We start from the raw sequence: 56,807 nt of genomic DNA, 5'->3' as shown, positions 1-56,807 counted from the left end.
GTGACGTCCTCCAGGTCGAACACCGTCTTGCCGAGCCGTGAGGAGGCGAACTTCATCAGCTCGCTGCTGTCGCGCGGCGGGGGGACGTCCCTGATCAGCTCGTTGGCGGCCTCCACGCGGAAGCGCGGCTTGGACGTCCGCGCGGGGGCGCCGCGCCGCAGCCAGGCCAGCTCCTTGCGGACCAGGTTCTGCCGCTTGGCCTCCTCGGTGGCGGCGATGCGCTCGCGCTCCGCGCGGGCGAAGACGTAGTCGGAGTAGCCGCCCTCGTACTCGTACACGTCGCCGCGCTGCACGTCCCACATGCGGGTGCAGACCTGGTCGAGGAACCAGCGGTCGTGGGTGACGCAGACGAGCGCGGACCGGCGTTCGCGCAGGTGCCGGGCGAGCCAGGCGATGCCCTCGACGTCGAGGTGGTTGGTCGGCTCGTCCAGGACGATCAGGTCCTGCTCCTCGATGAGCAGCTTGGCGAGCGCGATGCGCCGCCGCTCACCGCCGGACAGCGGCCCGATGACCGTGTCCAGGCCCTTGGGGAACCCCGGCAGGTCGAGTCCGCCGAACAGCCCGGTCAGTACGTCCCTGACCTTGGCGTTCCCGGCCCACTCGTGGTCGGCCATGTCCCCGATGACCTCGTGCCGCACGGTGGCGGCCGGGTCGAGGGAGTCGTGCTGGGTGAGCACCCCGAGCCGCAGCCCGCCGGAGTGCGTCACCCGCCCGGTGTCGGCCTCCTCCAGCTTGGCGAGCATCCGGATGAGGGTGGTCTTGCCGTCCCCGTTGCGCCCCACGACCCCGATCCGGTCCCCCTCGGAGACGCCGAGGGAGATCCCGTCGAGCAACGCACGCGTGCCGTACACCTTGCCGACGTTCTCGACATTGACCAGATTGACGGCCATTTCTCTCCTGCCCGGTGGATCGATCAGCCTTCAAGCGTAGGGCCTTCCGGGCGGCGGTCGGCGCGCCGGGAGATCGTCACTCTCCGTGATGGCGTGATCGGAGGCGGACGGCTGCCGCAGGGGGCGGGCAGCGGGGCCCCGTCCACGGGAGGAACCATGAAGCCTTCCTCCGTCGACATCGAACCGATCGCGGTCGGAGCGCGGCCCCGACCCCTCAGACGACCGTCGCCCCGGGCACCGGCCCCGACGCCGTGCGCACGTCGCGGCAGGTGCCGGAGGCCCGCAGTGCGCCCGCGATCCCCTCCGCCGCCTCCGCGTCCCGGGCGAGGAACGCCGTGGTCGGTCCCGACCCCGACACCAGCGAGGCCAGCGCTCCCGCCGCGCGCCCCGCCGCGAGCGTGTCCGCCAGCTCGGGGAAGAGCGACAGCGCCGCCGGCTGGAGGTCGTTGGAGACGGTGGCGGCGAGCGCGTCGGCGTCGCCCTCGGCCAGGGCGTCGAGCAGTTCCCGCGAGGCGACCGGCTCCGGAATCTCCCGTCCCTCCCCCAGCCGGTCGAACTCCCGGAACACCGCCGGCGTGGACAGCCCCCGCGGGGCCATCGCGAACACCCAGTGGAAGGTTCCGCCGACCTCCAGCCCCGTCAGCCTCTCGCCCCGCCCGGTGCCCAGCGCCGCCCCTCCCACCAGGCTGAACGGCACGTCGCTGCCCAGCTCGGCGCAGATGTCGAGGAGCTCCTCGCGCGAGGCGCCCGTCCCCCACAGCGTGTCGCACGCGAGCAGCGCCCCCGCGCCGTCCGCGCTGCCGCCCGCCATGCCGCCGGCGACGGGGATGTCCTTGGCGATGTGGACGTGGACGTCCGGGTCCCGGCCGTACCGCTCGGCGAGCAGCAGGGCCGCGCGGGCGGCGAGGTTCGTGCGGTCCAGCGGGACCTGGGCGGCGTCGGGACCGGCGCAGGTCACCCGCAGCTCGTCGGCCGCCGTGACGGTGACCTCGTCGTACAGCCCCACCGCGAGGAAGACGTTGGCCAGGTCGTGGAAGCCGTCGGGGCGGGCCGCGCCGACCGCGAGCTGGACGTTGACCTTGGCGGGGACGCGGACGGTGACGCTCACTGCCGGCCCTGCTCCTTGTTCTCGGCGTTCCCGGCGTTCCCGGCGTTCTCGGCGATGCGCGCGAACTCCTCGACGGTCAGGGACTCCCCGCGGGCCTGCGGCGAGACCCCCGCCGCGACCAGGGCGGCCTCCGCCGCGGCCGCCGATCCCGCCCACCCGGCGAGCGCCGCGCGCAGCGTCTTGCGGCGCTGGGCGAAGGCGGCGTCGACGACGGCGAACACCTCGCGCCGGGAGGCGGTGGTCTTCGGCGGCTCCGCGCGGCGGACCAGTGAGACCAGCCCGCTGTCGACGTTCGGCGCGGGCCAGAAGACGTTCCGTCCGATGGCCCCGGCCCGCTTGACCTCCGCGTACCAGTTGGCCTTGACCGAGGGCACGCCGTACACCTTCGAGCCGGGTGCGGCGGCGAGCCGGTCGGCGACCTCCGACTGGACCATGACCAGGGTGCGCTCGATGCTCGGGAAGTTCTCGAGCATGTGCAGCAGCACCGGGACGGCCACGTTGTAGGGCAGGTTGGCGACCAGCGCGGTCGGGGCGGGCCCCGGCAGCTCGGTGACGTGCATCGCGTCGGAGTGGACCAGCGCGAACCGCCCGGCGCGCCCGGGCATGCGGGCGGCGACGGTGGCGGGCAGCGCGGCGGCGAGGACGTCGTCGATCTCGACGGCGGTGACCCGGTCAGCGGCCTCGAGGAGCGCCAGCGTGAGCGAGCCGAGCCCCGGCCCGACCTCGACGACCACGTCGTCGGGGCGGACTCCGGCGGTGCGCACGATACGGCGCACCGTGTTGGCGTCGATGACGAAGTTCTGGCCGCGCTGCTTGGTGGGCCGTACGCCGAGGGCGGCCGCCAGTTCGCGGACGTCGGCGGGGCCCAGGAGGGCGTCGGGGGTGGGGCTGGTCACGGGACAAGGGTACGGGGCGGCCGGGGCCGTCCCGGCCGCGGAGACCTCAGTACCCGAAGGCGCGGGCCGTGTTCGCCCCGAGGGCGGTGGCCAGGGTGTCCTCGTCGACGCCCCGTACGGCCGCCATGGCGCGCACGGTCACCGGCACCAGGTAGGGGGCGTTGGGGCGCCCGCGGTACGGCGCCGGGGTCAGGAACGGCGCGTCGGTCTCCACCAGGACCAGTTCCAGCGGGGCCACGGCGAGCGCGTCCCGCAGGTTCTGCGCGTTCTTGAAGGTGACGTTGCCGGCGAACGACATGTAGTACCCGGCGCCCGCGCAGATCTCCGCCATCTCGGCGTCCCCGGAGTAGCAGTGGAAGACGGTGCGCTCGGGGGCGCCCTCCTCCTTCAGCACGCGCAGGACGTCGGCGTGGGCGTCGCGGTCGTGGATGACGAGGGTCTTGCCGTGGCGCTTGGCGATCTCGATGTGGGCGCGGAAGGACCGCTCCTGCGCCTCCTTGCCCTCCTCGCCGGTGCGGAAGTAGTCCAGGCCCGTCTCGCCGACGCCCCTGACCTGGGGCAGCGCGGCCAGCCGGTCGATCTCGGCGAGCGCCTCGTCCAGTCCCGCGTCCCCGCCGGGCGTGCGGGCGCCCTGCCGGGACCAGCCGTCGGGGTCCCCGTGGACGATCCGCGGGGCCTCGTTGGGGTGCAGCGCGACCGTCGCGTGGACGGCGTCGTACGCGGCCGCCGTCTCCGCCGCCCAGCGGGACCCCCGGAGGTCGCAGCCGACCTGCACCACCGTCGTCACGCCCACCGACGCGGCCTTGGCGAGGGCCTCCTCCACGGTGCCGGACTGCATGTCGAGGTGGGTGTGCGAGTCCGCGACCGGCACCCGCAGGGGCTCCGGGAGCGGCGGGGCGGCGTTCTTGTCGGGGGCGTTCGAAGGCATGCCCCGATCCTACGGAAGCGGCGCGGGCGCCGGTCTGCCCGGAGGCCGTGGTGCGCCCCCGGAGCCGGTCACGCCTCCGCGTTCTTCGCGGCCACCACCGCGTCGAACACCTGCCGCTTCGGGAGCCCCGCCTCGGCCGCCACCGCCGCGATCGCCTCCTTGCGCCGCTCCCCGGCGTCCTCCCGCACCCGCACCCGCCGCACCAGCTCGGCCGCGTCGGTCTCCTCGGCCCCCTTCTCCGGCGCCCCGTCGACCACCACCGTGATCTCCCCGCGCACGCCTTCCGCCGCCCACGCGGCCAGCTCCGCCAGCGGACCGCGTCTGACCTCCTCGTACGTCTTGGTCAGCTCCCGGCAGACGGCGGCCCGCCGCTCCCCGCCGAACACCTCCGCCATCGCGGCGAGGGTGTCGTCGAGCCGGTGCGGGGCCTCGAAGTAGACGAGGGTGCGCCGCTCCTGGGCCACCTCCCGCAGCCGCCCCAGCCGTTCCCCCGCCTTGCGGGGCAGGAACCCCTCGAAGCAGAAGCGGTCCACGGGCAGCCCGGACAGGGCGAGCGCGGTGAGCACCGCGGACGGCCCCGGCACGGCGGTGACCTTGATGCCCCGTTCGACGGCCGCGGCGACCAGCCGGTATCCGGGGTCGGACACGGACGGCATCCCCGCGTCCGTCACCAGCAGCACGCGTGCGCCGCCCGCCAGCTCCTCGACCAGCTCGGGCGTGCGGGCGGACTCGTTGCCCTCGAAGTACGACACGATCCGCCCCCCGGGGGTGACGCCGAGCGCCTGGGTGAGCCGGCGCAGCCGCCGCGTGTCCTCGGCGGCGACGAGGTCGGCGCCCGCGAGTTCCTCCGCGAGCCGGGGCGGGGCGTCGGAGACGTCGCCGATGGGGGTGCCTGCGAGTACGAGGATTCCGGTCACCGCTCCATCCTCCCAGTACCGGACGCGGCCGGGGCATACCGGCCATGCGCGGGACTCGCACAGCGCCGTTCCCTACGATGGCGCGGTGACCAGTACCGCGTCCTCCACGGACATCCGGCAGGACCCGCCGCCGCACGAAGAGCGGCCGTCGTGGCAGCAGCGGCTGCGCCGTTTCGGCTACCCGGCGCCGGGCCGTGCCAGAGACGACGGCCCCGAGGCCGAGGTCCGCGAGGGCGACGTCCGTGACCGGCTGGTGCCGCCGTACGCGGAGCCGTCGAAGCGGCTGTGGGACACGCTCGGGGTGCCGCCGGTTCTCGCCGGGCGCATCACCCGCTGGTCGGGGTGGGGCGGCCCGCTCCTGGTCACGCTGCTGGCGGGGGTGCTCCGGTTCTGGAACCTGGGCAGCCCGAAGGCGGTGATATTCGACGAGACGTACTACGCCAAGGACGCGTGGGCTCTGGTCCACCGCGGGTTCGAGGTCAACTGGGAGAAGAACGCCAACGATCTGATCCTCTCGGGCGGTCCGGTCCCGATCCCGACGGACGCGGCGTACGTCGTGCACCCGCCGGTCGGCAAGTACGTGATCGGGCTGGGCGAGCTGATGTTCGGCTTCGACCCGTTCGGCTGGCGGTTCATGACGGCCCTGCTCGGCACGGTCTCCGTGCTGATGCTGTGCCGGATCGGCCGGCGGCTGTTCCGCTCCACGTTCCTCGGCTGTCTCGCGGGCGCGCTGATGGCGGTGGACGGACTGCACTTCGTGATGAGCCGGACCTCGCTGCTCGACGGCGTGCTGATGTTCTTCGTGCTGGCGGCGTTCGGCTGTCTGCTGGTCGACCGGGACCGGGCGCGGGAGAGGCTCGCCGCCGCGCTGCCGACGGACCCCGACGGCCGGGTCCGCCCGGACGCGCACACCGCCGAGCACACCCGGATCGGCTTCCGCCCCTGGCGGCTGGCGGCGGGCCTGATGCTGGGGCTGGCGATCGGCACGAAGTGGAACGGCCTGTACGTCATGGCCGCGTTCTGCGTGATGGCGGTGCTGTGGGACGTCGGCGCGCGCCGGGTGGCGGGCGCGCGCCGGCCCCGCCGCGCGGTCCTGAGGCGCGACCTGGGGTGGGCGTTCCTGTCGACCGTCCCGGTGGCGGTGGTCACCTACTTCGCCTCCTGGATCGGCTGGATCCTCTCCCCGGCCGACGGCACCGGCGGCTACTACCGCGACTGGGCCGCGAAGGACGGCGCGGACAGCGCCTGGTCGTGGCTGCTGCCCGACTGGTGGCGCAGCCTGTGGCACTACGAGAACCAGGTCTACGACTTCCACGTCGGCCTGTCCTCGCCGCACCCCTACGAGTCCAACCCGTGGAGCTGGATCGTCGCCGGCCGCCCGGTCTCCTACTTCTACGAGTCCCCGGCCCCCGGCACGGACGGCTGCCCGGTGGACGCGGCCGAGAAGTGCGCCCACGAGGTGCTGGCCCTCGGCACCCCGATGCTGTGGTGGACGGCCTGCTTCGCGATCCTCTACGTCCTGTGGCGCTGGCTGCTGCGCCGCGACTGGCGGGCCGGGGCGATCGCCTGCGGCATCGCGGCCGGTTACGCCCCCTGGTTCCTCTACCAGGAGCGCACGATCTTCTACTTCTACGCCGTCGTCTTCCTGCCCTTCCTCTGCCTGGCCGTGGCGATGCTCCTGGGCGCCCTGGTCGGCCCGCCCCGCTCCACCGAGGCCCGCCGGGTCGCGGGCGCGACGGCCGCGGGCGTCCTGACCCTGCTGATCGTCTGGAACTTCATCTACTTCTGGCCGATCTACACCGGCACCCCGATCCCCATCGAGGACTGGCGGGCGCGGATGTGGCTGGACACCTGGGTCTAGCCGGCGGACGTCCCGCGGGGTGCGGCGGAGTGCCGTGCCCCCGTGGTCGTCGCCGGTCGCCGGCAGCCGTCCGGCCGGTGGGGTGCTCCGTGTCCGTTCCCGCTCAGCCGGCGGCCAGGGCGCGCCACTTGTCCCCGTGCATCACAGGCGTCACCACGACGGCCCGGAAAGGCCCCGGGGCGTGGAAGGTGATCACCAGCTCACCCGGCCCGTCACCGTCCCGCACCCCGGCGATCCGGGAGCGGGAGGTCCGCCGGCCGCCGTCCGGGACCGTGAGTTCCGAGTTGGCCTTGAAGTGCACGTGGTCGTCGTGGACCTCCAGCACACCCGCGACCCCCTGGCCGGTTCCGGACGCCTCGTAAGCGGTGGCGTCGGCGACCAGGGCCCGTCCGGAGTTCACCGCGTCGACGATGCGCTCGATCCGGGCGTTGGCCCTGCGACTGTGCCACCAACCGCGCACTCCCACCCGGTTCTCCGTCCTCTTCTCGCCCGATGTGCCCCGGCAGTGTGCCTCACCGGGGTGACCGGCCGGTACGGCGGCCCCCGCGCCCGCCGGTCACCGCACCGGCCGCGGCCGGACCGGTCTCTGTTCGGACAACAAACGGAAACAGCCGTCCCGGTCGGCGCCCGCCGTGCATAGAGTGCTGACCCACCGGGCTTTTTGAACGCGTTCATAAGATGCGGGGGTCCGGCGGAGGGGGAGCGTCCCATGGGCAAGGGGGTCAAGGCCGCCGTCATCGGTGGGGTGTTCGCGGTGATGCTGGGCGGGGCCGGGTACGGCGCCTACAACATCGTGTCCGCCGTGAGCGGTGACGGGGGGAGCGGCTCGAGCGCCGCGGGGACGGCGAGGACCGGACCGCCGGACGCGGGGGAGGTCGAGGCGGCCGTCGAGGGCTTCTTCGCGGCCTGGGAGAAGGGGGAGGCCGCGCGGGCGGCGTCGTACACGAACAACGCGCAGGAGGCCGGCGCGCTGCTGACGGCGTACGGCGACGACGCCCGCGTGGGGGACGTCGAGATAACGCCCGGCACGGCCGCCGGCGCCACCGTGCCGTTCACGGTGAGGGCGACCGTCTCGTACGACGGGAAGTCGAAGGCGCTGCGTTACAGGAGCGAGCTGACCGTCGTGCGCGGGAGGACCACCGGGCGGGCGCTGGTCGACTGGCGGCCGTCCGTCGTCCATCCGGATCTGCGGGAGGGCGACACCCTCGTCACCGAGGAGTCCGCGCAGCCGCCCATCGAGGCGGTGGACCGCGACGGCACGGTGCTGACGAAGGAGGAGTACCCCTCGCTCGGGCCGGTCCTGGACACCCTGCGCCGGAAGTACGGCGAGCAGGCGGGCGGCTCGCCCGGTGTCGAGCTGGTGATCAGGCACACCGGGGGGAGCACGGACGCGGCCGCCGACACCCCGCTGCTCACCCTCGCCGAGGGCAGGCCGGGCAGGCTGCGCACCACCCTCAGCGCCGGAGTGCAGGCCGCGGCCGAGAAGGCGGTGCGGCAGTACGCCGAGTCGTCGGTGGTGGCGGTCAGGCCGAGCACCGGTGAGGTGCTGGCGGTGGCCAACCACCGCGACGACGGGTTCAACGCGGCCTTCCAGGGCCAGGTCGCCCCCGGCTCCACCATGAAGATCATCACCGCTGCCATGCTCATCGACAACGGCGTGACCTCGATGAACGAACCGGCGCCCTGCCCGCCCACCGCGACCTGGCAGAGCCAGACCTTCAAGAACCTCCCCGGCATGGAGCCGAACGAGGGCGCCAGCCTCGCCGACAGCTTCCTGCGCTCCTGCAACACGGCCTTCATCAAGCTCGTCGACGAGGAGCCGCTCGACGACGCCTCGCTCACCCGGGAGGCGCAGGAGCGGTTCGGCCTCGGCCGCGACGACTGGACGACCGGTATCCCCTCCTTCGACGGCAGCGTCCCCGCCGTCGCCGGCCCGGACCGCGCGGCGAACGCCATCGGCCAGGGCCGGGTGCAGATGAACCCGCTGACCATGGCCTCCGTGACGGCCACCGCGATCACCGGCGCCTTCCGCCAGCCGTACCTGGTCTCCCCCGACCTCGACGGCCGGCAGCCGGCGCGGGCGAAGGGGCTCCCGGCGGGCACCGCCGCCCAGCTCACGCAGATGATGCGGCTCACCGCCACCCGGGGCACCGCACGGGAGGCCATGTCCGGGCTCGGCGGCGACATCGGCGCGAAGACCGGTTCCGCCGAGGTCGACGGCGGCGCCACCTCCGACAGCTGGTTCACCGGCTTCCGGAACGACGTGGCGGCGGCCGCCATGGCCCAGCAGGGCGGCCACGGCGGCGACGCGGCCGGGCCGATTGTCGCAGCCGTGCTACGAGCGGGCGGCTGATCGCGCCGGGCTCCGGCCGGGGCTCTAGGGTGGTGGCCGTCGTGGGCACACGTGAGCGCCCCGAGGGCCACGGGTGCCCGGCGGACAGCGGAGGAACGGAAAGCAGTGGAGAACAGAAGGAACGCCGCCGGACGGCGGAGGACGAGACCCGCCGTGCTCGGCGCAGTGGTCGCCGTGGTCGTCGGCGGCGCCGGGTTCGGCGCCTACGCGCTGCTCGGCGGCGGTGCCGCCGCCGAGGACGGTGCCCGTACGACCTCCGCGGCCGAGGACGTCAGGACCGGACCGCTGTCCGCCGCCGAGGTCACCTCCACGGCCGAGCGCTTCCTCACCGCCTGGCAGTCCGGGAAGGTGCGCGAGGCCGCCGCCGCCACCGACGACCCCGAGGCCGCGACCGCCCTGCTCACCGCCTACGCCGAGGACGCCCGGATCAAGGACCTCACCCTCACCGCCGGCACCCGCGCCGGCGGCAGGGTCCCCTTCACCGTCAAGGGCACCGTGTCCCACGAGGGCGCCGGCAAGCCGCTGGCGTACGACAGCGCGCTGACCGTGGTGCGCCGGGCCGGGGACGGAGAGCCGCGGGTGGCCTGGCGGCCGGCCGTCGTGCACCCCGAGCTCAAGGACGGCGACAGGCTGGTCACCGGCGAGGCGGGCACCCCGCCCGTCAAGGCGCTCGACCGGGACGGCGACGAGCTGACCACCGCCGCGTACCCGTCCCTGGGGACGGTGCTGGACGGGCTGCGCGAGAAGTACGGCGAGAAGGCCGGCGGCAAGGCCGGCGTCGAGCTGCGGATCATACGCGGCAAGGCGTCGAAGAAGGCCGAACTGTCCGACAGGACGCTGCTGGAGCTGAGCGAGGGCACGCCCGGCACGGTGCGGACCACGCTGGACCCGTCCCTGCAGGCCGCCGCCGAGGCGCAGGTGGCGAAGAAGCAGGGGGCGTCGGTGGTGGTGCTGCGGCCGTCGACCGGCGAGATCCTGGCGGTGGCCAACTCCTCGCACGGCTTCAACACCGCGTTCCAGGGTGCGCTCGCGCCGGGCTCCACGATGAAGGTGATCACCTCCTCGCTGCTGATCGAGAAGGGCCTCGCCTCGATGGACGAGAAGCACCCGTGCCCGAAGTACTTCAGCTACGGCGGCTGGAAGTTCCAGAACGACGACAAGTTCCAGATCAAGGACGGCACCTTCAAGGCGAGCTTCGCCCGTTCCTGCAACACGGCCTTCATCAGCCAGGCGCCCGAGCTGGAGGACGACGACCTGACCGAGCAGGCCCAGCAGGTGTTCGGGCTGGGGAGGAACGACTGGCAGGTCGGCGTACCGACCTTCGACGGCTCGGTGCCGGTGCAGTCGAAGGCCCCGATGGCGGCCTCCCTGATCGGCCAGGGCGGGGTGCGGATGAACCCGCTGAACATGGCGTCGGTGTCGGCGACGGTCCAGTCGGGCGTCTTCCGGCAGCCGTACCTGGTCTCCCCCGACCTCGACGGACGGAAGCTGGCGACGGCCTCGCGCACCCTGTCGGCCGGCACGCTGGCGCAGCTGCGGGAGCTGATGTCGTACACCGCCTCCTACGGCACGGCCGCGGAGGCGATGGCGGGGGTGAGCGGTGCCCGGGGCGCCAAGACCGGGTCGGCCGAGGTCGACGGGCAGAAGAAGCCCAACGGCTGGTTCACCGCGTACCGCGGGGACCTGGCGGCCGCGGGCGTGGTCCAGAAGGGCGGCCACGGCGGCTCCACGGCCGGACCGATCGTGGCGGCGCTGCTGAGCAGCGGCGGCTGAGCCGTCCGGACGGTCAGTGCGGCACGGGTTCGGCGGCGGCGTGGGTCCGCCGCAGGAACCGCGTCAGGGTCTTCGTCTCGAACTGCACCACCGACACGCCCCGCGCGGTGTGGAACTCGACCACGGTCTGGACGCGGCCGCACGGCCACACCCGTATCTCGCCCCGGCCCGCGGGGGCGCGCAGCCCCCGCTCCAGGAGGTCCCGCTCGACGGCCCACTCGCGGGGCGCGGCGCCCGGAAGCGCCACGCGGACGCAGTGGGGGTCCCGGTCGGGGTCGTAGCGCAGCACCACGGGTACCGCTCCGCGGTCCTCCTCCAGCACGTCGGTGACGATGTGGGCGGGCGCGTACTGCTCTACTGCGGACATCGGGGGCCCCTTACGCTGAGCCGATCTACGTGAAGGCGTGCACTTCGTCTACCCGCCCCCCCGCTCCATCGTGCACCGGATCCGGAATTCGCGCGTCCGAGAGGCGCATATCACAGCCGAGCTGTGCGTGAGGTAAAACAATCGGCTCGCTCTTGCGCAGGGTTTGCAACAGACCACATCATCAAGTCCGTGCACGCACCTGACGGATTCATCAACGCCCCCGTGTCCGCCGTCGTCGCAGTGGCCGCGGCCGGCGCGATCGCCGTGAGCCTGCGCGGCGCCCGCCGTGAGCTGGAGGGCGCCTCCCTCCCGGGTGCGGCCGGGAGCGGGGGAGAGCGGACCGCGCCGCTGGCCGGACTGGTGGCGGCGTTCATCTTCGCCGTGCAGATGCTGAACTTCCCCGTCGCGGCGGGGACCAGCGGCCACCTGCTCGGCGGCGCCCTCGCCGCGATCCTGGTGGGCCCCTTCACCGGCGTCCTGTGCGTCTCCGTCGTCCTGCTGATGCAGGCCGTCCTCTTCGCCGACGGCGGACTGACCGCGCTCGGCGTGAACGTCACCACCATGGCGATCACCACGACGGTCGTCGCGTACGCGCTCTTCCGCGGCCTGGTGAAGGTGCTGCCGCGCACCCGCCGCTCGGTGACCGCCGCCTCCTTCGTCGCCGCCCTGGTCTCCGTCCCGGCCTCCGCCGTCGTCTTCACGCTGCTCTACGCGGTCGGCGGCACCACCGACGTCTCGATCGGCAAGGTCGCCACCGCCATGGTGGGCGTGCACGTCCTCATCGGTCTCGGCGAGGCCGTGATCACCGCCCTGACCGTCGGCGCCGTCGTCGCCGTCCGCCCGGACCTGGTGTACGGGGCACGCGGCCTGACCCAAAAGCTCAAGCTGCGGGTGAACGGCGAGCTGGTCGACGCCCCGGGCACCGCGGAGCCGGAGCCCGTCCCGGCCGCCGCCCGCTCCCGGCGCGGGGTCTGGATCACCGGCCTGGTGACCTCCCTGGTCCTCGCCGGTTTCGTCAGCTTCTACGCCTCCGCGGACCCGGACGGCCTGGAGAAGGTCGCCGGCGACCACGGCATCGACGAGAAGGCGCGGGAGCACGCGATCGCCGGCTCCCCGCTGGCCGACTACGGCGTCGAGGACGTCGACGACGCCCGCCTCTCGGGCGGTCTCGCCGGTGTGATCGGCGTGGGCGTGACGGTCGTGGCGGGCACGGGGGTGTTCTGGGCGGTCCGCAGGCGCCGCACGGAGGACACGGCCGACGCCGCCTCGCCCAGCGGCACGGGCGTCTGAGGTGGGAGCGGGTCACGCGCACCGGCTCTACCGGCACGGGCACTCCCCCGTGCACGCGCTGCCTCCGCACACCAAACTCGCCGCGGTCCTCGCCTTCGTGGTCGTGGTCGTGTCGACCCCGCGCGAGGCGGTGTGGGCGTTCGCGGCGTACGCCGGGCTGCTCGCCCTCGTCGCCTGCGCCGCCCGCGTCCCGGCCGCCTTCCTGCTCAAGCGGCTGCTGATCGAGGTCCCGTTCGTCGCCTTCGCCGTGCTGCTGCCGTTCGTGGCGGAGGGCGGGCGGACCGACGTCCTCGGACTGTCGCTGAGCGTCGACGGGCTGTGGGGCGCCTGGAACGTGCTCGCCAAGGGCACCCTGGGGGTGGCCGCCTCGGTCCTGCTCGCCTCCACCACCGAACTGCGCGAGCTGCTCCTCGGCCTCCAGCGGCTGCGGCTCCCGCCGCTGCTGGTGCAGATCGCCTCCTTCATGGTCCGCTACGGCGACGTCGTCACCGACGAGATGCGGCGCATGCGGATCGCCCGCGAGTCCCGCGGCTTCGAGGCGCGCGGCCCGCGGCACTGGGGCGTCCTCGCCAAGTCGGCGGGCGCGCTGTTCATCCGCTCCTACGAACGCGGCGAGCGCGTCCACCTGGCCATGGTGAGCCGGGGGTACGCCGGTTCCATGCCGGTGATCGACGAGGCGGCCGCGTCCCGGGCGCAGTGGTCGTACGCCCTCGCCCTGCCGTGTGCCGCCCTCGTCGTCCGTCTGCTGGGATGGATCCTGTGAACACTGCTTCCCTGGAGGTCTCCGGCCTCGCCTTCGCCTACCCCGACGGTCACCAGGCCCTGTTCGGCGTCGACTTCTCGATCGCGCGCGGCGAACGGGTCGCGCTGCTGGGCCCGAACGGCGCCGGCAAGACCACTCTCGTCCTCCACCTCAACGGCATCCTGACCGGCGGCACCGGCACGGTGCGGGTGGCCGGGCTCGAGGTCGGCAAGCGGCACATGGCCGAGGTCCGGCGCCGGGTCGGCATCGTCTTCCAGGACCCGGACGACCAGCTGTTCATGCCGACGGTCCGCGAGGACGTGGCGTTCGGCCCGGCGGCGGCCGGGCTCAGGGGGCCCGAGCTGGAGGAGCGGGTGGACCGGGCGCTGGGCCTGGTCGGCATGACGGAGTTCAAGGACCGCCCGCCGCACCACCTCTCCTTCGGCCAGCGGCGCCGGGTGGCCGTGGCGACCGTCCTCGCGATGGAGCCGGAGATCCTGGTCCTGGACGAGCCGTCCTCCAACCTGGACCCGGCGTCCCGCCGCGAACTCGCCGACATCCTGCGCTCCCTGGACGTCACCGTCCTGATGGTCACGCACGACCTGCCGTACGCGCTGGAGCTGTGCCCGCGCTCGCTGGTCCTCAGCGACGGCGTGATCGCGGCGGACGGCGCCACGGCGGACCTGCTCGCCGACGACGGGCTGATGCGCGCCCACCGGCTGGAGCTGCCGTACGGCTTCGACCCGCGCTCGGTGCCGGCCGCTCCGGGACGTTCGTAACGGTCGCGCCGGGGCGTCTGCGCCCAGGAATCACAGGCGGACCGACACTGTTGCACCCACTGTCACAGGCGAGTGGAAGGACCCAGGGACGTGGACGTGGACGTGCACGGCACGGTGGCCGGGGGTTTCGAGCCGGTCCGGGAGGCGTTCGCGCGGAACTTCGAGGCGCTCGGGGAGCGGGGGGCGGCCGTCGCCGTGTACCGGGACGGGCGCAGGGTCGTCGACCTGTGGGCCGGGGTGAAGGACGTCGACGGCACCGGACCCTGGCGGCGGGAGACCGCGCAGGTGGTGCGCTCGGCGACCAAGGGCGTCGCCGCCGCCGCGCTCCTGCTGCTGCACCAGCGCGGCGAGCTGGACCTGGACGCGCCGGTCGGCCACTACTGGCCGGAGTTCAAGGCGCACGGCAAGGAGGGACTGCTGGTCCGGCACGTGCTGAACCACCGCGCCGGACTCCCGGTCCTGGACCGTCCGCTCACCCCCGACGAGGCCGCCGACCCCGTGCGGGCCGCCGAGGCGGTCGCCGCGCAGGCCCCGGTGTGGGAGCCGGGCACCGACCACGGCTATCACGCGCTGACCTACGGCTGGCTGGTCGACGAGCTGGTGCGCCGCGTGACCGGCAGGGGCTGCGGCGCGTGGATCGCGTCGGAGATCGCCGCCCCGCTGGACCTGGGACTGTGGGTGGGGCTGCCGGACGCGCAGGCCCACCGCGTGGGGACGGTCGGCCGGATCGAGGGCCCCGAGCCGTCCGGGACGCTCCGCGCCCGCCCCAAGCGCTCGGTCACCGACGCCTACGCCGACCCGTCCTCCCTGACCCGCCGCGCCTTCGCGGCGGTCACCCCCTTCCCGGACCAGAACGACCCGGTGTTCCGCGCCGCGGCCCTGCCCGCCGCCAACGGGATCGCGACGGCGGACGGGCTGGCCCGCTTCTACGCGTCACTGATCGGCCCGGTCGACGGCGTACGGCTCCTGGAGCCGGCCGGCGTGGAACTCGCCCGCGCCGAGGAGTCGGCGGGCCCCGACCGGGTGCTGGTCGTGGGCACCCGCTTCGGGCTCGGCTACATGCTGCACGGCGGCGCCTCCCCCTTCCTGGCCCCGGGCTCCTTCGGTCACCCCGGCCGCGGCGGCTCCCTCGGCTTCGCCGACCCGGAGTCGGGCATCGCCTTCGGCTACGTCACCAACGGCTTCCGCAGGACGGTGACGGCGGACCCCAGGGCCCAGGCACTGGTCCGGGCGGTACGGCGGGCCCTGACCGCCTAGGGCCTCTCGTTTGGATCATGTCGGCGTCGCGGGGCTTGGCACGCGCATCTGCCGCGTTGTCGTCAGTTGCCAACGCTCCGCGTTGGCGCCCTCCTCCGCCTTGCATCTGCACGCACCAAACCCCGCTCGGGTCGGCCACGACGCACCGTCGGTCGCGGCCGACCTGATCCAAACGAGAGGCCCTAGACGTGGATCGGGTGCGAGATGCGGCCCGAGGCGTCGTCGATCTCGCCGTGCGCCTTGGTCAGCATCTGCATGGCGAGTTCGTTCAACGCGCGTGCGCCGGCGATCTCCTCGCCGACCCGTGGCTGATTGGAGTCCGTGTGGTGCCGGTTCGCGTGACCGTTGGCCCGTACCTCGGACCCGTCCGGCAGCCGGACCATCGCGGCCGCGCGCGTCTGCCGGTCGTCCTCCTCGAACTCCAGCTCCACGTGCCATCCCACTGCGGTGTGCATCATGAGGATCACCTCCGGAATACCTAGTTCCAGGGTGCTCCTCGCACCGCCCCCACGCACCCGCCCGTGCCGCGGCGGAACGTGCTACCCCGCCCGCAGCATCAGCCCGATCCCGAGGACCAGCAGCCCGGCCGCGGCGATCCGCGGGGCGCCGAGCCGCTCCTTGAAGAACAGCGCCCCGATGGCGGCGCCGACGATGATCGACGACTCCCGCAACGCCGCGACGGGGGCGAGCGGCGCGCGGGTCTGGGCCCACAGCACGAGCGCGTACGCGGTGACGGACAGGGCGGCGCCCAGCAGGCCGAGACCGGCGTGCGCCCGCAGCCGGGCGCCCGTCTCCCGCCGCCAGCGCCAGAGGGCGTACGCCGGGATCACCGTGCCCTGGACCGCCATCAGCCAGGCGACGTAGCCGAACGACGACCCCGAGGCGCGTACGCCGAGTCCGTCGACGACCGTGTAGACCGCGATGGTCAGACCGGTCGCCAGGGCCGCCCCGATCGCCGCCCGGTCGGGCCGGCGCCCGCGCAGTCCCCACAGGGCGACGCCGGTCAGGCCCGCGCAGGACAGGGCGATCCCGGCGGCCGTCCGGCCGTCGGGCATCTCGTGCGCGAAGACGGCGGCCAGCACCGTGACGACCAGGGGGGCGCTGCCCCGGGCGATCGGGTACGCCTGGCCGAACTCGCCCAGCCGGAAGGACTTCATCAGCAGCGCGTAGTACGCCATGTGCACCGCGGCCGAGCAGAGCAGGTACGGCCACGCCCCGGCCGCCGGGAACGGCACGAACGGCACCGCCGCCAGCCCGATCAGCAGTCCGCCGCCGGAGATCAGCGTGAATCCGACGAGCTTGTCGGTGATCCGGTGCGCGATGGCGTTCCAACTGGCGTGGGTGACCGCGGCGAGCAGGACGGCCGCGGTGACCAGGGGGGTCACGGGGTGCGCTCGCGCATGTCGCCCTGGGGCGCCCGGGAGTGCCGACGACGGTGATCCGCTGTGTACACATGGAACACCGTGTGCCTTTGGTGCATGACGCAGATGCCCATCGAGTCCATCCGTGACGTGCGCGCCCACCTGGCCGAGGTGGTCGAGCGGGTCGACCGTGACGACACGCCCACGGTCATCACCCGGCGTGGCAGGCAGGTGGCCGCGGTCGTGTCGATGGAGGTCCTCCGCAGGTACCAGGAATGGGAGGAGCGCGAGATCAACCGGATCGTCGACGAGCGCATGGCGAATCCGGCGGCCGGCATCCCGGTCGAGGACGTCATGAGGGAAACGCTGGAGCGCGGTGAGTGACACGTACCGCACCGTCTTCCGGCCGGAGGCTCAGGCGGAGCTGCGCACGATCCCGCGGGACATGGCGCTCCGGATCCTGGTCGAACTGACGGAACCGGAGACCGACCCGCTCGGCTTCGACACCACGGCGCTCGTCTCCCGGCCCGACCGGCGTCGGCTCCGTGTCGGCGACTACCGCGTCATCTGCACGGTCGACGACGGGGAGTCGGTGGTCTGGGTCGTTCACGTCGGACATCGCTCCACGGTATACGGCACCTGACACGGAGTCCCGGAACCCGTACAGAGGGAAGCCGGTGAGGGCGCCCCGTCCCCACGGAGCCCTCACCGGCCGGTCCTGCGTTCGTCCGGGCCGTCAGGCCCGTACGAACTCCCGGTCCTCGTCCTTCCGGTCGTCGTCCGTGCGCAGGCCCTCGCCCTCGACGTCCACGTTGGGCAGGATCCGGTCCAGCCACTTCGGCAGCCACCAGGCCTTGTCGCCGAGCAGGGCCAGCACCGCCGGGACGATCGCCATGCGGACGACGAACGCGTCGAAGAGGACGGCGACCGCGAGGCCGAAGCCGATCATCTTGACCATCTGCTCGCTGGAGCCGATGAAGCCGGAGAACACCGCCATCATGATCACCGCCGCGGCGGTCACCACCCGGGCGCTGTACTTGAAGCCGGTCACCACGGCCTGTCCCGGCTTCTCGCCGTGGACGTAGGCCTCCCGCATCCGGGTCACGAGGAACACCTCGTAGTCCATGGCCAGGCCGAAGACCACACCGACCATGAAGATCGGCATCATCGACATGATCGGGCCGGTCTCCTCGACGCCCATCAGGCCGGACAGCCAGCCCCACTGGTAGACGGCGACGACCGCGCCGAGGGCCGCGAGGACCGACAGCAGGAAGCCGAGGGCGGCCTTCAGCGGGACCAGGACCGAGCGGAAGACGACGATCAGCAGCAGGAACGCCAGACCGACCACCAGGACCAGGTACGGCACCAGCGCGTCGTTCAACTTCTGCGAGACGTCGATGTTCATCGCCGTGGCGCCGGTGACCAGGACGTCGGCGCCGGTGTCGGCCTTGATGTCCGCGCCGGTGCCACGGATGTCGTGCACCAGGTCCTCGGTGGTCACCGAGGAGGGCTTGGAGTCGGGGACGACGGTGATCGTCGCGGTGTCGCCGGCCTTGTTGGGGGCCGCCGGGGCGACGTTCACGACGTTGTCGAGGCCCTTGATGTCGTCGCCGGCCTGCTGGAAGACGGCGTCCGGGTCGTCGCTGCCCTTGGCGTCGACCACGACCACGAGCGGGCCGTTGAAGCCGGGGCCGAAGCCCTCGGAGAGCAGGTCGTAGGCGCGGCGCTGGGTGGTGGAGGTCGGCTGCGAGCCGTCGTCGGGCAGGCCCAGTTCGAGCGAGGCGGCCGGGACGGCCGCGGCACCCAGGCCGACCACGCCGAGCAGCAGCACGGCCAGCGGACGGCGTACGACGAAGCTGGCCCAGCGGGTGCCCATGTTCGGGCGCTGCGGCTTCTTCGCGGCGCGGCCCCCGCCGAGCAGCTTGCTCTTCTCGCCGGCGGGGCGGACCCGGCGGCCCGCGTAGCCGAGCAGGGCGGGGATCAGGGTGAGGGCGATCAGGACCGCGATGGCGACCGTGCCGGCGGCGGCGACGCCCATCTTCGTCAGCATCGGGATGTTGACGACGGACAGGCCGACCAGGGCGATCACGACGGTGAGGCCGGCGAAGACCACGGCGGAGCCCGCGGTGCCGACGGCCCGGCCGGCCGCCTCCTCGCGCCCGCGTCCCTCGGCCAGTTCGGCCCGGTAGCGGGAGACGACGAACAGCGCGTAGTCGATGCCGACCGCGAGGCCGATCATCGAGGCCAGGATGGAGGTGGTGGAGCCGAGGTCCAGGGTGCTGGCCAGGGCGGTGATGCCGGCCACTCCGATGCCGACGCCGATGATCGCGGTGAGCAGCGGCAGCCCGGCCGCGAGCAGCGAGCCGAAGGTGATGACGAGGACGACCGCGGCGACGCCGATGCCGATGATCTCGGCGGAGCCGGTGTGCGGGACGGCCTGGAGGGCGTCACCGCCGATCTCCACGGTCAGCCCGGAGTCGCGGGCGTCCTCGGCGGCGCCCTCCAGGGCGTCGCGGGAGGAGTCCTCCAGCTCCATGCCGGAGACCTTGTAGCTCACCGAGGCGTAGGCGACGGTGCCGTCCTGGCTGACGCCGCCGCCCCGGTACGGGTCGGTGACGCGGGCGACCTCGGAGCCGTCGGAGAGCTCGTCGACGGCCTTCCGGACGGTCGCCTTGTGGTCGGCGTCGGTCATCTTCTCGCCGGCCGGTGCCTTGAAGACGACGCGGGCGGTCGCCCCGTCGGCACTGGAGCCGGGGAAGCGTTCCTCCAGCAGGTCGAAGGCCTTCTGGGCCTCGGTGCCGGGTATGGAGAAGGACGAGTTGCCGGCCGCCGGGGCGCCGGCAGCGCCGACGCCCGCGAGCGCCAGCAGCGCCACCCAGATGAGGGCTGCGAGGTGCCGTCGCCTGAAGGCGAGCCGGCCGAGTCGATAGAGGAAAGTGGCCACGAGGGCGTACTCCCGGTCAGGTCGTGGTTGCTTCGGGGCAGGTGTGATCAGCCCGACGACGTGAGCGGTGACGTCAGGTGGTGTCCGACGTGTGGTGTCCGACGTGTGGTGTCTGACCCGGGGACGGTCAGTGAGTGGTCACGCCGAGGGCGGGGAGCACCACGGCGTCGATGTACGAGGTGAGGAATTCCCGCGTGGGCGGCAGATCGTCGATCAGCGTCCGGGTGGCGAACGCGCCGACGAGCATGTGCACCATGTAGTCCAGCGCCGGGTTGTCGGGGCGGATCTCGCCCCGGTCGACCGCGCGCCGGATCATCCGCCGGAACTCCTCCATCTCCGGTTCGACCAGGAGTTCCTTGAAGGCCTGGCGGAGATCGTCGTTCATGTGCACGGCCATGGCGAGCGCGCGCATCAGGGCGGCGTTCTGCTCCATGACGCAGTCGTCCTCACGGCCGACGATGGCGTGCAGGTCACCCCGCAGGGTCCCGGTGTCGATGCCGGCGATGCCGCCCGGCTTCTGGCTGCGCATCGCTCTCACCACCAGCTCGGCCTTGCCGCCCCACTGGCGGTAGAGGGTGGCCTTGCTGGACCGGGTGCGGGCGGCCACGGCGTCCATGGTGACGGCGTCGTAGCCGACCTCGCGGAGCAGGTCGAGCACGGCCCCGTACAGCTCGGCCTCGCGCTCGGGGGTGATCCGGCTGCGACGCGCCGTCGCGACTTCACTCATACCGCCCACCCTTCCGCTCCGGTGTCCACCCTGTCAAAGAAACGACACGGTTTCGTACAGGACGAAGGTACCTCACCTCGCCCACGAAACGAAACGGTTTCGTTCGTGATCTGCGTCAAGGTTGTCGCTTTCTTATAAGTTGCCGGGCCCAAGGCCCCGGCAAAGCATGGGAAAGGTGAGCTATCTGCGTCTGCCCCACCTCAAGGACGACCTGCTGTGCTTCGTGGCCGAGGACGACCTCTGGCTCGCCCCGCTCGACGGCCCGGGCCGCGCCTGGCGGCTCACCGTCGACCGCACCAAGCTCGGTCACCCCCGCTTCTCCCCCGACGGCCGCCACATCGCGTACACGAGCTGGCGCAGCCTCGACCCCGAGGTGCACCTGGTCCCGGTGGACGGCGGACCGGGCCGGCGCCTGACCTACTGGGGCAGCTCGGACACCCGGGTCTGCGGCTGGGCGCCTCCCGACGGGGACGGCCACGCCGAGATCCTCGCCGTCGCCTCGCACGGCGAGCCCTTCTCGTACTTCACCTGGGCCTACAAGCTCGCCTGCGACGGCAGCCCGGGCCGCAAACTCCCCTGGGGCCCGGTCTCCGACATCCAGGTCGCCGACGTCGAGGGCGAGCGCAGGTCGCTGCTGCTCACCGGGACCCCGCCGCACGAACCGGCCTCCTGGAAGCGCTACCGGGGCGGTGCCACGGGCCGGCTGTGGCTGCACGGGCACCGGCTGCTCGACGGGCTCGACGGCCATCTGCACTCCCCGATGTTCGTCGGCGGCCGGATCGCCTTCCTCTCCGACCACGAGGGCGTCGGCAACCTGTACTCGTGCGCGTACGACGGCTCCGACCTGCGCCGCCACACCGACCACGACGCCTTCTACGCCCGGCACGCCGCCAGCGACGGCACCCGGGTCGTCTACCAGTGCGCCGGCGACCTGTGGCTGGTGGACGACCTGTCCCCGGCTTCCGTCCCGCGCCGGCTCGACGTGACGCCGAACGGCCCGCGGGCCGGGCGGCGCCCCTACCAGGTGCCCGCCGCCCGCCACCTCGACGGCCTCTCGGTCGACGAGACCGGGCGCGCGAGCGCCGTCGTCGTCCGCGGCAGCCTGTACTGGCTCACCCACCGCGACGGCCCCGCCCGCACCCTCGCCGACACCCCGGGGGTACGGGTCCGGCTGCCGGAGATGCTCGGCGCGGGCGGCCAGGTGGCGTACGTGACGGACGCCGAGGGCGAGGACGCCGTCGAGATCGCCTCCCTGCCCCGCGCCACCGGCCAGCGCGCGTCCCGGCGGCTGGCCGCCGGGAAACTGGGCCGGGTCCTGGAGATGGTGGCCGACCCGGACGGGCAGCGGCTGGCCGTCGCCGCGCACGACGGGCGGCTGCTGCTGGTCGACACCGACGAGGCGACGGACGGGACGCAGGGGGAGGTCTCCGAGCTGATCCACTCCGGCAACGGGCCGGTGCGCGACCTGGCCTTCTCCCCCGACGGGGCGTGGCTGGCCTGGTCCCATCCCGTGATCGGGAGGTCGCTGCGGCAGATCAAGCTCGCCCGGATCAAGGACCGGCTGGTCCTCGACCTCACCAACGGCCGCTTCGAGGACGAGAACCCGGTCTTCACCCGCGACGGCCGCTACCTCGCCTTCCTGTCCTGGCGCGGCTTCGACCCGGTGTACGACGTGCACACCGGCGACCTGTCGTTCCCGCTGGGCTGCCGCCCGTACCTGGTGCCGCTGTCGTCGGCGACCCCCTCCCCGTTCGCCCTGAGCCCCGAGGGCCGCCCGGCCGCCGGGGGCCTGGACCCGGCGGAGCGCGAGGACGCCGAGGAGGGCGGCGAGGGCGGCACGGTGACCGTGGAGGCGGAGGGACTGGAGAGCAGGGTCACCCCCTTCCCGGTGGCCGCCTCCAAGTACTCGGGGCTGTACCCGGTCGCGGGGTGCGGCCTGGTGTGGCTGCGCTGGCCGATCTCCGGCGCGCTCGGCGAGACCTTCGTCAACCCCGACGACACCAGCGGCCGGCCCGCCCTGGAGCACTTCGACATCGTCAAGGCCAAGCGCTCCGAACTCGTCGCCGACCTGGACCACTTCGCGGTCAGCGGTGACGGCACCCGGCTGGTCGTGGTCGACGAGGGCGAGCTGCGCGCGGTGCCCGCCACCGAGCCCGGCGACAGCGACTCCACGGTGTGGATCGACGCCCGCCGCATCCTGCACGAGGCCGACCCGGCCACCGAGTGGCGCCAGGCGTACGCGGAGGCCGGGCGGTTGATCCGCGCCTACTTCTGGGAACCCGGCATGTGCGGCATCGACTGGGACGCGGTCCTGGAGCAGTACCGCCCGCTGGTCGAACGGGTCGCCTCCCCCGACGAGTTCGCCGACCTGCTGCGCGAGGTGCTCGGCGAACTCGGCACCTCCCACGCCTACGTCACCGCCGCCCGCCGCAACGAGGGCCCTCCGCACTACCAGCGCCGCCAGGGCCTGCTCGGCGCCAACCTCGTTCTCCGCGAGGAGGGCTGGACCGTCAAGCGGATCCTGCCCGGCGACTCCTCCGACTCCCGCGCCCGCTCCCCGCTGGCCGGCGCCGGAATCCGTGAGGGCGCGGTCCTCACCCATGTCGACGGCCGCCCGGTGGACCCGGTCACCGGCCCCTACCCGCTGCTCGCGGGCGCGGGCGGCACCACCGTGGAGCTGACGTTCGTCCCCGCCGGGGGCGAAGGCCCGCCCCGCCGGGTCGCCGTCGTCCCGCTGATCGACGAGACGCCCCTGCGCTACCAGGACTGGGTCGCCAAGCGCCGCGCCGTGGTACGGGAGTTGAGCGGCGGCCGCTGCGGTTACCTGCACATCCCCGACATGGGCGGCTCCGGCTGGGCCCAGTTCAACCGCGACGTGCGCATGGAGATGTCCCGGCCCGCCCTCATCGTGGACGTGCGCGGCAACGCCGGCGGCCACATCAGCGAACTCGTCGTGGAGAAACTGACCCGCACCATCATCGGCTGGGACCTCACCCGCGACGCCCAGCCCGTGTCGTACGCCTCCAACGCCCCGCGCGGTCCGGTCGTGGCGCTCGCGGACGAGGCGACCAGCTCCGACGGCGACATGATCACCGCCGCGTTCCGGCTGCTGAAGCTGGGCCCGGTGGTGGGCCAGCGCACCTGGGGCGGGGTGGTCGGCATGACCGGCCGGCACCGGCTGGGCGACGGCACGGTGATCACGGTGCCGATGAACGCGGCCTGGTTCGACGCGTACGGCTGGTCCGTGGAGAACAAGGGCGTCACCCCCGACCTGGAGGCGCTGCGCACCCCGCTGGACTGGGCCGAGGGCCGGTACGCGGTGCTCGACGACGCGGTGCGGCTCGCCCTGCGGATGCTGGAGACCGATCCCCCGGCGACGCCCCCCACGTACCGCGACGTGCCCGACCGCTCCCGGCCGAAGCTGCCGCCCCGGACGTGAGAGGGGGCGCCCCTTCGCCACGGGACGCCCCTTCCCCATCAGCGCACGACGTGCTCGGCGCTCGGCGTCAGACCTCGTAGTCCTGGTCGAAACGCTCCTCGGACTCCCGCTGACGCCGCTGGTCGTCCATGCTCTCGTCCCGGCGGCGGCCGCGGTTCTGCAGCTGCTCCTTGCCCTGCTGGGCGCGCTGCTTGGCCTGCTGCTGGAACTGCTCGGACTTCTCCTGGAACTGGTCCTTCATACCCATGTGGGTTCACTCCCGTTGTGGGGTGGGGGAACTTGCCCGACCAGATTCACACGACCCGTCACCCTGCGCATGTCGATCAGTCACGCACCGTATCGCGGTGCTGCTCATCGGCGTTGCCGCCCGCTCCGACCAGTCCCGTGCGGACCCCGGTGAGCCGGTCCCCGAACCGCCGCATCTCCCGTTGCCCGACCGTCCCGATGACCGCGGGCAGGCAGCCGCGCACGCCCTGCATCCCGCGCAGCCACCACTGCCCGTACACATGGCTCGCCCGCCGCTCGACGCCGGCCACCAGCCGGTCCACGGCGGGGCCCAGCGGATAGGTCTTGTTCGACGGCCACGGCAGCCGCTGTCGCAACTCCCGCATCACGTCGTCCTGGTCGGCCCCGCGCACCATGTCGGTGTCGGTCCACGACAGGTACCCGACGCCCACCTTCACGCCCTGGTGGCCGACTTCGGCCCGCAGCGCGTGCGCGTACGCCTCCACACCGGACTTGGAGGCGCAGTACGCCGTCATCATCGGCGCCGGGGTGATCGCCGCGAGGGAGGCGATCTGGAGCAGGTAGCCGCGGCTCTCGGTGAGCAGCGGCAGGAACGCCCGTGCGGTGACCGCCGATCCGATCAGGTTCACCTCGATCACCCGCCGCCAGGACTCCGGATCGGATGCGGCGAACGGACCGCCCGTCGCCACACCGGCGTTGGCGACCACGATGTCCACCCGGCCGAACCGTTCCCGGACCTCCCCGGCGACCCGGGCCATCGCCTCGTGGTCGGTGACGTCCGCGTGCCAGTGGTCGCTGTCGCCGTGCAGCCGTGCGGAGACGTCCTTGAGCGCGTCCGGCTCCAGCCCGACCAGCGCCACCCTCACCCCGCGCGCGGAGAGCTTGCGGGCCATCAACTCCCCCACTCCGCGCGCCGCTCCGGTGACGACGGCGACCTTTCCTTCGAGACTGACCCTGCTCATGCGCTCTCCTCGACGGGTGCGGCGTGGATGTGGACGGCGGCGAGGGCCCGGATCCTCCCGGTGACCGGGCCGGGCGCCTCGACGGGCGTCATGTGGCCGATGCCGGGCAGTTCGGTGACGCCGAGGCAGTGGGGCAGCGCGGCGGCGATCGACCGGGCGTGCACGGGAGGGGTGAGCCGGTCCGCGCCGCCGACGACGATCTCGACCGGCACGTTCAACCCGGCGAGCGCGTGGTCGAGATCGAGCCCGTCGAGCACCTGCGACCAGGCGTGACGCGCCGCGCGCGGGCAGGCGTGCACGATGCGGGCGCACGCCTCGACCATCTCCGGGGTGGAGGCGGGGCCCATCGTCGCGTACCTGAGGATCCGGCGGGCGAGCGGCGTGACCGGTCCGAGCGGGGCCCGGGAGCCGAGGATCCGCCCGGTCAGCCGGGTCCGCGCCCCGCCCGCCCGGATCGGCAGCACCGTCGACTCGGCGACCAGCCGTGAACTGCCCGTGCTGCACAGCAGGACGGCGGCCGCGTGCGCGCGGAACGCGGGCCTGGCGGCGGCGGCCATCACCGTCATCCCGCCCATGGAGTGTCCGGCGACCACGGCCCGCTCCCCCGGCGCGAGGGTGGCGGCGAGGACGGCCTCGAGGTCGTCGGCGAGCACGTCGGTGCTGCACGCCGGGCTCGCGGGGGTGCGTCCGTGGCCGCGCTGGTCGTAGGCGATGACCCGGTGGTCTGCGGCCAGTTCGCGGATCTGCGCCGCCCAGAAGGCGGTCGAGCAGGTCCAGCCGTGGGCGAGGACGACCGCGGGCGCCCGGTCGGGGCCGTGCACCTCGACGTGCAGCCGGGTCCCGTCGGCGGAGCGGACGGTCGGTTCCCGGGCGGCGACGGGCGGGGCGTACGGCCCGGAGGTGACGTGACCGGGGCGGCTCACGCGGTCACCTCCGCGTTCTCCCGGGCGTCCCCGGCCGCGGCCGGGGCCTGGCGGAGCACGGCGTACTCGGCGAGGTCCACACGGCGGGTCTCGCGCCGGAACTCACTCGTCGTACCGGGCCAGATGGTGGTGTTGCGCCCGCTCTCGTCGAGGTACCAGCTGGTGCAGCCGCCGGTGTTCCACACCGTGCGCTTCATCCGCTCCTGCACCCGGTGGTTCCAGGCGCGCACCGCGCTGGGGCGGGCGTCGAGGGCGACCCGGCCGCCCAGGACGTCGAGCTGGCGGAGGTAGTCGGCCAGGTAGTTCAGCTGGGACTCGATCATCAGGATCATGGAGGAGTTCCCGAGGCCGGTGTTGGGGCCGATGATCGTCATCCAGTTGGGGAACCCGGCGGCACAGGCACCGCGCAGCGCCTGCATCCCGCCGGTCCAGCTCTCGGCGAGGGTCTTCCCCTCGGCGCCGACGACCCGCTCGGCGATGGGCATGTCGGTGACGTGGAACCCGGTCCCGAACACGATCGCGTCGACCTCGGCCTCGGTCCCGTCGGCCCCGACGAGGGTCGATCCGCGCACCTCGCTCAGACCGCTCGCGACGACGTCCACGTTGGGCCGTGCGAGCGCCGGGTAGTAGGTGCTCGACAGCAGGATCCGCTTGCAGCCGATGCGGTAGTCGGGGGTGAGCTTGGCGCGCAGGGCCGGGTCCTTGATCGCGCGGCCCATGTTGCGCTTGGCCAGCCGCTCGACGAAGCCGAGCTCGCCGGGGTGCTTGGTGAACGCCTGGACCTGCAGCTCCCTGATGCCCCACAGCAGCCCGCGGCGCAGTGTGGTGGTGAGGGGCAGCGCCCGGTGCAGGGCGCGCTCGGCGCCGCTGATGGGCCGGTCGACGCGGGGCAGCACCCAGGCGGGGGTGCGCTGGAAGAGGGTCAGCCGCGAGACGAGCGGCTGGACGGCCGGCACGATCTGGATCGCCGAGGCGCCGGTGCCGACCACGGCGACCCGCTTGCCGCGCAGGTCGTAGTCGTGGTCCCAGCGGGCGGAGTGGAACACCTCGCCGGGGAAGGTGTCGAGCCCCGGTATGTCGGGGATCCTCGGGTCGGACAGCGGCCCGGTCGCGGACACGACCACGTCCGCGCTGAGGCTGCCGCTGCTGGTCTCGATCTCCCACCGCAGCCGCTCGCCGTCCCACGTCATCCGCTTCACCTCCGAGTCGAAGCGGAGGTGCGGGCGCAGGCCGAAGGCGTCGGTGACGTGCTCGAGGTAGGCGCGGATGTGCTCCTGCCCGGAGAAGGAGCGGGGCCAGTCGGGATTGGGCGCGAAGGAGAACGAGTACAGGTGGGACGGCACGTCGCACGCGCACCCGGGGTAGCTGTTGTCGCGCCAGGTGCCGCCGACGCTGCTCGCCCGTTCCAGGACGACGAAGTCGGTGATCCCCTCGCGCCGCAGCCGTACGGCGGCCCCGAGCCCGCCGAATCCCGACCCGACCACCGCCACCCGCACGTGTTCCCGCCCCTGTCCATGCTCCTGCCCGGCCATTCCCCAGCCTCCACGCGTCGCCCAGAACCATGCCAGTGAACACTGGCGCAATGGGGAGGGTAGGGCAGCTCCGTACCGATGGGTAGGGGGCGCGCGAAGAAAGTTACCGGCGGTACGACCTAGGCTGCAGGCGTGGCAGAAGACAGCGGAGGACCCGGCGAGCGGCGCGAGTACCGCATGGACGAACTGGCCCGGCTGGCCGGCATCACGGTGCGCACGCTGCGCTTCTACCGCGAACGCAAGCTGATCCCGCCACCGCGCCGCGAGGGCCGCATCGCCTGGTACGACGACCAGCACCTGGCCCGGCTGCGCACGATCACGGCGCTGTTGGAACGCGGCCACACCCTGAACGGCATAGCGGAACTCGCCGAGGCCTTCGACCACGGCCGGGACGTCGGCGACCTCCTCGGCGTGGACACCCCCACCGAGGAGACCCCGGTCCGCCTCACCCCCGAGGAGCTCGCCGACCACTTCGCCGGCGAGGTCACCCCGGAGAACCTGGCCGCCGCCCTGGACCTCGGTTACCTCGGCGTCGACGGCGAGGAGATCGTCCACATCAGCCGCCGTCTGCTGGACGTGTCGTCGGCGCTGGTCCGCGAGGGCATCCCGCTCGCGGAGGTGCTCCGCACCGGCGCCGAGGTGCGCACCCACGCCGACACCCTGGCCGACCTCTTCGCCGGCCTGATCCTCCGCCACGCCCCGAAGGAGTCCCTCCACCGCCTGCGCCCGCTGGCCCGCAGCGTGGTGGACGCGGAACTCTCCCTGGCGCTGGACCGGCGGCTGAACAAGCGGGACTGACCGTCGTCAGCGGTCGTAGACCACCGTCACCGGCGCGTGGTCCGACCACCGCTCGGCGTGCGTGGCGGCCCGCTCGACCCGGGCCTCCACCGCCCGGGCCGCGAGCCCCGGGGTCGCCATGTGGTAGTCGATCCGCCATCCGGTGTCGTTGTCGAAGGCCCGCCCCCGGTAGGACCACCAGGAGTACGGCCCCTCCACGTCCGGATGCAGCGCCCGCACGACGTCGACGTACCCGCCGTCCGCCGGGTCGAGCACCCGGGACAGCCACTCCCGCTCCTCCGGCAGGAACCCGGAGCTCTTGGTGTTCCCCCGCCAGTTCCTCAGGTCCGCCTTCTCGTGGGCGATGTTCCAGTCCCCGCACACCACGACCTCCCGCCCGTCCGCGGCGGCCCGCTCCCGCAGCCCCTTGAGATGGACGAGGAACCGGTCCATGAACCGGACCTTCTCGTCCTGCCGCTCGGTCCCGACCTCCCCGGACGGCAGGTAGAGCGAGGCGACGGTCACCCCGGGCAGATCGACTTCCACGTACCGCCCGCTGGCGTCGAACTCGTCCGACCCGAAACCGATGCGTGTGCGCTCGGGCTCACGCCGGGAGTACAGCGACACTCCCGCACGCCCCTTGGCGGCGGCGGGAGCGTGCACGACGTGCCACCCCTCGGGCTCCCGCACCTCCTCGGGCAGCTGCTTCGCCTCCGCCCGCACCTCCTGCAGGCACAGCACATCGGCGGAGGTCCCGGCCAGCCACTCCACGAAGCCCTTCCGGGCGGCGGCCCGCAGTCCATTGACGTTGACGGAGGTCACAGTGAGCATCAGGGCACGATACGGCACTCCGTGTCCGGGCGTGTCTTACGGTATTCGGCATGGAAATCCGCCCGGTCCCCTACGACCACCCCGACGCCGTCAAGCTGGACGCCGAAGTCCAGGCCGAGTACCACGTCCGCTACGGCGACGGCGGCGACGCCACCCCCATGGACCCGGCGGACTTCCGGCCCCCGAACGGCACCTACCTGATCGCGTACGACGAGGCGGGCGTCCCCGTGGCCTCCGGCGGCTGGCGCGCGCAGGACGCCAACGACGAGGGCAACCGGGACGGCGACGCCGAGCTGAAGCGCATGTACGTGATCGAGCAGATGCGCGGCCGGGGCCTGGCCCGCCGCATCCTGGCCGCCCTGGAGGAGGACGCCCGCGCCGCCGGCCGCGTCCGCATGGTCCTGGAGACCGGCACCAAGCAGCCGGAGGCCATCGCCCTGTACACCTCCAGCGGCTACGAGCCCTGCGAGAAGTTCGGCTACTACCGCTTCCACGAGGAGAGCCGCTGCTACGCCAAGGCGCTGTAGCGGTCAGTCCGGCCCGAGCAGGAAGTACGCCGTGTCACGAGACGTGCCGTAGGGCCAACCGACCTCCACGGTGACCGGGATCCCCCGCCCGCCCGGCTCGAGGCGGAGGGGGACGCCGCGCGTGCCGTCCACGCCGAGGGGCCGGGCGAGGGCGGAGTCGCACTCCTCCCGGTTCAGCCATGTCGGGTCCTGCGCGACGGCGTCGTCCCCGGGTTCGCCCGCCCGGACCCCGAGCGTCTCGCACGCGCCGCCGAGCGACACTTCCTCGTCGGTGCCGTTCTCATAGGTGACCGTCACGCCGTACGTGCCGCCGGGCTCCCGCCGCGGAGGGCCGACCGTGACCTTCAGACCGTCCTCGTACCGGGCGGTCGCACCGGGGCCGAGCGGATCCCCCCTGTCGCCCGAGGCCCCGGCCTGCTCCAGCTGCCCGGATCCGTCCAGGCCCTTCTCGAACGCGTCCAGTTCCCGGGCACCCCGGCCGAGCAGGCCGAGGAAGAGGAGCAGCACGACCGCGCAGCCGGCGAAGCACCCCGATCCCTTCGTGGCCGGGGGAGCGTCGGAGACCGCATCCGTATCCATGCGGGCCACGGTAGGAAGCGGCCCCCCGCCCGGTCATGAGCGCGCGTACTCATACGGCGATCCGGTGGCGCCGGCGGACACCCGAGTACGCGAGGGAGCGACGGACCGCCGCCCGAGCGCTGCCGGACCGTTCCGCCTCCGCCCGCTTAAGTCGGCCTTAAACGCTCGTTAAGCGATCGGCCGTAGTCCTTATGACGTCAAATAACCCCAGCTCAGAGCCGGTTGAAGCGCAAACCGGACAGTTGGTTGCGCTGTCAACCGTCCGTAGCATCGGGGCTTCCCCACGTTCCGCCTCCCCCCACTCCCCCCACGGAACTTCCCCACAGACAAGGTGTGTTCAGTCATGGCCGCTCATCGCGCACGGCGGTGGTCGCTCGGCGGGCTCGTCCTGCTGGTCTCCACCGCGGTCGTCGCCGCCTTCGCCTTCCTCACCACAGGGCCGTCCGCCGACCGGGCCGACGCCGCCACCGCCGCGCCGACCTGGTCGGACGAGTTCGACGGCCCGGCCGGCAGCGCCCCGGACCCCGGCAAGTGGACGCTGGAGACCGGCGGCAGCGGCAACGGCAACCACGAGCTGCAGTACTACCGCGACAGCAGGGACAACGCCGCCCTCGACGGCAACGGCAACCTCGTCATCACCGCCCGCAAGAACACCGACACCGGGCTCCAGTGCTGGTACGGCCCCTGCCAGTACACCTCCGCCCGCCTCAACACCGCCAAGACCTTCACCCAGGCCTACGGTCGCTTCGAGGCGCGCATCAAGGTGCCCCGCGGTCAGGGCATGTGGCCCGCGTTCTGGATGCTCGGCGACGACCTGGGCACGGCCGGATGGCCCGGCAGCGGCGAGATCGACATCATGGAGAACGTCGGCTACGAACCCGGGATCGTGCACGGCACCGTCCACGGCCCCGGCTACTCAGGCGGCGGCGGCATCGGCGCCGCGTACACGCTCCCGGGCGGCGCGGCCTTCGCCGACGGCTTCCACGTCTTCGCGGTCGACTGGAGCCCCGAGAAGATCACCTGGTCCGTCGACGGGCAGACCTACCAGACCCGCACCCCGGCCGACCTGGGCGGCAAGAAGTGGGTCTACGACCACCCGTTCTTCCTCATCCTCAACCTCGCCGTCGGCGGCGACTGGCCCGGCAGCCCGAACGCCTCCACCGCCTTCCCCCAGACGATGACCATCGACTACGTACGCGTCTCCGCCCCCGGCGGCTCCTCCGGGAACGGCGGCGCCACCCGGACCGGCGCCGTCAAGGGCGTCGGCGGCATGTGCGCCGACGTCGCCGGCGCCTCGACCGCGGACGGGACCCCGATCCAGCTGCACGACTGCACCGGCGTCGACGCGCAGAAGTGGACCCTGGGCGGCGACGGCACCGTACGCGCCCTCGGCAAGTGCCTCGACGTACGGGGCGGCTCCACCGCGGACGGGACGCCCGTGCAGCTCCACACCTGCAACGGCACCAAGGCCCAGCAGTGGACCCACACCTCCGCCCGCGACCTGACCAACATCGGTGCGGACAAGTGCCTGGACGCCAGGGGCGGCTCCTCCGCCGACGGCACGCCCCTGCAGATCTGGACGTGCACCGGCGCCGCCCACCAGAAGTGGACGGTCGGCTGACCCGCCCCCGTCGAGACCACGCCCCCGGCCGATCCCGAGCCGGGGGCGTCCGGCATCCGGCCGACACGGGAGCGTCTGCGCGCCGGCAAAGCCCACGACGCGCCTCACCTGCGGGGGTGGCTGCGCGGCAAGCGCGTCGGACACCTGGCCCTCCTCGGGCTCGCCGCCGCCCTGTGCTGCTACGAACGCCTCGTCCGCCTCACCACGCAGGACAGGTCTTGCCGACAAGGTGATGCCGTTGCGGCGCCGGCAACCACAGGGCCGGTGCCCGGGCGCCGGTCACGGTGCCGAACGCCTCCGCTGCAGCAACCAGGTGCCCCCTGTCACTGTCCCCGTCACCGATAAGCCCACGATCAGCGACTTCCTGAACTCCTCCGCCTTGCTGCCGTCGTCCGCGACAACCACCGACAGCGCCGCGATGACGACCGTGATCACCAGCCCAATGGCCAGGTTCTTCCTCACCCGCGATTTCAGCAACTGCTCCTCCTTCTCGACGGGTGTGGTGCCGCATCGTCCTCGATGCGGCACCACACCGGGTTGTCATCCGTTCGGGTCGGTCGGTACGGTCTTGCGCCGTGTCCGTCACGGACGCCCCGTCCGACCCCCTCGGACGGGACGTCATGCTTCTCGTGGCCGGCCCGCGAGCCGCGCGTCCAGGGTCTGGACGACGCACGGTCGCTTCCGGATGCGAGCCAGGGCCGTTCTCCGCGCAGTCCCGCTGCACCCGTCGATCGCCCACGCCACCACCGGACGGACGTGAGCGTCCAACCCCGCACTCGTACGCTCCATGTGCACCGGCGCCTCCCTGTGAACGAGGCCCTGCCGACACCCGTCGCCGGCAACCCGCGTCCGTCTTCACGAGCGAGGCGTCGGGCCCACGGACCGTCTAGCGCGTGGCGGACGGTGATCCGCCTACGGCGGACAGGGAAGGCGGCTCATAGTCGTACAGGTATCCCTGCGCCCGTTCGAAGAACGGGAGGAGTACGCGCATCTTCGCCGCGTTGATCTGTCGCTTCACGGCGCCGGGCCGCTTGCTCTCACGGGCGTTGTGCCCGTGCTTGAGCAGCTTGTCGATGCGCGGGCGGCGTGCCTCGTCGTAGGCCTTGAGTGCCGCCGGGACGGTCGGGGCACTGCTCAGCGCCGCCGCGAGCTCCAGTGCGTCCTCGACGCACATCGAGGCGCCGTGGCCGACGCCGACAGGGTGGGCGGCGTCGCCGACCAGGACCATGCGCCCACTGTGCCACTTCTGGATCGGGTCGCAGACGCTCAGGTGGCCGGACGCGACCACCGACGTCGCGGCTGCAAGGAGGGCCCTCGGCGTTGCCTCCGGAAACAGCTCGGTGACGCGCCGTAGCCACTGCGCGTCGTCGACGCCTCGCAGGTCGGGCTTGACCGGATCCCCGATCTGCGCCGTCCACCACTGGGTTTGCTCGTCGATGCCGGTGTACACGAAGGCACCGTTGCGCGTGTAGGTGAGGTTCCAGACGCCGGGCTCGAGACCCGTCAGGTTGGAGATTCCGGCGACCCCGTAGAGCCCCGCGTACTCCGCGCGCGGCGCGGAGGAGTCGATCAGTCCGCGCACGGTCGACCAGATGCCGTCGGCACCCACGAGCAGCTCCGCGGTGTCGCGCCGGCCGGAGGCGAATTCTGCCACCACACTGTTCGCCGACTCCGTGGCGTCCACCAGGCGTTCGCCGGTGACGATCTGCGCGCCCGCGTCGAGCGCCGCGCGCCGCAGGACCGCCACGAGCCGTCCACGCTGGAGCGAGATGCTGCGCATCGGGTCGGCATCGCGACGAAGGCGTGGCACGTCGCCCAAGAGGTGGCCGCCCGCCGTGTAGAACCGCATCCGGTCGACGGGGAATCCGGCCGCCTGCACGTCGCGTAAGCAGCCCAGCTTCTCCAGTGCGCGCAGGCCGTTGACCGCCAGGCTGAAGTGGGCGCCGACGTCCTCGACCGGAACCTCGTACGCCTCGTAGACGGTCACGTCGTGACCGATCCGCTGCAGTGCAAGGGCGATGGCGGGTCCGGCCACCCCGCCACCGATCACGATCGTCCGCACGTTGCCTCCCTGAATTGAGTTTCACTGAATGCTGATTCAGCGTAAGTGTGTTCCGATACGCTGACGTCTGTCAACGGTCGATGGAGGACGACATGCCGCAGGCGAGTACCGCCAGTCGAAAAGTCCGGGCGGCCCAGACCCGTGCCGCGCTGCTGGACGCGGCGCGAGGGCTGTTCAACGACCGCGGCTACCTCAATACGAAGATCACCGACATCACCGCCGCGGCCGGACGCTCGACCGGCTCGTTCTACGAGCACTTCGCCGGCAAGGACGAGCTGCTCCAGGCGCTCCTCGCCGAGATGGAGGAGGCGATCGACGAGCGCATGGTCGGCCTGGAGCACCCCCGCGATCACGACCTGACCGACCGCGACCAGCTGCGCGACCACGTCGGTGTCGCGTGGAGGGTGATGCGGCAGAACCGCCCGGTCACGCTCGCACTGTTTCAGGCGATGGTGGCCGACGACCCCGGCACGGGCCGGGCCTGGCGCGACCTGCGCGAGCAGACGGGAACCATTCGGGAGCATCTGGAGTACCTGGTCGAGCGCGGACACCAGCTGCCCGGCGACCCCGAGTTCATCGCGGCGGCGATAGGCGCGATGCTCGTCACCCTCAACTACGCCGTGCTCACGCCCCCCGGCGACGAAGACGACCAGCACGTCATCGACACCCTCACGGATCTGCTGTTGCACGGGCTGACCGGGCCGGCGTCACGGCCAGCGGATGAACCCTGAGAGACCACGTGCGCGTCGCTCCCACGCTGGTCGAGGACGAGGCTTCGCCGACGCGGCCAGGCCCGACACCGCAGCCTCGTGCGTTCTGCGTCGCGAATCGCGCTTCACCGGTACGTGAGTGACGTGACTCCCACCATGCGTCCCTTTCGGCATGGCCGGGCGGGAGGTGGCGCCTCCCGCCCCGTCCGACCGACCAGGGTCCGTCTTCGGAGATCATCGGGCGGTGGATCACGGTGGGGTGATACGCCGTCATGAACCCACCGATACGGGCCGCGGCCCGTGACCGACCATCCGGAGGGCGTCGCCCCAGCGGGCAGGTGGGCGGACTTGCGTACTCACCACGCCTGAAACGACGAGATCCCGACCCGACGGTGACCGTCTGATCGGGATCTCGCTAACCGCTCCCGGGCTAACCCACGAACGGCCTTGTGCAGTGGACCTGAGGGGATTTGAACCCCTGGCCCCCTCGATGCGAACGAGGTGCGCTACCGGACTGCGCCACAGGCCCTTGCAACGAGTGAAACTTTAGCATCCCGATCGGGGTGCTCGGAAATCCGTTGGCCCGGCGCTACTCGTTGGCGGCCTTCGGGCGCTCCCCGTCCTCGTACTGGTCGAAGAGAGGGGTGCGTCCACGCTCGCGGGAGCGGCGGGCCGAGGCGGCCCGGCGGGCGTCGCTGCGGTCGTCGGCGGGAGCCTCCGGGTCCGGGTCCGCCTCGTCGTCGGCCGGGCCTTGCGCCTCGTCCACCGGTACCGCGCTGGAGCGGGCCGAGCTCCAGGTGTCCGGGGCGCCGAGGTCCACCTCGCCCGTGGCGCGGGGGGCGACCGGGGCGGTCACGTACGTGGGGAGCGGCACCGGGACCGGGTCCCAGCTGTCGCCGCCCTGGCCGGGCCGCCGCTCCCGCTCGCGCTGCTGGTCCACCCACTCGGCGTGGTCGGTCTGCTCGACGAGCGCCCGCCGGTCCGCGGCGAGCGCGGTCAGGCCCGGGTCGGTGTCGGTCCCCGCTTCCGGTCCCTCCGGTTCGTCGGGGTCGGCCTCCTCGACGGACGGGCGGCGGCGCGGCTGGCGTTCCCGCTCGCGCAGCCGCTGTGCGGCGGCCTCGGCCTGGCGGCGGTCCATCTGGTAGGCGAAGCGGCGGCGCTCCTGGGAGCGGAGGTAGGCGATGTACGCGCTCAGCAGTACGGCCGGTACGCCGGGCGCCCAGAGGAAGGCCAGCCCGCCGACCGCCGCGACGATCGCGCCGAGCGTGAAGGCGGCGAAGAGCATCATGGTGGTGCGCCGGCGGCGGGCGAGCGCCTTGGAGCGCTGGGCGCGTGCGGCGGCGGCCTGCGCCGCCCGGGCCCGCTGGGCGTCCGGTCCGCGGCGGGCGGCCGGCACCCGTCCCCGCGCGGCGGCCGGTTCGGGCGTCCGCCGTTCCACGCGTTCGTGCGGAGGCCGGCCGGGCGCCGCCTCCGGCCGTTCCACGGGGGCCGGCGGTGCGGGCACCTGGGTCTGCGGGCGGGTCTGGGACACGGCGAAGGCCCGGACGTCCACCGAGTCGGTGACCGCGTCCGGGTCGTGGACGCTCGGCTCCCCCTCGTCGGCGGAGCGCGCCCGCAGGTCCTTGGCGTACCGGCGCTCCATGCCCGCCCGTCCGGACAGCAATCGGATGGCGGTGCTGAAGCGTTCCGTCGGACGGGCCTCGTTCAGCTCGTCCTGCCTACGGAGCCACATCGGCACCAAGTAGGCGGCCCAGGCCCCGACGATGACTGCGTAGATGAGGCCGCTGCTGCTCACGTCTCACACCGTAGAGGGGTTTGCACGGGGCCATACGCCAATTGGGCCGGTGTGTCGCACGATCCGGCTGATATTTCGAACTTTTCTTGTGACCGATGCGATCAGGGGCCCGCCCGAAGCGGGAATTCCGCGTCCGAAGGCGGTCGCCTTCCCCTTTAATTCGAACGTTTATTCAATTTCCGGAGCTGTGCGGGATTCCCGGATCGCGCCGTTCACGGCCGGCCCGCCCCCCGGAGCGTGCCCGCCTCCACCGGGCGAGCAAACCGTCGGGGACCTCCTCCACCGTGAGCGCGAAGACGAGGTGGTCGCGCCAGGCGCCGTCGATGTGGAGATAACGGGGGCGCAGTCCCTCCTCCCGGAATCCGAGTTTCTCCACGACCCTGCGACTCGGTCCGTTCTCGGGGCGAATGCAGACCTCGATACGGTGCAGTCCGACGGTGCGGAAACAGTGGTCCACCGCCATCGCCACGGCCGTCGGCACCACTCCCCGGCCGGCCACCGCCTCGTCCACCCAGTAGCCGATGTGGCCCGAGCACATCGAGCCCCAGGTGATCCCGGCGACCGTCAACTGACCGACCAGGCGGCCCTGGTACTCGATGACGAACGGCAGCATCCGGCCCGCGTTCGCCTCGGAGCGCAGGTGGCGGACCATCTGGCGGTAGGTCGGCCGGTGGATGACCGGGCCGCTGGGCGTGGGCGGCGGGATGGTCGCCTCCCAGGGCCGCAGCCAGTCGCGGTTGCGCCGGTTGATCTCGCGCCAGGCCTTCTGGTCGCGCAGCCTTATCGGCCGGAGGACGATGTCGCCGTCCACCAGCTCGGCCGGCCAGTGCGGGGTGCTCAGCTCGCACCCCCGCCCGTGGCGTCCGGCCTGGGGTGGTCCCCGCCGCGCAGCTGGTCCACGGCGTGCCCCAGCAGCGGCTCCAGGACCGCGAGACCGTCCTTCACCCCACCGCCGGACCCGGGGAGGTTGACGATCAGGGTCCGGCCCGCGACCCCGGCGAGCCCCCGGGAGAGGGCGGCGGTGGGCACCTTGTCCCGGCCGTACGCCCGGATGGCCTCCGCGATGCCGGGGACCTCGTGGTCGATGACCCGGCGGGTCGCCTCGGGGGTGCGGTCGGTGGGCGAGACGCCGGTGCCGCCGGTGGTGACGACGACGTCGTACCCGGCGTCGACGCCCGCGCGCAGGGCGGCCTCCACGGGGTCGCCGTCGGGGACCACCCGGGGGCCGTCGACCGCGAAACCGAAGCGCCGCAGCCCCTCCGCGACCAGCGGGCCGCCCTTGTCCTCGTAGACGCCGGCGGCGGCCCGGCTGGAGGCGGTGACGACGAGCGCGCGATAGCTCATGCCCTGCTCCAGTCGCCCGACTTTCCGCCCGTCTTCTCCTCGACCCGTACGTCCGTGATGACCGCCTCCTTGTCGACCGCCTTGACCATGTCGATCACGGTGAGCGCGGCGACGGAGACCGCGGTGAGCGCCTCCATCTCGACGCCCGTGCGATCCGTCGTCCGCACCGTCGCCGCGATCTCCACGGCGTCGTCCGCGACCGACAGGTCCAGTTTCACACCGGAGACCGACAACGGGTGACAGAGCGGGATCAGGTCGGGGGTGCGTTTGGCGCCCATGATGCCCGCGATCCGCGCGGTGGCCAGCGCGTCGCCCTTGGGGACGCCCTCGCCGCGCAGCAGCTCGATCACGCGCGGTGAGACGAGGACGCGGCCGGTGGCCCGCGCGGTGCGCGCGGTGACGTCCTTGCCGGACACGTCGACCATGCGGGCGGCGCCCGCCTCGTCGATGTGGGTCAGGCGGGACTGCTCGGAGGAACCGGGGGTCTCCCCCCGGGAAGGCACGGTCATGATCGTGTGGCGCTCCCGGTCCTGGCCCGGCGCGGTGCGGCGCACGGGCCTGCTGTGCGCGACACGGTACCGCCAACCGGCCGCGCTCAGCCGAGCAGGACCACCTCCACCTCGGTGCCGGGCGCGACGGACTCGGCGTCCTCGGCGACCACGATCAGCGCGTTCGCCTGCGCGAGCGCCGCCACCAGGTGGGAGCCGGCGCCCCCCACGGGCGTCACCGTGCCGTCGGCGTACCGGCCGCGCAGGAACTGGCGGCGGCCCCGGGGGGAGGCCAGCGCCCGGTCGGCGGTGAGCTTCGCGCGGGCCCTCGGCCGGTGGACGTCCGTCAGGCCCATCAGGGTGCGGATGGCGGGACGGACGAACAGCTCGAAGGAGACGTAACTGGAGACCGGGTTGCCGGGCAGGGCCAGCAGCGGGGTGTGGTCGGGGCCGATGGAGCCGAAGCCCTGCGGCTTGCCCGGCTGCATGGCGAGCCTGCGGAAGTCGACGCCGCTGCCGGGCTCGTCCTCGTCCGCCGCGTACGACAGCGCCTCCTTGACGACGTCGTACGCCCCGACGCTCACACCGCCGGTGGTGACCATGAGGTCGGCGCGCACCAACTGGTCCTCGATGGTGTCCCGCAGGGTCGTGGCGTCGTCGGCGACGGCGCCCACGCGGTAGGCGATCGCGCCGGCGTCCCGTGCGGCGGCGGTGAGGGCGAAGCTGTTGGAGTCGTAGATCTGACCCGGGCGCAGTTCCTCGTCGGGCTGGACGAGTTCACTGCCGGTGGAGAGCACCACCACGCGCGGGCGCGGGCGCACCCGCACGGTGCCGCGGCCGATCGCGGCGAGCAGGGAGATCTGCGGCGGGCCGAGGACGGTGCCGGCCGCCAGCGCGCGGTCTCCGGCCCTGACGTCGCTGCCCCGGGCGCGCACGTGCGCGCGCGCCTCGGCCGGGCGGTACACGTTCACCTGCCCGGTGGCGCCCTCGGGGGCCAGGCTGCGGGCGCGCATCCCGGTGGCCGGGCCCTCGCCGAGGCCGCCGTCGGTCCACTCGACCGGGACGACGGCCTCCGCGCCGGGCGGGAGCGGGGCGCCGGTCATGATGCGGGCGGCCTGGCCGGGGCCGACGTGGAGGAGGTCGGCCGCGCCGGCGGCGACGTCCCCGACGACCTCGAGGGCCGCCGGGTACTGCTCGCTCGCGCCGGCGACGTCCGCGACCCGCACCGCGTACCCGTCCATGGAGCTGTTGTCGAACGGGGGCAGGGGGACCGGCACCGTGACGTCCTCGACCAGGACGCAGCCCTGGGCGTCGAGGAGGTTCAGCTCGATGGGTTCGAGGGGCCGGACGGTCGCGAGGATGTCGTCCAGGTGCTCGTCGACCGACCAGAGGCGGTCCGGGCCTGCGGTGCGGGGCGCGGCGGTACTCAACGTTGCTGCATCTCCTCGGTGACGTATCGCTGGAGCCAGGTCCGGAACTCCGGTCCCAGGTCCTCACGTTCGCACGCGAGCCGGACGATGGCACGCAGGTAGTCGCCGCGGTCGCCGGTGTCATAGCGGCGGCCCTCGAAGACCACGCCGTGCACCGGGCCGCCGATCCCCTCGTCCGTCGCGAGCTGCTGGAGGGCGTCGGTGAGCTGGATCTCGCCGCCGCGGCCGGGCTCGGTCTTGCGCAGGATGTCGAACACGGCCGGGTCGAGGACGTAGCGGCCGATGATGGCGTAGTGGGACGGCGCCTCCTCGGCGGCGGGCTTCTCGACCAGGCCGGTGACCTTGACGACGTCGGCGTCCGCGGTGGTCTCCACCGCGGCGGAGCCGTAGAGGTGGATCTGCTCGGGGGCCACCTTCATGAGCGCGACGACGCTGCCGCCGTACCGGCGCTGGATGTCGATCATGCGCTGCAGCAGGGGGTCGCGCGGGTCGATCAGGTCGTCGCCGAGGAGGACGGCGAAGGGCTCGTCGCCGACGTGCGGGGCGGCGCACAGCACGGCGTGACCGAGGCCCTTGGGGTCGCCCTGGCGGACGTAGTGCATGGTGGCCAGGTCGCTGGACTGCTGGACCTTGGCGAGGCGGTCGGCGTCGCCCTTCTTCTGAAGGGCGGACTCCAGCTCGTAATTGCGGTCGAAGTGGTCCTCCAGCGGGCGCTTGTTGCGGCCCGTCACCATGAGGACGTCGTCGAGGCCGGCGGAGACGGCCTCTTCGACCACGTACTGGATCGCCGGCTTGTCGACGACCGGCAGCATCTCCTTGGGAGTGGCCTTGGTGGCCGGCAGGAACCGGGTGCCGAGGCCGGCTGCGGGGATGACAGCCTTGCTGATCCGAGGGTGTGACTGAGACATGCCCGACACCATATCGGGCCCCTTTGCAGCGAATCCGAGACTCCGGCTCATTATCGATCATATGAACACAATGGAACGGTACGGGAACAGACGTGAGACACCAGCAGGACACGAACGAGCCCGACAAGCGGGTATGGCGCCGGAATCTCCTCACGGTGAGGAATGGGCTGACGGCGGAATACCTGCGGGAATCCGCCGCCGCCCTGGCCCGGCGGGCGCTCGCCCTGCCCGAGCTGGCGCACGCGCGCACGGTGGCGGCGTACGTCTCCGTGGGGAGCGAACCCGGCACGCTCGCCCTGCTGGACGCGCTGCGCGCGCGGGGCACCCGCGTCCTGCTGCCCGCGCTGCTGCCCGACGACGACCTGGACTGGGGCGCGTACGAGGGCGAGGATTCACTCACCCGCGTGCGGCACGGCGCCCGGATGGCGCTCCTCGAGCCCGCGGGACCGCGGCTCGGGCCGGACGCCGTCACGGAGGCAGACGCCGTGCTGCTGCCGGGCCTGGCCGTCGACACGCGCGGGATGCGCCTGGGGCGCGGCGGCGGCTCCTACGACCGGGTCCTCGCCCGGCTGGAGCGCGCGGGCGCGCGTCCGTCGCTGGTGGTGCTGCTGTACGACACGGAGGTCGTCGCGCGTGTCCCCGCCGAGCCGCACGACCGTCCGGTGCACGCGGTGGTGACCCCGTCCGGGGCACGCCGGTTCGGCTGAGACCCGCACACGCGAAAGCGGCCCCACGCGTGTGCGTGGGGCCGCTTCCGACGGCGGGGGCCGGGGTCAGGGCTTCAGCAGCAGGGTGTCGCTGGTGCTGCCCTCGACCGCCTTCTTCGAGTACGACCACTCCAGCAGCTCGCCCTCGGCCCACTTGTCCGTCTGGTCGACGTAGTGGGCGTTGTAGGCGTGCCCGGAGGCGCCGGTGAGGTTGATCCACCGGGACTTGTCGAGGTCGCCGAGGTTCACCACCATCCGCATGGACGGCACCCACACCACGCCGTAGCCCCCGGCGGCGTTCCAGCCGGTCGCGTTGACGGTGGCCTCGCCGCCGCCCAGCTTCCACGGACCCCGGTTGAGCATGTACTGCAGGAAGTCCGGGCCCTCGGTGCCGAGGGTCTGGTTGTTCAGGAACAGGCGGTGCAGCCGGCCCCAGCTCCAGCTGTCGATGTCCTTGCCGAGCTTGGCGGTCAGCTCCCAGCGGGCGTCGATCAGGGCCCGCTCGAACAGCTCGTCACGGTTGGCCGCGGCGGGACGGGTGCCCGACTTGGGGGTCGTCCACCAGTCGCTGTCCTCCTTGTCCATCAGCTTGCGGACCACCTCGAACCAGCGGTCGCCGCCGTCGGGCTGCGCCTGGTCGGCGTCGCGCCGGCCGCACTCGCGGACCTTGCCGGTCTCGTCGGCGGGCCCGGTGGTGTTGACCGGGTCGACCCACAGGCACTGGCCCTTGACCCGCACCTCCTTGGGCAGCTTGTGGCCGAAGGAGAGCTTGAGGACGTTGCGCCACACGGAGTTGAAGTAGGCGGCGGCCGCCGAGTCGGCGTCCTGGGTGTAGTCCCAGCCCTCCAGCAGCTTCTGCGCCTCACGGACGTCCGCGTCCTCGACGTCGATCTTGAGCAGGTGCGGTACCAGCGTCTGGGCGATGGAGCTGAAGTTGTCGAGCTGCATCTGCCGCATGTCGTCGGTGGAGATCTTGCCCCCGTCCTTGATCTTCGACTTGATCAGGTCGGTGATCCGCCGGCTGCGGGCGCCGTAACCCCAGTCGGTGGTCAGCGTGTACGGGTAGTCCTCGTCGACGACGGCCTGGTTGGCGGTGACGATGTAGCCGCGGTCCGGGTTGTACTCGTAGGGCAGCGCGTCCTGGTCGATCCAGTCGGTCCACTCGTAGTCGGGGTCCCAGCCGGGGGCGGGGAGGGAGCCGTCGTGGTCCTCCGCGCGGACGGGGATCCTGCCGGGCAGCGTGTAGCCGATGTTGCCCTCGGTGTCCGCGTAGACGAGGTTCTGCGAGGGCACCTCGAACAGGGTGGCCGCCTCGCGGAACTCGTCCCAGTCCTTCGCGCGGTTGATCGCGAAGACGGAGTCCATGGTGCGGCCCGGCTCCAGCGCGGTCCAGCGCAGGGCGACGCCGTAGCCGTCGCCCCGGTCGGGGGCGGCGCTGTCGACGCCGGCCTTCTTGCCGGTCGTCACCAGTTCGTCGGAACGGTCGGAGAGCAGGGGGCCGTTGTTGGTCTCGCGGACGACGATCTTCTGCGCCTCGCCACCGGCGACCTCGATGGTCTCCTCGCGGGTCTTGAACGGCACCACCTTGCCGCCGTACTGGTAGCCGTCGCCGGTGATCTTCTCCAGGTAGAGGTCGGTGACGTCGACGCCGGAGTTGGTCAGGCCCCAGGCGATGTCCTGGTTGTGGCCGATTATGACGCCCGGCATGCCCGCGAAGGTGTAGCCGGTGACGTCGTACTGGCACGAGGCGGAGACGCTGCGGCAGTGCAGGCCCATCTGGTACCAGACGGAGGGCAGCGAGGCCGACAGGTGCGGGTCGTTGGCGAGCAGCGGCTTGCCGGTGATGGTGTGCTCGCCGGAGACGACCCAGGAGTTGGAGCCGATGCCGTCGCCGTTGACGCCGACGGCGGTGGGGAGGTCCTCCAGGACCCGCTGGAGGCCGGTCAGCTGGCTCTCCAGGGCGGAACCGCCGGTGCCGGTACCGGTCCCCGTGCCCGTACCCGTACCGGTCCCAGTGCCGGTCCCCGTGCCCGTACCGGTCCCCGTACCCGTACCGGTCCCCGTACCCGTACCGGTCCCCGTACCCGTACCGGTCCCCGTGCCGATGCCCGCACCCGTGCCGGTGCCGGTGCCGGTGCTCTCGCCCTGCTCGTACGCTCCGGTGAGCTGGTTGTACTGGCCTTCCTGGACCACCGGCTTGTTCCGGCCGTACGGGTACGCCGGGTACAGGTCGGCGATCTGCTTCGGGCCGAGGCGGCTGGTCAGCAGCGCGCGGTCGATCTCGTCCTGCATGTTGCCGCGCAGGTCCCAGGCCATCGCCTTCAGCCAGGCCACGGAGTCGACCGGGGTCCACGCACCGGGCTTGTAGTCGTTCTCGAAGCCCAGCGCCGCGTACTCCAGGGAGATCTCCTCGCCCTCCTTGCCCTCCAGATAGGCGTTGACGCCCTTGGCGTACGCCTGGAGGTACTTCTTCGCGGCGGGGGAGAGCTTCTTCTCGTACTCCTCCTGCGCGACCCGGTGCCAGCCCAGGGTGCGCAGGAACGCGTCGTTGTCGACCTGGCCCGCGCCGAACATCTCCGACAGGCGCCCGGCGGTCATGTGCCGGCGGACGTCCATCTCGTAGAACCGGTCCTGCGCCTGGACGTAGCCCTGCGCCATGAACAGGTCCTCGTCGGAGGAGGCGTAGATCTGCGGGATGCCGTAGCCGTCCCGTTTGACGTCGACGGTCCCCGACAGGCCCTGGAGCGTGACGGAACCCTTGGTCTGCGGGAAGGAGGCGCGCACGGTGCTGACCGACCAGTACGCCCCGTAGGCGAGACCGCCGATCAGGGCCAGCACCAGGACGAGCACGATCAGTCGGGCCCTGCGCCCCTTCTTCCTGCCGGACGTGCCGGGCGGCTGACCCGTGGAGGCGGTGGTGTCGGTGGGCATCGCTGTCCTTGCTGTCCTAACGCGAGCGGCAGGTCGGGCTGTGCTTTTAACTGAGCGCTGGAGCAACGATAGGCGCAGGGCCCCGTGGCACTTGACGCGGAGTGCGGAACCAGCCCGGACGGACGTTCGATCTTGCCCTCGAGAGCGTCAAGAACGCGTCAAGAGTTAGGTAAGGTAACGAAGTAGTTTGCCGCGCAAGCGGTGGATCGCATGCGATGTACGTGAGCTCACGCGCGGTGCGCCTGAGTCAGGGAAGGGAACGGCCGCTGACTGTCCACCACCTCAACCAGCTTCTGCTCGTCTGCTCGATCGTCCTGCTCGTCGCCGTCGTCGCGGTCCGGATCTCCTCGCGCAGCGGGCTCCCCAGCCTGCTCGTCTACCTCGGCATCGGCATCGGCATCGGCCAGGACGGCATCGGCGACATCCACTTCGACAACGCCGAGCTGACCCAGGTCATCGGATACGCGGCCCTGGTCGTGATCCTGGCCGAGGGCGGTCTGGGCACGAAGTGGACGGAGGTGAGACCGATCCTGCCGTCCGCCGCCACCCTCGCCCTGACCGGCGTCGCGGTGAGCGTGGGCGTCACGGCGTCGGCCGCGCACTTCCTGGTCGGGCTGGAGTGGCGGCAGGCGCTGATCATCGGCGCGGTGGTGTCGTCGACCGACGCGGCGGCCGTCTTCTCGGTGCTGCGGAAAATACCGCTCCCGTCGCGGGTGACGGGGACGCTGGAGGCGGAGTCCGGCTTCAACGACGCGCCCGTCGTCATCCTGGTCGTCGCCTTCTCCTCGGCCGGACCGGTCGAGCACTGGTACGTCCTGGTCGGCGAGATAGCCCTGGAGCTGGCCATCGGCGCCGCCATCGGGCTCGCGGTGGGCTGGCTGGGCGCCTGGGGACTGCGGCACGTGGCACTGCCCGCCTCCGGCCTCTACCCGATCGCCGTCATGGCCATCGCCGTCGTCGCCTACGCCGCCGGCGCCCTCGCCCACGGCAGCGGCTTCCTCGCCGTCTACCTCGCCTCGATGCTGCTGGGCAACGCCAAACTGCCGCACTGGCCCGCCACCCGCGGCTTCGCCGAGGGACTCGGCTGGATCGCCCAGATCGGCATGTTCGTCCTGCTCGGCCTGCTCGTCACCCCGCACGAACTGGGCGACGACATCGTGCCCGCGCTGGTCATCGGGCTGGCGCTCACCATGGTGGCCCGCCCGCTGAGCGTGGTCTTCTGCCTGCTGCCGTTCCGGGTGCCCTGGCAGGAACAGACGCTGATGTCGTGGGCGGGACTGCGCGGCGCCGTGCCCATCATCCTGGCGACGATCCCGATGGTGCAGGGCGTCGCCGGGAGCGAGCGGATCTTCAACATCGTCTTCGTCCTGGTCGTCGTCTACACCCTCGTCCAGGGCCCGACGCTGCCCTGGCTGGCCCGCAAGCTGCGCCTGGGCGCGGACTCCGCCGCCGACCTCGGCATCGAGTCGGCGCCCCTGGAGCGACTGCGCGGACACCTGCTGTCGGTCGCCATCCCGGCCGGGTCGCGGATGCACGGCGTGGAGGTCGCCGAGCTGCGGCTGCCGGCCGGGGCCGCCGTCACCCTCGTGGTGCGCGACGGGACGTCCTTCGTGCCGCTGCCGTCGACGGTGCTGCGGCGCGGGGACGAGCTGCTCGTCGTCGCCACCGACCCGGTGCGGGACGCCGCCGAACGACGTCTGCGCGCGGTCGGCCGGGGCGGCAAGCTGGCCGGCTGGCTGGGCGCCGGCGGACCGCAGGCGGGGCACTGAGGACGTGCCCGGTCCCACAGCGTCCGTCAGGTGATCCCTGTACGATGTGAAGGACCCCAGATCGAACCAACTCTGCCTGACGCAGAGCTGGCGCGACCGTATGGCGGCCGGAACGCCCCGAGCTGTGGCGCCGGCATCTACCGCAGTCAGCGCAAGAGGACAGCTCTCGGCGTGCCCGCACACCGCGCGGACCGCTACCAGGCGGCGGAAAGGCACGGGCCGTGGCATCCACGGTCACCACGTCGAAGGACTCGTCGGCCGCCTCCCGACCGGGATACGGCCGACTGCTGCGCACGCGCGGCGCGTGGACGTTCCTGCTCCCCGGCTTCGCGGCACGCCAGCCGTTCGCGATGCTCACCCTCTCCATCGTGCTGCTGGTGCAGCACACCACCGGCTCGTACGGCGCGGCCGGCGCCGTCGCGGCCGTCACCGGCGTCTCCATGGCGCTGTTCGCGCCCTACAGCGGACGTCTCGCCGACCGTCACGGGCAGCGTGCCGTCCTCGTGCCCGGCGTCCTGGTGCACACGGCGGCCGGAGGAACCCTCACCGCGCTGGCGCTGGCCGACGCGCCCCTGTGGGCGCTGTTCGCCGCCGCCGTGCCCACGGGCGCCTCGGTGCCGCAGATCGGGCCCATGGTGCGGGCCCGCTGGGGCGTACGGCTCAAGGACTCCCCGCTGCTGACCACCGCGGCGGCCTTCGAGTCCGTCACCGACGAGTTCACCTTCGTCGTCGGACCGCTGCTGGCGACGGCGCTGTGCACGGCCGTCGACCCGGCCGCGGGCCTGCTCACCGAGGCGGGGCTGACGCTGGTCGGCGGCCTGCTGTTCGCCGCGCAGAAGGGCACCCAGCCCGAGGCGGGCCGCACCGGGCACGCGCGCGCGGAGCACGCCTCCGCGCTGCGCGTCCCGGGCGTGCGCGTGCTGATCGTGACCTTCCTGGGCATCGGTTCCGTCTTCGGCGGCATGCAGGTCTCGCTGGCCGCGTTCACCGAGTCGATCGGCGAGCCCGGACTGAACGGCGTCCTCTACGGCGTCTTCGCCGCGGGCAACATGCTCTCCGGCATCGCCTGCGGCGCGATCGCCTGGAAGACCGCCCCGCAGCGGCGCCTGGTGCTCGGTTACACGGCGCTCGCGCTGACCGCGTCCGCCCTGTGGACCGCCCACTCGGCGCTGCTGCTGGCCGGGCTCGGCCTGCTGGTCGGCATGTGCATCGCACCGGCCCTGATCACCGGCTACACCCTGGTGGAGGACCTGGTCCCGGCGGGCGCCCGCACCGAGGCCTTCACCTGGCTGACCGGCGCCGTCGCGCTGGGCCAGGCGGCGGCCGTCACGGCCGCCGGACAGCTGGAGGACCGCCTGTGGGGCGGCGCCGGCTTCCTGGTGCCGATGGCCGGTACGGTGCTGGCCCTCGTGACGCTGCTGGCGCTGCGTTCGCGGCTGTCCGCGGGCCCGCGCGGACGCACCGCCGCACGTGGCGTGGGTCACCGCGAGTCCGTCGCAGTGGACTGAACCCACGGAATACGTCAAGATGGATCGTCGTTAGCACTCATCGAGTGAGAGTGCCAGGAGGAAGACAGTGCCGACCTACCAGTACCAGTGCACCGAGTGCGGCGAGGGCCTCGAGGCGGTGCAGAAGTTCACCGACGACGCCCTGACCGAGTGCCCGAACTGCCAGGGCCGCCTGAAGAAGGTGTTCTCGGCGGTGGGCATCGTCTTCAAGGGCTCCGGCTTCTACCGCAACGACAGCCGCGGCTCCTCGTCGAGCAGCTCGCCGGCGTCGTCGAAGTCGTCCAGCGCCTCGTCGTCGACGTCCTCCTCCTCGGACTCGGCTTCGAGCACGTCGTCCGGCTCGTCCGGTTCGAGCAGCTCCACCAGCACCACCGCCGCGTAGGGCCGCCTCCTCACGGGATCCCGTCGTCCTCCGACGACGGGGTCCTCGGCGTTTCCGGAGGCGGTTAGGGTGCGGGACATGGCGAACATGGCGAAGGCCGGGATCGGCGTGATCGGCGGCTCCGGCTTCTACTCCTTCCTCGACGACGTGACCGAGGTCCAGGTGGACACCCCCTACGGGGCGCCCAGCGACTCCCTCTTCCTCGGCGAAGTGGCCGGCCGACGGGTCGCCTTCCTCCCCCGGCACGGACGCGGCCACCACCTGCCGCCGCACCGCATCAACTACCGGGCCAACCTGTGGGCGCTGAGGTCGGTCGGCGTGCGCCAGGTCCTCGGACCGTGCGCGGTGGGCGGCCTGCGCCCCGAGTACGGGCCGGGCACGCTGCTGGTGCCGGACCAGCTCGTGGACCGTACGAAGTCCCGGGCGGGCACCTACTTCGACGGGCTGCCGCTGCCCGACGGCACGGTGCCGAACGTGGTCCATGTGTCGCTGGCCGACCCCTACTGCCCCACCGGACGGGCCGCCGCGCTCAAGGCGGCCCGCGGGCGGGACTGGGAGGCGGTGGACGGCGGCACGCTGGTCGTGGTCGAGGGGCCGCGCTTCTCCACCCGCGCCGAGTCGTCGTGGCACCGGGCGCAGGGCTGGTCGGTGGTGGGCATGACCGGCCACCCCGAGGCGGCGCTCGCCCGTGAGCTGGAGCTCTGCTACACCTCCCTGACCCTGGTCACCGACCTGGACGCCGGCGCCGAGACCGGTGAGGGCGTCTCCCACGACGAGGTGCTGCGGGTGTTCGCCGCCAACGTGGACCGGCTGCGGGGCGTGCTCTTCGACGCGGTGGCCGCGCTGCCGGCGACGGAGGAACGGGACTGCCCGTGCACCTCGGCACTGGGCGGGATGAACCCCGGATTCGCCCTGCCGTAACCGCCCGGCGGGCGGAGGATCCCGTTCGGGCGGGGAAGTTCTCCACAGGGCCGTGGCACGTCCACAGGGCCCGGCGGGGCGCGGCGCGAGGCCTCATCGTGGGGATCGCAAACCGGTCCCTCGTCCCAGGTGGTGGTCCCCGTGTCCCGTCCTCCCTCCTCGCTCCGCGCCCCCTCCCCCGCCGTCCCGCGCCCGCCCGGCGCCGCCTTCCCCCACCCACCCGGCGCCGCCTTCCCTCACCCACCCGGCGCCGCCTTCCCCCACCCACCCGGCCCTGAAGTCCCGCCCCCGTGCGAGGTGCCGCACTTCGCCCCGGTACGGGTGCGCGGCGTCCTGCCGCTCCCGGCCCGGCTCGTACGGCACCGGAGGCGGGCCGCGGCGCTCGGCCTCGCGGTCACGGCGGCCGCGCTGGTGGCGGCGGGGCCACGGGACGCGGACCGGCCCCGCGGGCGTCCCGAGGGGCCCCCGGCCGTCCGGACCGCCCCGGCCTCCCCCGGGGACCGTCCCGTGCGGCACGCGGACACGGCGGTCACGGCGGCGGTGCGGATCGCCGACGCGGCCACGGTGCGGCTGCTGCGGCCGGGCGACCGGGTGGACGTGATCGCCGCCGGGGACCCGGTGCCCGGGGGCGGGACCCGCGTGGTCGCGCGCGGAGCGCGCGTGAGCGACGTGCCGGAACCGGCGGACGGGGCGGACGACGGCGGGGCGCTGGTCGTGCTGTCGGTGCCGCGCGCCACCGCGGCCGAACTGGCCGGCGCGAGCGCCACGGCACGGCTGGCGGTGACGGTGTGCTGAGCCGCGCCCCCTGCCTCCCGGCGCGCCCGCCGGGCCCCCGCGCCGAACGCCCCGACTGGACACGGCGGCGCAGGCGTGACGTAGGTTGCGGAGCGCTTTCTTCCGCACCCTGCGCACGAGAAATGAGGCCTCGAAGTGAGCGACCAGGAGAAGACGGGCATCCTGCAGGGTTTCAAGACCTTCCTGATGCGGGGCAACGTCGTCGATCTGGCCGTGGCGGTGGTCATCGGCGCCGCCTTCACCAACATCGTCAACGCGGTCGTGAAGGGCGTCATCAATCCGCTGGTGGGGGCTTTCGGCACCCAGAACCTGGACGGCTACAGCTCGTGCCTGAAGGGCCCCTGCGAGGGCACCGGGGACGCCGCGACCGGAGTCAGGATCCTGTGGGGCTCGGTCCTCGGGGCGACGCTGCAGTTCCTGATCACCGCGGCGGTCGTCTACTTCCTGATGGTGCTGCCCATGGCGAAGTACCTGGCCCGGGTGGAAGCCCGCCGGAAGGCGAAGGAGGGCACGCACGAGGTCATCGAGGTCACCGAGCTGGAGGTGCTCAAGGAGATCCGCGACACCCTCGTCGCCCGGCGCGGCACCGGGCGGGACGAGCGGTAGCGGCGGTCCGCCGGCCGACGGGTCAGATGTGGTGGGGCGGCTTCTCGTCGAGGAAGCGCTTCAGATCGGCCGCGCCGTCACCGGACGGGCGCTCGCCCCAGCCGCGGTCGGTGTCGTCCGAGGACCGCTGGTCCAGCGGGTCGTCGAAGACCAGCGTGGGCTTCGGCTCGTCCGGGCGGGGGTCGGGGGCGCTGCTCATACGTCCAGGGTACGGCCGCCCCCCGGCCGGGCAGGACTGGCCTCATGACAGCTGACGCTCTGACGGACGTGGCCGGCGTGCGCGTGGGACACGCGACGCGGACCGGCGACGGATGGCTCACCGGCACCACGGTCGTGCTCGCGCCCGAGGGCGGGGCCGTGGCCGCGGTGGACGTGCGCGGCGGCGGGCCGGGCACGAAGGAGACCGACGCGCTGGATCCGCGCAACCTGGTGCGGGGGGTCGAGGCGATCGTGCTGACCGGGGGCAGCGCCTACGGGCTCGACGCGGCGTCCGGGGTGATGGCCTGGCTGGAGGAGCGGGGGCGCGGGGTGCGCGTCGGTCCGGATCCCGCGCACGTGGTGCCGGTGGTGCCGGCCGCCTGTGTCTTCGACCTGGGCCGGGGCGGCGACTTCCGGGCCCGGCCGGACGCGGCCACCGGCCGGGCCGCGGTCGAGGCGGCGGCGGCGACCGGTCCGGGCGCACCGGTGCCGCAGGGTTGCGTGGGCGCCGGCACGGGGGCGGTGGCCGGGCAGGTGAAGGGCGGGATCGGCACCGCGAGCACGGTGCTGGGGTCGGGCATCACGGTGGCCGCGCTGGTGGTGGCCAACGCGGCGGGGTCGGTGGTGGATCCGGAGACGGGGGTGCTGTACGGGGAGTTGTTCCAGGGGCGGGTGCGTCACCCGGAGCCGGAGGTCCACGGGGCCGCGCTGCGGCGGCTCGCGGAGGCGGCGGAGCGGAACGCGGCCCCGCCGCTGAACACCACGCTCGCGGTGGTGGCCACCGACGCCGTCCTGTCCAAGGCGCAGGCGCAGAAGCTGGCCGGCACCGCGCACGACGGCATCGCGCGGGCGGTGCGGCCGGTGCATCTGCTCAGCGACGGCGACACCGTCTTCGCCCTGGCCACGGGCGGCCGCCCGCTGGACGCGGCGGACCCCCTGGCCCTGAACGAGGTCCTCGCGGCGGGCGCGGACCTGGTGACCCGTGCGATCGTGCGGGCGGTCCGTGCCGCCCGCCCGGTGGCGGGCCCGGGCGGATCCTGGCCGTCGTACGGGGAGTTGTACGGCGGACGTTGAGGAGGGAGCGGGCGGACGGCTGTGGAAGTACCGCTCGACCGGGAGCAATTGATGTCCGTCCCGGCTCCTTCGGGAACTCCTCTTGCGCTCCGCCCGTTTTTCGGCCATACGTTTTCTCAGTTCCCGGACACGATGTCCGACCGAGGGGCTACGGTATGCACCCACCAGGTGACATGCAGCGACGCCGGGAGAAACCTTGAGCGTTCCGTACGACGCGGCAGCGTACGAACCGTCCGACTCGCCCGAGTCTCCGGAGGAGTACCTCGCGCGTCTCCTCGGCCGTGCCCTGAACTCCTTCGAGCTGCCGGACGAGGCGGTCCGACGGCTGGACTGCGCGCTGGCGTACGACGGTTCGCTGCACTCCGCGCACCACAGCGCGGGTCTGCACCGGGAGACCTACCGGCACACCTGGCTGCTCGCCGACGGTTCGGCCCTGACGCTCTGGGAGCTCGTGCACAACGCGGCGCCGGGGGACGAGCCGCAGCACGAGGTGTACGTGGACGAGGAGGAGCTGCGCACGGCCACCGCCCGGCTGCCGCTGCCGCCGGACGCGCCGGACTTCGAACTGCCGGTGACGGTGCGGCTGATGCCGCCTCCCGCACTGCGGCACCGCTACGTGCCGGAGGATTCCGCGGATCACGCGCGCCGTTTACTGCGCCGGGCGGAGAACGCCGACCGGCCGGGCGCCCGGACGGCCGCGCTGCTGGCCACGGCCCGCGCGCACCGGATCACCCAGGCCTTCGGCCGCCCGTCCCGCGCGGGGCGTCCGGGACTGTCCTTCTCGCTCTACGAGCACGCGTTCCTGCTGGGCGACGGTGCGGAGATGTCCGTGTGGGAGGTCGAGCACACCGTCACGCCGGACGGACGGCACATGTGCGAGGTGTACGCCAGCGAGGACGCGGCGCGGGACGCGATGGAGCGCCGGGCGGCGCAGGTCCCCTGACGCGACGGCCGGGGCCGCGGCTCAGTCCCCTTCGCTGAAGCGCCGCACCAGCACGGCGAACGCGTCGCGTTCCGCAGGGGTGAGCCGTACCGCCTCCGCGTGCGGTCCGGTCCGCCGCTGGCGCGGGATCACCGGGACGCCGTGGGGCGTGTGCCGCGGGGTGGCCTCGAGGTGCCCCCGGGCGCGCCCGCGCGTCCGCACCCGTCGACGCCGCAGGGCGTCGGTCAGGCCCGCCGCGCAGGCCACGGCCACCAGGGCGAGGACGGCAACACCCGTCGTCCGCGAGAGTGTCGTGTACTCAGGCATGCGGCCCAGTACACACCACGATCCGGGACTTCGACCCCGGATCGTGATGATCGTGATCTATATCGCAGTAGGCATGAACCGCGCACACCTACCCAAACGGACGCACCGTCCTCTCCCTACGCGGCCACCGGCTGCTTGCTCCCCGCCGACGGCGCCGGGGTCTCCCCGCCCGTGCCCGTGGTGGCCGGGGCCGGCGTGCGCAGGCCCTTGAGGACGATCACCAGGGCCGCCGTGACGCAGACACCCGCGGCGACCGCGACCAGGTAGAGGAGCGGGTTGCCGATCAGCGGGACCACGAAGACGCCGCCGTGCGGGGCGCGCAGGGTGGCGCCGAAGGACATCGACAGGGCGCCGGTGACCGCGCCGCCCGCCATCGAGGCCGGGATCACCCGCAGCGGGTCGGCGGCGGCGAACGGGATGGCGCCCTCGGAGATGAAGGAGGCGCCGAGCACCCAGGCGGCCTTGCCGTTCTCGCGTTCGGTGCGGTCGAAGAGCCTGCCGCGGACCGTGGTGGCCAGGGCCATCGCCAGCGGCGGCACCATGCCGGCGGCCATCACCGCGGCCATGATCTTCATCGCGGAGTCGCTGGGGCTCGCGACGGCGATCCCGGCGGTGGCGAAGGTGTAGGCGACCTTGTTGACCGGGCCGCCGAGGTCGAAGCACATCATCAGGCCGAGGAGGGCGCCGAGCAGGACGGCGTTGGTGCCGGTGAGGCCGTTCAGCCAGTCGGTCATGCCCTTCTGGGCCTCGGCGATGGGCTTGCCGATGACGACGAACATCAGGAAGCCGACGACCGCCGTGGAGACCAGCGGGATCACCACCACCGGCATGATGCCGCGCAGGGCCGCCGGGATGCGCGCCCTCTGGATCGCGAGCACCACACCGCCGGCGATCAGGCCGGCCGCGAGGCCGCCGAGGAAGCCGGCGTTGACGGTGAGCGAGATCGCGCCGCCGACGAAGCCGGGCACCAGGCCGGGCCGGTCGGCCATGCCGTAGGCGATGTAGCCGGCCAGGACCGGGACGAGGAAGCCGAAGGCGACGCCGCCGATCTGGAAGAGCAGCGCGCCCCAGCTGTCGGCCCGGGTCCACACGAAGTGCTCCATCACCGAGGGCGCCTCGTTGATCTCGTAGCCGCCGATCGCGAAGCCGAGGGCGATGAGCAGACCGCCCGCCGCGACGAACGGCACCATGTAGCTGACGCCGGACATCAGCCACGTGCGCAGCCTGGTGCCGTAGCCCTCGCCGCCGTCGCCGGCCCGCTCGACGGGCGTACCGCCGGACGCGGTGGCCGCCGCGGCGACCTCGCCGCGCTCGGCCTTGCCCCTCACCTCGGCGATCAGCCCGGCCGGGCGGTTGATGGCCGCCTTGACGCCGGTGTCGACGGTGGGCTTGCCGGCGAAGCGTTCCTTCTCCCGGACGGGCACGTCGTGGGCGAAGATCACGCCGTCGGCCGCCTCGATCACGGCCGGGTCGAGCCGGGTGAAGCCGGCCGAGCCCTGGGTCTCGACGGCGATCTCGACGCCGGCCTCCCGGCCGGCGATCTCCAGCGACTCGGCGGCCATGTAGGTGTGGGCGATGCCGGTGGGGCAGGAGGTGACGGCGACGACCCGGAACGGACGCTCCTCACCGGGTGCGGTGGTGCCCGTGGCGGCACCGGCGGAGGCCGCCCCCGGTGCCGCCACGGAGTCCTCGGCGCCCGCGGACGTCCCGGGACCCGTGGGGTCCTCGGCGTCCGTGGGGTCCTCGGCGTCCGTGGGGTCCTCGGCGTCCGTGGGGTCCTCGGCTCCGGCTTCCTCACCCCGGATGAGCGCCGCCGCGGTCCCCGCGTCGCCCACCGAGCGCAGGGCGTCGGTGAACCCGGCGTCCATCAGCTGCCGGGCCAGCGACGACAGGATCGTCAGATGGGCGTCGTCGGCGCCGGCCGGGGCGGCGATGAGGAAGATCAGGTCGGCGGGCCCGTCCGCCGCGCCGAAGTCGATCCCGGCGGCGCTGCGCCCGAAGGCCAGCGTGGGCTCGGTGACGTGCTCGCTGCGGCAGTGCGGAATGCCGATGCCGCCGTCGAGGCCGGTCGGCATCTGCGCCTCCCGGGCGGCGACGTCGGCGAGGAAGCCGTCCAGGTCGGTCACCCGGCCCAGGGCCGCCATGCGCTCGGCGAGGGCGCGCGCCGCCGCCTCCTTGGTCTCGGCGGACAGGTCGAGATCGACCAGTTCCGCGGTGATCATGTCACTCATCGCGGGCTCCTTCGCACGCGTATCGCCCGTGCAGCGGGGTGGGCGGAAGGGGGGGACGGGGGTGAGGAGGGGGTGGTTCACGACACCGGCTCCCGCAGTACGCGGTCGGCGGGTACGTCGGCCGTGACGGTCACGGCGGCCGGGTCCAGGTCGGCCGGGGCCGGCATCACGCTGCCGGGGAGCCGGACGGCCGCCGCGCCGTGGGCCACGGCGGAGGCGAGCGCCTCGGGGCCGCGTCCGCCGGCGACGAGGAACCCGGCCAGCGAGGAGTCGCCGGCGCCCACGTTGCTGCGGACGGCGTCCACCGCGGCGGTGCCGAACCAGGCGCCGTCGTCGTCCACGAGGAGCTGCCCGTCGGCGCCGAGGCTCGCGAGGACGGTCCGGGCGCCCATCCCCCGCAGTTCCTCGGCCGCCTTCAGCGCGTCGCCCACGGTGGCCAGGGGCCGCCCCACGGCCTCGGCGAGCTCCCCGGCGTTCGGCTTCACCACGTCGGGCCGCTCGCGCAGGGCCGCGAGCAGCGCGGGTCCGGAGGTGTCCAGGGCGACGCGCACGCCGGCGGCGTGCACCCGGGCGACCAGTTCGGCGTACCAGGAGGGGCCGAGTCCGCGCGGCAGGCTGCCGCAGCAGGCGATCCAGTCGGCGCCCGGGGCCTGCCGGCGCACGGTGTCCAGCAGCAGCTCCTGCTCGGCCGGGGTCAGCTCCGGACCCGGTGCGTTGATCTTCGTGAGGACGCCGTCGGCCTCGGCGAGCGCGATGTTGGAGCGGGTGGCGCCGGCGACCGGGACCGGGGCGACCTCGATGCCCTGCGCGTCGAGCAGCCCGGCGACCAGGGCGCCCGGCGCGCCGCCCAGCGGCAGCACGGCGACCGTGCGCCGGCCGGCCGCGGTGACGGCGCGCGAGACGTTGACCCCCTTGCCCCCGGGGTCGACGCGTTCGCCGGTGGCCCGGACGACCTCACCGCGGTCCAGCGAGGGGACCTCGTAGGTGCGGTCGAGGGACGGGTTGGGGGTGACGGTGAGGATCATGCGCGTACCACTTCCGTGCCGCCGCGCTCGATGGCGGCGGCGTCCTGCGGGTCGAGCCCGCTGTCGGTGATCAGCAGGTCCACGTCGTCCAGGCCGCCGAAGCGGGCGAAGTGCTCCTGGCCGTGCTTGGAGGAGTCGGCGAGCAGCACCACGCGGCGGGCGGCGGCCATGGCCGCGCGCTTCACGGCGGCCTCGGCGAGGTCGGGCGTGGTCAGCCCGTGTTCGGCGGAGAACCCGTTCGCGGCGACGAACAGGACGTCCGCGCGGATCTCGGCGTACGCGCGCAGCGCCCAGGCGTCCACGGCGGCGCGCGTACGGTGCCGTACGCGCCCCCCGACGAGGTGGAGCTGGATGCCGGGGTGGTCGGCGAGGCGGGCCGCGACGGGCAGGCTGTGGGTGACGACGGTGAGGGAGATCTCCGCCGGCAGGGACCCGGCCAGCCGCGCCACCGTCGAACCGGCGTCGACGATCAGCGTGCCGTCGGCCGGGAGCTCCGCGAGGGCGGCCCTGGCGATGCGGTCCTTCTCGCCGGCCGCGGTGGTCTCCCGCTCGGCGAGGTCCGGTTCGAGGTCGAGACGTCCGGCGGGGATGGCCCCGCCGTGCACCCTGCGCACCAGTCCGGCGCGGTCGAGCGCCTTCAGGTCCCGGCGGATGGTCTCGGCCGTCACCTCGAACGCCTCGGCCAGCGAGACCACGTCCACCCGGCCGCCGTCACGGGCGAGCCGGAGGATCTCCTGCTGGCGTTCCGCTGCGTACATGTCCGCCGCCTCCCGTCCCCTCATGCCCGAACGTGTGGTTTCACTCGGAGAGTACGTCGGGATGTCCGGAAAGTAAACGGACAACGGACAGGATCGGACACGATCGGGCTTCCGTTTGCGTCTGCTCTCCGGACCGGACGACGCGGGAGGGGCCCGGCGCCCCCCTGGGATGCTGTTGGTTAATTCGGGCTCTCGCGTGACGTCGGCTCCCAAGACCCGGTTGTGGTCTTGGGAGCCGATGTCGTTTGGGGAGGGTGTCGATGTCGATGCGGCCGGCAGGGCTGGG

General features: G+C 73.0%; 54 protein-coding genes and 1 tRNA gene (1 of these 55 running past the window's edge). 23 read left to right on the top strand and 32 right to left on the bottom strand.

Annotated features, from left to right (window positions below):
- The 5 genes from ABTY20_RS16085 to rsmI form a co-directional block, all read right to left on the bottom strand.
- A protein-coding gene (locus ABTY20_RS16085; RefSeq protein WP_351997634.1) for an ABC-F family ATP-binding cassette domain-containing protein crosses the window boundary here: on the bottom strand, positions 1-890 show its beginning. Its footprint begins 922 nt before the window's first position; 890 of the gene's 1,812 nt are visible here — the first part of the coding sequence; it begins with the start codon at positions 888-890; the stop codon falls past the left edge of the window.
- Positions 891-1,104: 214 nt separating this feature from the next.
- Positions 1,105-1,998 carry a 4-(cytidine 5'-diphospho)-2-C-methyl-D-erythritol kinase gene (locus tag ABTY20_RS16080; protein ID WP_351997633.1) on the bottom strand — a complete coding sequence of 298 codons (894 nt, stop codon included), beginning with the start codon at positions 1,996-1,998 and terminating at the stop codon, positions 1,105-1,107.
- On the bottom strand, positions 1,995-2,894 hold the full coding sequence (gene rsmA, locus ABTY20_RS16075) for a 16S rRNA (adenine(1518)-N(6)/adenine(1519)-N(6))-dimethyltransferase RsmA (RefSeq protein ID WP_351997632.1): 900 nt from the start codon (positions 2,892-2,894) through the stop codon (positions 1,995-1,997). Before rsmA ends, ABTY20_RS16080 begins: the two co-directional genes overlap by 4 nt.
- 46 nt (positions 2,895-2,940) lie before the next feature.
- On the bottom strand, positions 2,941-3,822 hold the full coding sequence (locus ABTY20_RS16070; RefSeq protein WP_351997631.1) for a TatD family hydrolase: 882 nt from the start codon (positions 3,820-3,822) through the stop codon (positions 2,941-2,943).
- Between the two features lie 68 nt (positions 3,823-3,890).
- Positions 3,891-4,739: a 16S rRNA (cytidine(1402)-2'-O)-methyltransferase gene (rsmI, locus tag ABTY20_RS16065; protein WP_351997630.1), complete on the bottom strand. Its 849-nt coding sequence runs from the start codon at positions 4,737-4,739 to the stop codon at positions 3,891-3,893.
- Between the two features lie 85 nt (positions 4,740-4,824).
- Between rsmI and ABTY20_RS16060 the strand changes: the two genes are divergently transcribed.
- Entirely contained in the window at positions 4,825-6,600 is a 1,776-nt protein-coding gene (locus ABTY20_RS16060) for a dolichyl-phosphate-mannose--protein mannosyltransferase (RefSeq protein WP_351997629.1), read from the top strand.
- A 103-nt stretch (positions 6,601-6,703) separates the two neighbouring features.
- Here ABTY20_RS16060 and ABTY20_RS16055 read toward each other — a convergent pair whose 3' ends face one another.
- Positions 6,704-7,066 (bottom strand): hypothetical protein, encoded by a 363-nt coding sequence (locus tag ABTY20_RS16055; RefSeq protein WP_351997628.1) that lies wholly within the window; start codon positions 7,064-7,066, stop codon positions 6,704-6,706.
- A gap of 243 nt (positions 7,067-7,309) precedes the next feature.
- Between ABTY20_RS16055 and ABTY20_RS16050 the strand changes: the two genes are divergently transcribed.
- Together ABTY20_RS16050 and ABTY20_RS16045 are read left to right on the top strand one after the other, a co-directional pair.
- Positions 7,310-8,953 carry a penicillin-binding transpeptidase domain-containing protein gene (locus ABTY20_RS16050; protein ID WP_351997627.1) on the top strand — a complete coding sequence of 548 codons (1,644 nt, stop codon included), beginning with the start codon at positions 7,310-7,312 and terminating at the stop codon, positions 8,951-8,953.
- Positions 8,954-9,058: 105 nt separating this feature from the next.
- Entirely contained in the window at positions 9,059-10,726 is a 1,668-nt protein-coding gene (locus ABTY20_RS16045) for a penicillin-binding transpeptidase domain-containing protein (RefSeq protein ID WP_351997626.1), read from the top strand.
- A 13-nt stretch (positions 10,727-10,739) separates the two neighbouring features.
- Here the strand turns inward: ABTY20_RS16045 and ABTY20_RS16040 are convergent, their stop codons facing one another.
- Positions 10,740-11,093 carry an SsgA family sporulation/cell division regulator gene (locus ABTY20_RS16040; protein WP_351997625.1) on the bottom strand — a complete coding sequence of 118 codons (354 nt, stop codon included), beginning with the start codon at positions 11,091-11,093 and terminating at the stop codon, positions 10,740-10,742.
- Positions 11,094-11,282: 189 nt separating this feature from the next.
- Between ABTY20_RS16040 and ABTY20_RS16035 the strand changes: the two genes are divergently transcribed.
- The 4 genes from ABTY20_RS16035 (at position 11,283) to ABTY20_RS16020 (ending at position 15,161) form a co-directional block, all read left to right on the top strand.
- Positions 11,283-12,383, top strand: coding sequence for an energy-coupling factor ABC transporter permease (locus tag ABTY20_RS16035; protein WP_351997624.1), 1,101 nt, complete (start codon positions 11,283-11,285; stop codon positions 12,381-12,383).
- A 1-nt stretch (position 12,384) separates the two neighbouring features.
- The gene (cbiQ, locus tag ABTY20_RS16030) at positions 12,385-13,146 is read left to right on the top strand and encodes a cobalt ECF transporter T component CbiQ (protein WP_351997623.1); all 762 of its coding nucleotides are present in this window, start codon (positions 12,385-12,387) and stop codon (positions 13,144-13,146) included.
- Positions 13,134-13,904: an energy-coupling factor ABC transporter ATP-binding protein gene (locus ABTY20_RS16025; RefSeq protein ID WP_351997622.1), complete on the top strand. Its 771-nt coding sequence runs from the start codon at positions 13,134-13,136 to the stop codon at positions 13,902-13,904. The genes cbiQ and ABTY20_RS16025 overlap by 13 nt, the downstream gene beginning before the upstream one ends.
- 96 nt (positions 13,905-14,000) lie before the next feature.
- Positions 14,001-15,161 (top strand): serine hydrolase domain-containing protein, encoded by a 1,161-nt coding sequence (locus ABTY20_RS16020; protein ID WP_351997639.1) that lies wholly within the window; start codon positions 14,001-14,003, stop codon positions 15,159-15,161.
- Positions 15,162-15,343: 182 nt separating this feature from the next.
- Here ABTY20_RS16020 and ABTY20_RS16015 read toward each other — a convergent pair whose 3' ends face one another.
- Positions 15,344-15,619, bottom strand: a complete 276-nt coding sequence (locus ABTY20_RS16015) for a DUF1876 domain-containing protein (RefSeq protein WP_351997621.1) — start codon at positions 15,617-15,619, stop codon at positions 15,344-15,346.
- A gap of 81 nt (positions 15,620-15,700) precedes the next feature.
- Positions 15,701-16,546 carry an EamA family transporter gene (locus ABTY20_RS16010; protein WP_351997620.1) on the bottom strand — a complete coding sequence of 282 codons (846 nt, stop codon included), beginning with the start codon at positions 16,544-16,546 and terminating at the stop codon, positions 15,701-15,703.
- Positions 16,547-16,639: 93 nt separating this feature from the next.
- On the opposite strand from ABTY20_RS16010, the gene ABTY20_RS16005 reads away from it, so the two are divergent.
- Entirely contained in the window at positions 16,640-16,906 is a 267-nt protein-coding gene (locus ABTY20_RS16005; protein ID WP_351997619.1) for a type II toxin-antitoxin system Phd/YefM family antitoxin, read from the top strand.
- Entirely contained in the window at positions 16,899-17,165 is a 267-nt protein-coding gene (locus tag ABTY20_RS16000) for a type II toxin-antitoxin system RelE family toxin (RefSeq protein WP_351997618.1), read from the top strand. Before ABTY20_RS16005 ends, ABTY20_RS16000 begins: the two co-directional genes overlap by 8 nt.
- Before the next feature lie 93 nt (positions 17,166-17,258).
- On the opposite strand, the gene ABTY20_RS15995 is transcribed toward ABTY20_RS16000, so the two are convergent.
- Positions 17,259-19,466: an MMPL family transporter gene (locus ABTY20_RS15995; RefSeq protein ID WP_351997617.1), complete on the bottom strand. Its 2,208-nt coding sequence runs from the start codon at positions 19,464-19,466 to the stop codon at positions 17,259-17,261.
- Positions 19,467-19,593: 127 nt separating this feature from the next.
- A complete protein-coding gene (locus tag ABTY20_RS15990; protein WP_351997616.1) occupies positions 19,594-20,193 on the bottom strand; it encodes a TetR/AcrR family transcriptional regulator in 600 nt (199 codons plus the stop codon).
- A 175-nt stretch (positions 20,194-20,368) separates the two neighbouring features.
- Here ABTY20_RS15990 and ABTY20_RS15985 point away from each other — a divergent pair, with 175 nt between their 5' ends.
- Entirely contained in the window at positions 20,369-23,632 is a 3,264-nt protein-coding gene (locus ABTY20_RS15985) for a S41 family peptidase (RefSeq protein WP_351997615.1), read from the top strand.
- A gap of 67 nt (positions 23,633-23,699) precedes the next feature.
- Here the strand turns inward: ABTY20_RS15985 and ABTY20_RS15980 are convergent, their stop codons facing one another.
- The 4 genes from ABTY20_RS15980 to ABTY20_RS15965 form a co-directional block, all read right to left on the bottom strand.
- Positions 23,700-23,879, bottom strand: a complete 180-nt coding sequence (locus ABTY20_RS15980) for a hypothetical protein (RefSeq protein ID WP_351997614.1) — start codon at positions 23,877-23,879, stop codon at positions 23,700-23,702.
- 76 nt (positions 23,880-23,955) lie between these two features.
- The gene (locus ABTY20_RS15975; protein WP_351997613.1) at positions 23,956-24,840 is read right to left on the bottom strand and encodes an SDR family oxidoreductase; all 885 of its coding nucleotides are present in this window, start codon (positions 24,838-24,840) and stop codon (positions 23,956-23,958) included.
- The gene (locus tag ABTY20_RS15970) at positions 24,837-25,763 is read right to left on the bottom strand and encodes an alpha/beta fold hydrolase (RefSeq protein ID WP_351997612.1); all 927 of its coding nucleotides are present in this window, start codon (positions 25,761-25,763) and stop codon (positions 24,837-24,839) included. The genes ABTY20_RS15975 and ABTY20_RS15970 overlap by 4 nt, the downstream gene beginning before the upstream one ends.
- Positions 25,760-27,295: a flavin-containing monooxygenase gene (locus ABTY20_RS15965; RefSeq protein WP_351997611.1), complete on the bottom strand. Its 1,536-nt coding sequence runs from the start codon at positions 27,293-27,295 to the stop codon at positions 25,760-25,762. Before ABTY20_RS15965 ends, ABTY20_RS15970 begins: the two co-directional genes overlap by 4 nt.
- Before the next feature lie 177 nt (positions 27,296-27,472).
- Between ABTY20_RS15965 and ABTY20_RS15960 the strand changes: the two genes are divergently transcribed.
- A complete protein-coding gene (locus ABTY20_RS15960) occupies positions 27,473-28,093 on the top strand; it encodes a MerR family transcriptional regulator (protein ID WP_351997638.1) in 621 nt (206 codons plus the stop codon).
- A 6-nt stretch (positions 28,094-28,099) separates the two neighbouring features.
- Here ABTY20_RS15960 and ABTY20_RS15955 read toward each other — a convergent pair whose 3' ends face one another.
- Complete coding sequence (locus ABTY20_RS15955; protein WP_351997610.1) at positions 28,100-28,903, bottom strand: exodeoxyribonuclease III; 804 nt, start codon at positions 28,901-28,903, stop codon at positions 28,100-28,102.
- 50 nt (positions 28,904-28,953) lie between these two features.
- On the opposite strand from ABTY20_RS15955, the gene ABTY20_RS15950 reads away from it, so the two are divergent.
- A complete protein-coding gene (locus tag ABTY20_RS15950) occupies positions 28,954-29,430 on the top strand; it encodes a GNAT family N-acetyltransferase (protein WP_351997609.1) in 477 nt (158 codons plus the stop codon).
- A gap of 3 nt (positions 29,431-29,433) precedes the next feature.
- Here the strand turns inward: ABTY20_RS15950 and ABTY20_RS15945 are convergent, their stop codons facing one another.
- The gene (locus tag ABTY20_RS15945; protein ID WP_351997608.1) at positions 29,434-30,009 is read right to left on the bottom strand and encodes a hypothetical protein; all 576 of its coding nucleotides are present in this window, start codon (positions 30,007-30,009) and stop codon (positions 29,434-29,436) included.
- Between the two features lie 343 nt (positions 30,010-30,352).
- Between ABTY20_RS15945 and ABTY20_RS15940 the strand changes: the two genes are divergently transcribed.
- The gene (locus ABTY20_RS15940) at positions 30,353-31,630 is read left to right on the top strand and encodes a family 16 glycosylhydrolase (protein ID WP_351997607.1); all 1,278 of its coding nucleotides are present in this window, start codon (positions 30,353-30,355) and stop codon (positions 31,628-31,630) included.
- A gap of 279 nt (positions 31,631-31,909) precedes the next feature.
- On the opposite strand, the gene ABTY20_RS15935 is transcribed toward ABTY20_RS15940, so the two are convergent.
- On the bottom strand, positions 31,910-32,107 hold the full coding sequence (locus tag ABTY20_RS15935; RefSeq protein WP_351997606.1) for a hypothetical protein: 198 nt from the start codon (positions 32,105-32,107) through the stop codon (positions 31,910-31,912).
- Between the two features lie 409 nt (positions 32,108-32,516).
- Positions 32,517-33,692, bottom strand: a complete 1,176-nt coding sequence (locus ABTY20_RS15930) for an FAD-dependent oxidoreductase (protein WP_351997605.1) — start codon at positions 33,690-33,692, stop codon at positions 32,517-32,519.
- An 80-nt stretch (positions 33,693-33,772) separates the two neighbouring features.
- Here ABTY20_RS15930 and ABTY20_RS15925 point away from each other — a divergent pair, with 80 nt between their 5' ends.
- The gene (locus ABTY20_RS15925; protein ID WP_351997604.1) at positions 33,773-34,423 is read left to right on the top strand and encodes a TetR/AcrR family transcriptional regulator; all 651 of its coding nucleotides are present in this window, start codon (positions 33,773-33,775) and stop codon (positions 34,421-34,423) included.
- A 434-nt stretch (positions 34,424-34,857) separates the two neighbouring features.
- Here ABTY20_RS15925 and ABTY20_RS15920 read toward each other — a convergent pair.
- The 7 genes from ABTY20_RS15920 to galU form a co-directional block, all read right to left on the bottom strand.
- A tRNA-Ala gene (locus ABTY20_RS15920) sits at positions 34,858-34,931 on the bottom strand.
- A 60-nt stretch (positions 34,932-34,991) separates the two neighbouring features.
- On the bottom strand, positions 34,992-36,197 hold the full coding sequence (gene sepX, locus ABTY20_RS15915; RefSeq protein WP_351997603.1) for a divisome protein SepX/GlpR: 1,206 nt from the start codon (positions 36,195-36,197) through the stop codon (positions 34,992-34,994).
- Between the two features lie 172 nt (positions 36,198-36,369).
- Positions 36,370-37,008 (bottom strand): GNAT family N-acetyltransferase, encoded by a 639-nt coding sequence (locus ABTY20_RS15910; RefSeq protein ID WP_351997602.1) that lies wholly within the window; start codon positions 37,006-37,008, stop codon positions 36,370-36,372.
- Between the two features lie 26 nt (positions 37,009-37,034).
- Positions 37,035-37,541, bottom strand: a complete 507-nt coding sequence (locus ABTY20_RS15905) for a MogA/MoaB family molybdenum cofactor biosynthesis protein (protein WP_351997601.1) — start codon at positions 37,539-37,541, stop codon at positions 37,035-37,037.
- Positions 37,538-38,050, bottom strand: coding sequence for a cyclic pyranopterin monophosphate synthase MoaC (gene moaC / locus ABTY20_RS15900; protein ID WP_351997600.1), 513 nt, complete (start codon positions 38,048-38,050; stop codon positions 37,538-37,540). Before moaC ends, ABTY20_RS15905 begins: the two co-directional genes overlap by 4 nt.
- A gap of 86 nt (positions 38,051-38,136) precedes the next feature.
- The gene (gene glp / locus ABTY20_RS15895; RefSeq protein WP_351997599.1) at positions 38,137-39,459 is read right to left on the bottom strand and encodes a molybdotransferase-like divisome protein Glp; all 1,323 of its coding nucleotides are present in this window, start codon (positions 39,457-39,459) and stop codon (positions 38,137-38,139) included.
- Entirely contained in the window at positions 39,456-40,367 is a 912-nt protein-coding gene (gene galU, locus ABTY20_RS15890) for a UTP--glucose-1-phosphate uridylyltransferase GalU (RefSeq protein ID WP_351997598.1), read from the bottom strand. Before galU ends, glp begins: the two co-directional genes overlap by 4 nt.
- 92 nt (positions 40,368-40,459) lie before the next feature.
- Between galU and ABTY20_RS15885 the strand changes: the two genes are divergently transcribed.
- Positions 40,460-41,074: a 5-formyltetrahydrofolate cyclo-ligase gene (locus ABTY20_RS15885; protein ID WP_351997597.1), complete on the top strand. Its 615-nt coding sequence runs from the start codon at positions 40,460-40,462 to the stop codon at positions 41,072-41,074.
- Positions 41,075-41,140: 66 nt separating this feature from the next.
- On the opposite strand, the gene ABTY20_RS15880 is transcribed toward ABTY20_RS15885, so the two are convergent.
- Entirely contained in the window at positions 41,141-44,005 is a 2,865-nt protein-coding gene (locus ABTY20_RS15880; protein WP_351997596.1) for a penicillin acylase family protein, read from the bottom strand.
- 215 nt (positions 44,006-44,220) lie between these two features.
- Here ABTY20_RS15880 and ABTY20_RS15875 point away from each other — a divergent pair, with 215 nt between their 5' ends.
- From ABTY20_RS15875 to mscL, 6 genes are all read left to right on the top strand, one after another.
- Positions 44,221-45,774 (top strand): potassium/proton antiporter, encoded by a 1,554-nt coding sequence (locus ABTY20_RS15875; protein ID WP_351997595.1) that lies wholly within the window; start codon positions 44,221-44,223, stop codon positions 45,772-45,774.
- Positions 45,775-45,995: 221 nt separating this feature from the next.
- On the top strand, positions 45,996-47,282 hold the full coding sequence (locus ABTY20_RS15870) for an MFS transporter (RefSeq protein WP_351997594.1): 1,287 nt from the start codon (positions 45,996-45,998) through the stop codon (positions 47,280-47,282).
- A gap of 67 nt (positions 47,283-47,349) precedes the next feature.
- Positions 47,350-47,664 (top strand): FmdB family zinc ribbon protein, encoded by a 315-nt coding sequence (locus ABTY20_RS15865; protein ID WP_351997593.1) that lies wholly within the window; start codon positions 47,350-47,352, stop codon positions 47,662-47,664.
- Positions 47,665-47,742: 78 nt separating this feature from the next.
- Positions 47,743-48,585, top strand: coding sequence for an S-methyl-5'-thioadenosine phosphorylase (locus ABTY20_RS15860; RefSeq protein ID WP_351997592.1), 843 nt, complete (start codon positions 47,743-47,745; stop codon positions 48,583-48,585).
- Positions 48,586-48,882: 297 nt separating this feature from the next.
- Positions 48,883-49,380 carry a hypothetical protein gene (locus tag ABTY20_RS15855; RefSeq protein ID WP_351997591.1) on the top strand — a complete coding sequence of 166 codons (498 nt, stop codon included), beginning with the start codon at positions 48,883-48,885 and terminating at the stop codon, positions 49,378-49,380.
- Positions 49,381-49,515: 135 nt separating this feature from the next.
- Entirely contained in the window at positions 49,516-49,986 is a 471-nt protein-coding gene (mscL, locus tag ABTY20_RS15850) for a large conductance mechanosensitive channel protein MscL (protein ID WP_351997590.1), read from the top strand.
- A gap of 22 nt (positions 49,987-50,008) precedes the next feature.
- Here the strand turns inward: mscL and ABTY20_RS15845 are convergent, their stop codons facing one another.
- Entirely contained in the window at positions 50,009-50,185 is a 177-nt protein-coding gene (locus ABTY20_RS15845; RefSeq protein WP_351997589.1) for a hypothetical protein, read from the bottom strand.
- 44 nt (positions 50,186-50,229) lie between these two features.
- On the opposite strand from ABTY20_RS15845, the gene ABTY20_RS15840 reads away from it, so the two are divergent.
- Positions 50,230-51,258, top strand: coding sequence for a P1 family peptidase (locus ABTY20_RS15840; RefSeq protein WP_351997588.1), 1,029 nt, complete (start codon positions 50,230-50,232; stop codon positions 51,256-51,258).
- Positions 51,259-51,454: 196 nt separating this feature from the next.
- Positions 51,455-52,201 carry a DUF6227 family protein gene (locus ABTY20_RS15835; protein ID WP_351997587.1) on the top strand — a complete coding sequence of 249 codons (747 nt, stop codon included), beginning with the start codon at positions 51,455-51,457 and terminating at the stop codon, positions 52,199-52,201.
- A gap of 21 nt (positions 52,202-52,222) precedes the next feature.
- Here the strand turns inward: ABTY20_RS15835 and ABTY20_RS15830 are convergent, their stop codons facing one another.
- The 4 genes from ABTY20_RS15830 to ABTY20_RS15815 form a co-directional block, all read right to left on the bottom strand.
- Positions 52,223-52,507 (bottom strand): hypothetical protein, encoded by a 285-nt coding sequence (locus ABTY20_RS15830; RefSeq protein ID WP_351997586.1) that lies wholly within the window; start codon positions 52,505-52,507, stop codon positions 52,223-52,225.
- A gap of 116 nt (positions 52,508-52,623) precedes the next feature.
- On the bottom strand, positions 52,624-54,738 hold the full coding sequence (locus ABTY20_RS15825) for a PTS fructose transporter subunit IIABC (protein ID WP_351997585.1): 2,115 nt from the start codon (positions 54,736-54,738) through the stop codon (positions 52,624-52,626).
- Positions 54,739-54,815: 77 nt separating this feature from the next.
- A complete protein-coding gene (gene pfkB, locus ABTY20_RS15820) occupies positions 54,816-55,763 on the bottom strand; it encodes a 1-phosphofructokinase (RefSeq protein WP_351997584.1) in 948 nt (315 codons plus the stop codon).
- Positions 55,760-56,521 (bottom strand): DeoR/GlpR family DNA-binding transcription regulator, encoded by a 762-nt coding sequence (locus tag ABTY20_RS15815; protein ID WP_351997583.1) that lies wholly within the window; start codon positions 56,519-56,521, stop codon positions 55,760-55,762. Before ABTY20_RS15815 ends, pfkB begins: the two co-directional genes overlap by 4 nt.
- Positions 56,522-56,807: the final 286 nt, after the last annotated feature.

Origin of the sequence: Streptomyces sp. NPDC126497 (genome assembly GCF_040302425.1) — a bacterium.
Lineage (GTDB): Bacteria > Actinomycetota > Actinomycetes > Streptomycetales > Streptomycetaceae > Streptomyces.
The sequence above is the reverse complement of the archived record's forward strand: the minus strand, read 5'-3'. Positions and strand labels throughout refer to the sequence as shown.

Coding starts and splice junctions, on each gene's coding strand:
- ABTY20_RS16070 (WP_351997631.1), bottom strand. CDS start 3,822: ATGCCTTCGAACGCCCCCGACAAGAACGCCGCCCCGCCGCTCCCGGAG.
- ABTY20_RS16050 (WP_351997627.1), top strand. CDS start 7,310: ATGGGCAAGGGGGTCAAGGCCGCCGTCATCGGTGGGGTGTTCGCGGTG.
- ABTY20_RS16040 (WP_351997625.1), bottom strand. CDS start 11,093: ATGTCCGCAGTAGAGCAGTACGCGCCCGCCCACATCGTCACCGACGTG.
- ABTY20_RS16025 (WP_351997622.1), top strand. CDS start 13,134: ATGGATCCTGTGAACACTGCTTCCCTGGAGGTCTCCGGCCTCGCCTTC.
- ABTY20_RS16015 (WP_351997621.1), bottom strand. CDS start 15,619: ATGATGCACACCGCAGTGGGATGGCACGTGGAGCTGGAGTTCGAGGAG.
- ABTY20_RS16005 (WP_351997619.1), top strand. CDS start 16,640: ATGACGCAGATGCCCATCGAGTCCATCCGTGACGTGCGCGCCCACCTG.
- ABTY20_RS15990 (WP_351997616.1), bottom strand. CDS start 20,193: ATGAGTGAAGTCGCGACGGCGCGTCGCAGCCGGATCACCCCCGAGCGC.
- ABTY20_RS15980 (WP_351997614.1), bottom strand. CDS start 23,879: ATGGGTATGAAGGACCAGTTCCAGGAGAAGTCCGAGCAGTTCCAGCAG.
- ABTY20_RS15975 (WP_351997613.1), bottom strand. CDS start 24,840: ATGAGCAGGGTCAGTCTCGAAGGAAAGGTCGCCGTCGTCACCGGAGCG.
- ABTY20_RS15965 (WP_351997611.1), bottom strand. CDS start 27,295: ATGGCCGGGCAGGAGCATGGACAGGGGCGGGAACACGTGCGGGTGGCG.
- ABTY20_RS15960 (WP_351997638.1), top strand. CDS start 27,473: ATGGACGAACTGGCCCGGCTGGCCGGCATCACGGTGCGCACGCTGCGC.
- ABTY20_RS15955 (WP_351997610.1), bottom strand. CDS start 28,903: ATGCTCACTGTGACCTCCGTCAACGTCAATGGACTGCGGGCCGCCGCC.
- ABTY20_RS15950 (WP_351997609.1), top strand. CDS start 28,954: ATGGAAATCCGCCCGGTCCCCTACGACCACCCCGACGCCGTCAAGCTG.
- ABTY20_RS15945 (WP_351997608.1), bottom strand. CDS start 30,009: ATGGATACGGATGCGGTCTCCGACGCTCCCCCGGCCACGAAGGGATCG.
- ABTY20_RS15940 (WP_351997607.1), top strand. CDS start 30,353: ATGGCCGCTCATCGCGCACGGCGGTGGTCGCTCGGCGGGCTCGTCCTG.
- ABTY20_RS15925 (WP_351997604.1), top strand. CDS start 33,773: ATGGAGGACGACATGCCGCAGGCGAGTACCGCCAGTCGAAAAGTCCGG.
- ABTY20_RS15905 (WP_351997601.1), bottom strand. CDS start 37,541: ATGAGCTATCGCGCGCTCGTCGTCACCGCCTCCAGCCGGGCCGCCGCC.
- moaC (WP_351997600.1), bottom strand. CDS start 38,050: ATGACCGTGCCTTCCCGGGGGGAGACCCCCGGTTCCTCCGAGCAGTCC.
- galU (WP_351997598.1), bottom strand. CDS start 40,367: ATGTCTCAGTCACACCCTCGGATCAGCAAGGCTGTCATCCCCGCAGCC.
- ABTY20_RS15880 (WP_351997596.1), bottom strand. CDS start 44,005: ATGCCCACCGACACCACCGCCTCCACGGGTCAGCCGCCCGGCACGTCC.
- ABTY20_RS15875 (WP_351997595.1), top strand. CDS start 44,221: ATGTACGTGAGCTCACGCGCGGTGCGCCTGAGTCAGGGAAGGGAACGG.
- ABTY20_RS15860 (WP_351997592.1), top strand. CDS start 47,743: ATGGCGAACATGGCGAAGGCCGGGATCGGCGTGATCGGCGGCTCCGGC.
- ABTY20_RS15845 (WP_351997589.1), bottom strand. CDS start 50,185: ATGAGCAGCGCCCCCGACCCCCGCCCGGACGAGCCGAAGCCCACGCTG.
- ABTY20_RS15840 (WP_351997588.1), top strand. CDS start 50,230: ATGACAGCTGACGCTCTGACGGACGTGGCCGGCGTGCGCGTGGGACAC.
- ABTY20_RS15830 (WP_351997586.1), bottom strand. CDS start 52,507: ATGCCTGAGTACACGACACTCTCGCGGACGACGGGTGTTGCCGTCCTC.
- ABTY20_RS15825 (WP_351997585.1), bottom strand. CDS start 54,738: ATGAGTGACATGATCACCGCGGAACTGGTCGATCTCGACCTGTCCGCC.
- pfkB (WP_351997584.1), bottom strand. CDS start 55,763: ATGATCCTCACCGTCACCCCCAACCCGTCCCTCGACCGCACCTACGAG.
- ABTY20_RS15815 (WP_351997583.1), bottom strand. CDS start 56,521: ATGTACGCAGCGGAACGCCAGCAGGAGATCCTCCGGCTCGCCCGTGAC.